The following is a 54,863-nucleotide window of genomic DNA, read 5'->3' as shown; positions in this document are numbered from 1 at the left end:
CCACCCCCTGTGGGGTATTCCCTTTGCCATCAAGGACAACATTGATCTGGCCGGGATACCCACCACCGCGGCCTGCCCAACTTTTGCCTACACACCGGAAAGCTCGGCACAGGTGGTGCAGCAGCTGATCGATGCCGGCGCCATTCCCGTCGGCAAGACTAACCTGGACCAGTTTGCCACCGGGCTGAACGGCACCCGGTCACCTTATGGACCATGCCGCAACGCCTTTGATTCGGATTACATCTCCGGAGGTTCCAGCTCCGGCTCTGCTGTAGCGGTGGCGCTGGGGCTGGCCAGCTTCAGCTTGGGCACGGACACTGCGGGCTCTGGCCGGGTCCCCGCCTGCTTCAACAATCTGGTTGGCCTCAAGCCCACACGGGGACTCTTGTCGTCCACGGGGCTGGTGCCCGCTTGCCGGTCGCTGGATTGCATCAGCATTTTCACTTTGGACACTGATGACGCCAATACGGTTTTGGCCTGCGCTGAAGGTTTTGATGCCCGCGACGGTTATAGTCGTCGCAACGGGTTCGATAACGCCGCCCGCCAGTACGGCCTACGAAGCGGTCCGTTGCGAATCGGCGTTTTGCCTCAGGAACAGCTGAAATTCTTTGGGTCTGACCACTATGCGCGGGCCTATGCGGATACCCTGGCGGCACTGACTGGCGCGGGCATCGAACTGGTAACCGTTGACTTCACCCCCTTCGATGAGGCGGCGCGGCTGCTCTATGAAGGCCCCTGGGTGGCCGAACGCTATATCGCCTGCGAGTCCCTGTTAAACAGTGATCCCGAAGCGATCCATCCAGTGGTGCGCGCCATCATTGAGCCGGGCAAGACACCACCTGCCACAGACCTGTTCCGAGCCCAATACCGCTTGCAGGAGCTGCGCCTGGCCTGTTTCGAGCAGATGGAAGGGCTGGACTGTCTGCTCACCCCGACGGCGGGACGTCTCTTCCGCGTGGACGAAATGCTGGCCGAGCCGGTGCGCTTCAATTCCCAGTTGGGTTATTACACCAACTTCATGAATTTGTTGGATATGGCGGCGGTTGCCATTCCTACGGCCTTTACAGCGCAAGGTTTGCCGTTTGGCGTGACCCTGGTGGGGGATCACTTCAGCGATCGCAGATTACTTTCCATCGGTAATCGGATACGCCAGATATTGCCGCTTCCTCAAGGTGCTCTGGGCACAGAAGCTGCGCCCACAACGGCGCCAGACTGCGGCGGAAGCGAACGCACAGATCTGTTAGTTTGCGGTGCCCACCTACAAGAATTGCCTCTGAACTGGCAGCTGACTGAGCGCGGGGCCGTTCTGAAGGCCCGCGCCCAAACCGCGGCTTGTTACCGGCTGTTCGCCCTCGCCGGAGGTCCGCCGTTGCGACCGGGACTTATGCGCGATGAAAGCGGCGGCAGAGGTATCGAAGTGGAAGTCTGGTCTATTCCCACCGCAGAACTGGGCAGCTTCGTCGCCGCCATCCCGGCCCCCCTGGGTATCGGCAAGGTGGAATTGGCCGATGGCCGTTGGGTGAGCGGGTTTATCTGCGAGGCGTCTGGCCTCAAGGATGCCGAAGAAATCACCCACTATGGCGGTTGGCGCAATTGGTTACAGAGTCAGTAAGCAGTCGCCGATAAAGGAACCCCGGAGTGCCATGAATTTGGGTATGGGGAGAATGACTTTCCCGGCAGGGCACCAGGGCGCTGGAGGCGCGTGGTATCATAGGCGCCTTTTTGTATGAGGGGCGCGGTGAGGCGCCTGGAGGAACGATTATGTCCTGGTTGGGCGCGGGAATCGGAGCCGGTATCGGCCTGATGTTTGGAGGCCCTATCGGTGCGGCACTGGGCGCCTGGATAGGCAGCTCTTTTGGCTCCGGACTGCAACGGGCGGCTGGTGCCGCGGTGGCAGGTCTGAACCGTGAAGGAGCACAGACGGTATTTATCGTCACCGTTTTTTCCATGTTGGCGAAGATGGCCAAGGCGGACGGTCTGGTTTCGAAGGCGGAAGTCAACCTGATTGAAGACTTCATGCAGAATAATCTGCGCCTCAGCGCCGAGGATCGGGCGCAGGCCATCAAGATTTTCCAAAACGCGAAAACCGACGCTTACAGCATCTACGACTACGCCCGTCAGTACCGTCAGCTGGTGCGTAACGAGGCCATGCGCGAAATGGTCTACCGCCTGTTGTTCGCAGTGGCCTGCGCGGATGGTGAGCTGCACGCGGCGGAAGAGGAGATACTGCGCCGTATTCCCGAAGATCTGGGGTTACATAGCTCCATTTTTTCCGCCATGCAGGGGGAGTTCGGCCATCGCGCATCGGTTTCCGCGCAGAGCCTGAAGCAGCATTACGATGTATTGGGCTGCACTCCCGATGTCAGCGACCGAGAGCTGAAACTCGCCTATCGGCGCAAGGCTGCGGAATTCCACCCGGATAAGCTCGCCGCCAAGGGGTTACCGGAAGAGTTTATGCGGCATGCAGAAGACCAGATGAAAAGTATCACTCTGGCTTACGAAACCATTGTGGAGGCGCGCAAACGCAAGGCGGGGGCTTCGGCCTGAGCACCCGTAACTACCTACGACACTTCACAGGAATGGATCAGCGATATTTTGAGAGGTAGTACATGAGCTTGGCAAACCAGATTAAAGAGAAGCTTACCGAGGCGCTGGCGCCTGAATATATCGATGTGCAATGCGAAAGTCATATGCACAATGTGCCGCCTGGCGCGGAGATGCACTTTCGCGTCGTTTTGGTCAGTGACGCTTTCACTTCGATGAGTAAAGTGCGACGCCACCAGCGGATTTACGCAATACTGGCCGAGGAAATGGCAGGGCCGGTTCACGCCCTGGCGCTACATACATACAGTCCGGAAGAGTGGCCGGGTGAGGCGCCGCAGAGCCCGGAGTGCCTCGGTGGCGGCAAACATTGAATTTGCTAAGTCATCCTGAATAAATCGTTTCATGACGGTCAAGATACATTGAGATCCGATGAGAAGCTCAGCTGATGGGGATGGATATTTCGAAACTGTTGGGCATAGGGGTGCACCTGTGCGTTTTCAAAATGCCCATCCCATTGACTGAGTGTCCCAGAGCCATTACAGCTCCCGTGTGAATTAATCAAAGGCATTTTTGTTATCGGGCTGTTCCTTTCACGTCGGCATATTTTTCCACGTATGGCGTTCGCTTCTTTTCCGATGGAATTAGGGCCCTCTGCATAGTTCGTGCGAACGCTGTCGCTGGTTTCACAGCCTTAGGGCAGGGAGTATGGCAAGTGACTATGCGTGCCAAAAGAACTTTTCTTGCGCCAAAATCTCCGTGACTTTTTTTTTGACGCCAATAATTGGTTGTTTTTTCTACAGCTGTATTACCCCGCGACTAAACTGACCATTGATTGGGCTGATTGCTGTTTAATCCGCTGAAAATCAATGGAGTTACCTCAATGAAGATGATGCGTATTCTGACCCCGGTTCTGGCACCTCTGGCACTGGCGGTTTCTACTAATGCGTTAGCCGGTCCTTCGGGTTATATACCCGCACCGCCTCCGCCTAAAACTCAGGAGTTTATTATCCGGATCGGTGCCTCTTATATTCATCCGAATTCGGAGCAAGTAAGTTTTGTCGATGATTCGCTACAGTACTTCGACGCTTTTCGGGCAACTATAGACCCGGATGATGAGTGGGGCTGGAATATCAGCGGTGTCTGGAAGCCTCACGATCATTTCGGATTCGAGTTGATGTATGTTGACGGCGATGATCATGTTGGTGGCAACAGCAAAGGATTCGTAACAGTAGCCGGATTCGACGATGTGGCACTGCGGAACCTCGCTAAATTTGAAGCCGATATGAGCATGGCTTATGTCAACTGGTATCCGCTGGATCCATCCTGCATGTTCCAGCCCTATGTCGGTGTTGGTATTAATTACACGGACTTTGGCGGTGAGAGCTTCAGAGGGGTTGCACGTGCGGACCTCAATGACCTTGGCCTCACTTCTCGCATGTCTCTGGGAAATTCCTGGGGATACACTTGGCAGATTGGTGCCGATATTAACTTTGGCCACGATAGTGCGTGGCTGGTGAATATGGCTGCAATCTACGTGGATTCGGAGACCGATTTGGGATTCACCGTCCGCAATAACGCCTCAACCAATACCGATTTCTTCCTGGAATCTTATTCCGGTGATTACCTTTACAATCCGTGGGTGTTCAACTTGTCCATCGGATACAAATTTGATTTTTGAATCTGATGATGAAAGGTTGTGTTAAAGGGCGCTTCGGCGCCCTTTTTTATAGCGGCTATGTAGGGTTATTCACTGAAATGCAGCGGTCGGGAGAATAGTGCTAATGAGAGGAAAGTGATTGTTCGCACCGGAGCCAACAATGACGCTCAAATGAAAAAGAAGGGGGTTGCATAGCAAAGCGGAGGGCCAGTGAAAAGGTTGGCACAGCATGAAATGGAGAAATTCGCGCCAAAAGGTGGGAGTAAAAATGCGCCAATACCACACTATATGGGCTGTCGGTGAATGGCTGGGGGAGGAATTTCTACAGAGGTGTTTTTTCGTGTCTAGACTGAAAAGTGATTGGGTTGATTGTTGTTGAATTAGCCGAATATCAATGGAGTACTTCAGATGAAATTGACGCGCATTCTGACACCTATGGCGATTGCTGTAGCCGCGGCGGTCAGTGCTGAACCGGTACTGGCCGGCCCGTCCGGCTATGCAGCACCAATACCTTCAGCTCCTCCGGCGGTGTATGAGGCGGGTACTGTGATGCTTCGCATTGGCGCCTCCTATGTCGATCTCGACGATGACTCAGGTAAGTGGCGCTACGACCGGGATCTGCAACCGTTTTTTGATGGGCTCAGATACGACCTGGATGGAGAGACAACCTGGAATTTCTCTGTGGGGTTTATGCCGATTGACCATATGTCCGTAGAACTGGGCTATATCGGAAAAGCGGAGCACGATCTGGATTTAACGGGGCTGGATGCCACTTTTGTGCAGGATTTTGGCGTCAGCAAAATTCGCGCCGGCAGTATCGACCGCCGCTCGGCAACACTGATGTTCAACTGGTTCCCTGTTTGCAAGGAGTCCTGGGTGCAGCCCTACGTGGGCATCGGAGCGCACTATACCGATTACGATAGTGTGCGCTTTCGAACTGCGGCCAATGACTATCTGGCAGAAGTGGCCGGAGCCATAGGGCCGGCAAAACTGTATCTGGAAGATGATTGGGGCTGGGCTGGTCAAATAGGGATCGATATTATGCTGGGCCGCGAGAGTAACTGGCTGGTCAATGCGGCTGTCCAGTACCTGGATTCAGATGTGCAAACCGATTTGCACTATCAGGCTCCCAATTTTTATTTTTCTCCCACTACCGTTATTAATGCGGCGAGAACAGACATTGAACTGGATTCCTGGGTATACAACTTGGGTATCGGATATCGATTCTGAATCGTTTGCATTACAGTGCAGATGAAAAAGGCGCTTCGGCGCCTTTTTTTGTATTCCTGATTGCTAAGGAACCTCTGATTAATTCGCGTGAACACTATGGTAGGTCCCGGGGCGCTCAGGCGATAGGGCGGATATTTCGAAAACGCTCGAGTACTTCCCTGTAGCTCCGACGGATACATCCCTGTATCCGACGGTTTAGAAATAGCCGTCTTATCACTTGAGCTTCACATCCGCCCCTGAAGAGCGTCTACCACCAGGACATGAATTAATCAGAGATTCCCTAATGCATCCGCTGTTTTCCGGACTCTATCACTCGCGTTGGCAAATCGGTTAATGTAGAGCCTCAGTCAATTACGATGACGGAGTATGGCAAATGGAATTGTCACCTCCCTCAGGCGCGCGGGGCCTTATTCGCGGACTAATGTTTGCGGTTTTCTTTGTTCTATTCAGTAGCGCTGGTGCGGGAAACGCTCTTGCAATCGAGTGTCCCGACTGGACCGCTTCCCGCGCGGAGCGGGAAATCAACCGGCTTGCCGATCAGATCAACCAGTGGGATCAGGCCTATTACCTGGAACACCAGTCACTGGTGGGCGATGCGGTGTACGACCGCGCGCAAGCGGTGCTGGCGGCCTGGAACCGCTGCTTTCCGGAGCAGTCGCGGGCACTGGAGCCGCCACCGCGTCAGGCTGGGAGCCTTCTCGTTCACCCGGTGGCTCATACGGGCCTGCGGAAACTGCGCGATGCCGATGCGGTGGAGCGTTGGTTACAACGAGATGGTGACATTTGGCTGCAACCCAAAATCGATGGCGTTGCCGTGACCTTGGTTTACCGGCGGGGATTGTTGCACCAAATGATCAGTCGCGGCGATGGCCGAAGCGGTCAGGATTGGACCCGGCATGCGCGCAGAATACCGGCTATTCAGTTGGAAGTTCCCGACCAGCGGGAAGAACTGGTATTACAGGGAGAAATCTACTGGCGCGTGGAGAATCATGTACAGGCAGAGGGCGGCGGCAAGGCACGGGGTCTCGCCAGTGGTGCCATGGCTTCCCGAGTCTTATCGCTCTCGCAGGCGCAATCCCTGGCGTTGTTTGTCTGGGATTGGCCCAATGGCCCCGCGACAATGCCCGAGCGGCTGCGTGCTCTGAGGGCGCTGGGGTATGACGTCAGTGATTACACACACCGGGTGCGCTCGCTGGATGAAGTGCGCCGCTGGCGCCGGCACTACTACGAGTCCCCTCAGCCTTTCGCCACGGATGGGGTTGTTTTGCGGCAAAGTGAACGTCCAGCGGGAGATAGCTGGCAGCCCCAGCCGCCGGAATGGGCGGTGGCTTGGAAGCACCCGGCGGCCACAGCGTTGGCGTCGGTAGTGGGGGTGCAATTTCCCGTAGGTCGTACCGGTAAGATTGTGCCGGTGGTGGAGGTTGCGCCAACGTTACTGGATGATCGCGAAATCCGCCGCGTCAGTGCCGGTTCCTTCGAGCGCTGGCAGTCTCTGGATATCCGCCCCGGTGATCAGTTACGCCTAACACTCGCTGGCCAGACGATCCCGCAAATTCGAGACGTGGTTTTGCCCGCGCTGGAAAGGACGGCACTGCCAGTGCCGGACCCCGATGCCTATGGCCCTTTGACTTGCTGGCAACCGGAGCCGGGCTGCGAGGATCAATTCCTGGCGCGGTTGCTGTGGCTTGGGAAAAGTCTGAAATTCCGCGGTATGGGTGAGGCGCGCTGGCGCTCGTTGCAAGAGACAGGTCTGTTGACAGACCTATTGGCCTGGACATCGCTTTCGGAGAAGCAATTGGTCGCTGTGCCCGGTGTTGGCCCGAAAAGGGCGCGGCAGCTGCTGGATAATTTTAACCGGGCACTGGCACAGGATTTCCGCAGCTGGATGCTGGCTTTGGGCATGCCGTCAATCCACTTGTTGCCGGAGGCGGCCTGGCGGCAAGGTTCGTTTTCTATTTTTTCCAAACGGGGAGAAAAAGACTGGCGACAGTTTCCGGGTATTGGGCCCCAGCGGGCGGGGGAGCTCGTCAGCTTTCTGCGCCACGAAGAGGTGCAGCTCCTGGGGGTGAAGCTGCAATCGCTCGGTGTAGCGGGGTTCCGCTAGGGAACCTCTGATTAATTCGCGTGAACACAATGGTAGGTTTCGGGGCGCTCAGGCAATAGGACGGGTATTTTGAAAACCACAAGTACTTCCCTGTAGCTCCGCCGGATACATCCCTGTATCCGCAGTATTGAAATTTCCTTTCCATCACTTGCGTTTCTTATTTGGTCTCGCAGTATCTTTACTGCGACTAAGCAAACGTATCAGACTGCCGGTAGAGTCTTTAGTCGTTACTGGGAAAGTTGAATTGGGCTCCCTCGCGCAGGCCGCTGGCCGGCCAGCGCTGGGTCACCGCTTTGCGCTTGGTGTAGAAACGCACGGAGTCAGGGCCATAGGCGTGCAGATCGCCGAATAGTGAGCGTTTCCATCCACCGAAACTGTGGTAGGCCACGGGTACCGGCAGCGGTACATTGATACCCACCATGCCCACTTTTATATTGTCGGAGAAGTAACGCGCGGCCTCTCCGTCGCGGGTGAAGATGCAGGTACCGTTACCGTATTCGTGGGCGTTGATAATCTCCATCGCCTCTTGCAGGGTGCGAACCCGCATCACGCAGAGCACCGGGCCGAAGATTTCGTCGCGGTGAATCGTCATGCCTTCTTTGACTTTGTCGAACAGGCAGGCGCCTAGAAAATTGCCATCCTCGAAACCGGTAACCTTCAGATCACGCCCATCCACAACCAATTCCGCGCCTTCCTCAATGCCCTTGGCGATGTAGCTGCGGATTTTTTCCAGATGGGCGCGGCTGATCAGCGGTCCCATATCGTTGTTGTTGTCCATGCCGTCGCCGACTTTCAGTTTGGCGATGTGGGCTTTCAGTTTCCCAATCAATGCATCGGCGACGGCGTCGCCGACGGCCACTGCGACGGAGATGGCCATGCAGCGCTCGCCGCAAGAGCCGTAAGCGGCGCCCATCAGTGCATTGGCCGCGCTGTCCAAGTCGGCGTCGGGCATGATCACCGCATGGTTCTTGGCACCGCCGAACGCCTGGACCCGCTTGCCGCTGGCGGTACCTGTGCGGTAGACGTACTCGGCAACCGGCGTGGAGCCCACGAAGCTGACCGCCTGTATCCGCTGGTCCGTCAGCAGCGTATCCACCGCTTCTTTGTCGCCGTTGACCAGGTTCAGCACGCCGGCGGGGATGCCCGCTTCAAGGCCCAGCTGGGCAATAAACAGCGCGGAACTGGGAGCCCGCTCGGAGGGCTTGAGTACGAAGGTGTTGCCGCAGGCGATGGCCATGGGCCACATCCACAGGGGCACCATGGCGGGAAAGTTGAACGGGGTGATACCGGCGCAGACGCCCAGGGGCTGGAATTCGCTCCAGGCATCGATGCCGGGTCCGACGTTCCTGCTGTGTTCGCCCTTTAGCAGTTCTGGGATGCCGCAGGCGTACTCGACATTTTCGATGCCGCGCTGCAATTCGCCCATGGCGTCGCCCAGTACCTTGCCGTGCTCGCGGGTGATCAGTTCGCAAATCTTGTCGGCATTGGTTTCCAGCAATTCCTTGAAGCGAAATAGGATGCGTGCGCGCTTGATGGGCGGAGTGTCCCGCCAGGCGGGATAAGCGGCCTCGGCGGCGGCGATGGCGTCTTCCACGGTAGCGCGGCTGGCCAGGGCGACTTTGGCGATCACTGCGCTGGTGGAGGGATTCATCACTTCCTGCTGACGAGAGTCATTGGCGGTGGTAGTGCCATTGATCAGGTGGCCGATGGTGTTCATGTTTGTGCTCCTTCGGATGGCTCCGGTGCTCCGTGGTCGTAGTGCTGCGGTGATTTTTGCCAATGCGCGGTGGGGGTCAGTCAACTTTTTGCAGCACGGCTCGCAGGGTCTTTGCAATCGTTTCAATCTGAGCGGTATCGATAATAAACGGCGGCGCCACTGCGATGGTATCGCCGGTCCAACGCAGCAGCAGTCCGCGCCGGTAGGATTCCAATACCACTTCCATCGCGCGCTTGGATGCCTCCCCGGCGCGGGGCTGCAGTTGGATGGCACCGGCCAGGCCGCAGTTGCGGATGTCGATCACATGGGGGCAATCCCGGAGGCTGTGCAGGGCTTCTTCCAGGTGCGGCGCCAGCGATTGTACGCGCGCGAACAGCTTTTCGTGCTCGTAGATATCCAGAGTGGCCATGGCCGCGGCGCAGGCCACCGGGTGGGCGGAATAGGTGTAGCCGTGGGCCAGTTCGGGGATATGCTCGGGACCCTGCATAAAGGTGTTGTAGATTTCTTCCCGCGCGAAAACGGCTCCCATTGGGACAGCGCCATTGGAAATGCCCTTGGCGGTGGTCATGATATCCGGCACCACGCCGAACGCTTCGGCTGCAAAAGCTGCGCCGGTTCGGCCAAAGCCGGTAATCACCTCGTCAAAAATCAGCAGAATTTCGTATTGGTTGCAGAGTTCGCGCAGCCGCTGCAGATAGCCTTTCGGCGGCAGTATCACTCCGGCTGAGCCGGCGAAGGGTTCAATCATCACCGCGGCGATATTTTCTGCGCCGTGCAATTCGATAATGTCCAGCAGCCTCGCCGCCATGGCCTCGCCGCCATGCGCGGGCAGGCCGCGGGAAAAGCGGTTCTCCGGCAGCAGAGTGTGGGGCAAATGGTCCACATCCAGGGCCGGGCCAAAGTGTTTGCGGTTGCCCGGCATGCCGCCGATGGAGATGCCGCCGAAATTCACACCGTGGTAGCCCTGGGCGCGGCCGATTAGGCGAATCTTTTCCGGTCGGCCTTTGGCGCGCCAGTAGGCACGTGCGATTTTCAACGCTGTGTCCGCCGCCTCTGAACCAGAGTTGCAAAAGAAAATGCGGTTCAGATCGTCGGGCGCCATATCGGCCAGGCGCTTGGCCAGTTTGAAAGACAGTGGATGGCCGAACTGAAAGGCGGGGGAGTAATCCAGCTCAACCAGCTGCCGGGCCACCGCGTCGGCAATCTCTTTTCGGCCGTGGCCGGCGTTACAACACCAGAGGCCGGAAAATCCGTCCAGCACTTGGCGGCCGTCGGCGGTGGTGTAGTGCATTCCTTCGGCGCGGACAAACAGGCGCGGGTTGGCCTTGAACTGGCGATTGCCGGTGAAGGGCATCCAGTGCGCGTCGAGTTCGTCGGGGCTCAGACCGGCAAAGCTGTCGATCTCGGCCATGATTCACCTCGTACGGTTTTGTTATCGTATCGCGGTGAGTCTAGGGATGATTAATAAAATTTACAATAGGTGAAGGATTATTCAGTTTTTTGTGTGGCGTCTCTTGCAGCAATGGTGAGCCAACGGGCGATATCCTGGGGTTTTTTATAACCATGTGTTAAATATATTAATCGACAGCAGAGGGGTTGAAGTCTCGTAACACCGCCAGAAAAGCGTCCCCGAATTTTTCCAGCTTGCTGTCTCCGATACCGGATACGGCGAGCATTTCTTCGCGGCTTTGCGGTCGGGCGGCCACCATGCCGCGCAGTGTGGCATCGTGGAAGACCACATAGGGCGGTACACCGTGTCGGTCCGCGAGCTGTTTGCGGCAGGCGCGCAGCGCTTCCCACAACGGCAGATCGGCGGGCGCTATCTCTGCGGGTGGAGTGGCCTTACTGGCATCACTTCGGGCCCCTTTGGCTTTCGGCGGCAGCTTGCGCAACTGAATGCGCTCCTCGCCGCGCAGTAGTGGGCGGCAGGCTTCGGTCAGGCGCAGGCTGTGGAATTCACCCTCAACTTCGAGGTAACCGCGTACCACAAGTTGCCGCGTCACTGCCCGCCATTCGCTGGCGGACAAGTCGGTTCCGATGCCGTAGGTGGACAGGGTGTCGTGGCCGAACTTGCGTACCTTCTCGTTTTCCGATCCGCGCAACACGTCGATGACATGGGCGGCGCCGAAGCGTTGGCCGGTGCGGTAGACGCAGGACAGCAACTTCGCCGCGGCTTCCGTACCGTCCCATGTTTGCGGCGGGTTTAGGCAGGTATCGCAGTTGCCGCAGGGTTCCGGCAGCTCCTCGCCGAAATAGTGCAGCAGGGCCTGGCGACGGCAGCTGGTGATTTCGCATAGGCCGAGCATGGCATTCAAGCGCGCGCTCTCTTGGCGTTTGTGCTCTTCGCTGCCGTCGGAATCTGCAGCCATTTGCGACAGCTTGACCACATCTTCGAGGCCGTACAGCAGGAGTGCCGTCGACGGCTCGCCATCTCGTCCGGCGCGGCCAGTTTCCTGGTAATAGGCTTCAATGCTTTTGGGTAAATCCAGGTGGGCGACGAAGCGCACGTCCGGTTTGTCGATGCCCATGCCAAAGGCGATGGTGGCGACGACGATGATTCCGTCCTCGCGCAGGAAGCGACGCTGGTGCTCGGCGCGCATTTCAGCGGGTAGTCCGGCGTGGTAGGGCAGGGCGGTATACCCCTGCTGGCAGAGCCAATTGGCGGTGCTCTCTACCTTGGTCCGGGACAGACAATAGACGATACCCGCCTGCCCCTGGTGCTCCGAGCGCAGAAATTGCAGCAGCTGGCGGCGTGGATTGTCCTTTTGCGCGATGCGGTACTGGATATTGGGCCTGTCGAAACTGCTGACAAAGTGCTCGGCGTTTTCCAGATCCAGGCGCCGGGCAATTTCCGCGCGGGTGCGCCGATCGGCGGTGGCAGTAAGCGCGATACGCGGTACATGGGGAAATTGTTCGTGCAGGCAATTGAGCTGCAGATAATCTGCGCGGAAATCGTGGCCCCATTGGGATACACAGTGGGCCTCGTCGATGGCAAACAGCGACAGCTCCGCGCGGCGCAACAGTTCCAGTGTGCGCGTTTGCGACAGCCGTTCGGGGGCCAGGTAGAGCAGGTCCATTTCTCCGCGCACCAGCGCCTCTTCGACTCGCTGGGCCTCGCTGAAAGGCAGGGAAGAGTTGAGGTAAGCCGCGCGCACACCGGCGGCCCGCAGTGCTTCCACTTGGTCCTGCATCAGGGCGATCAGTGGTGATATCACCACACCGCAGCCGGGGCGGGCCAGGGCCGGTATCTGATAGCACAGGGATTTGCCGCCTCCAGTGGGCATCAGTACCAGAGCGTCGCGACCTGCCATGAGTGTGTCGATGATCTGTCTCTGTTGCCCTCGGAACCGGGTGTAGCCGAAAACGTGTTCGAGAATTTCTTGTGGTGCGTCCATGGCGGCGGAGTATAGCGCGTGCAGGTGCCGGGGACGCTACCGGTGGGACAGGTGAGGGAGGCTGGAAGGGTATTCGCCCCTTGATTGTGTCATCTACTTGTTTCTGTGACGTAGTTCTCAGGTCTATAATCGCCGCACCGCATGCACAGACAAGGATAAGGCGATGCGAGCTTCAGTAATCTTGGTGCTGGTGATGATGGGGGTGGGCGTTGCGGGATGTTCCGCCACTTCCCCTCATACCTTGGTGCAATCGGCGCTGGCCGACACTCATCTGGGCTGGCACCCGGCGCCGGAGAATCAGTTAGCGTTTGCACTTGCCACGGTGTCTGGTATTGGTCGTGTGACCTTGCGGCCTCTGCCGGATCATTTGGATACGCTGACACTGGAACTGCCGGGTATGCGCAAGGTAAAGGAGGTACAGTGGGTCGGTGATGAAGGTGAGCAGATGCGGCTCTACGATGGTGTCAACGGTTTTGACGGCGTAAGCCTGGAGAGCCGTGGACACGGTTACCGTTTGCGGATTGTGGGCCAGGCGCTGGATTTGATACGCGACGGCGGACTGTTGACGGTGGTCGACCACCGCGCCGGACCCAATCCTTAGTCCACGTTATTTTTCGCAACGGCTCGCGGGATAGCGCCTGGGTTTAGTTGCCGGGTGCTGTTGATTTTGCTGGGGCTGACTTTGACCGCGGCGCAAAGCCCAGTCCGTGCGGCCGGATCAGGTAGAGCTTCGGCCAGTATTTCCCCGTCACCCACAGGCCATTGCGTACCCGGTCCCAGGCGATACCGTTGGCGACTGCGTCCGGGTGATGCAGGGATGGCGTCAATTGTTTCAAGTCGATCAGTCCGCGCACTTCTCCGCTTTTGGGGTCTATGGCGATAAGTCGACTGTCCTGCCAGATATTGGCCCAGATCAACCCGTTCGCGTATTCCAGCTCGTTTAACCATTTCCAGCTTTCCCCACCGCCGTGCACTTCCACACTGCGCAGCACGGCAAAGGTTTCCGGGTCGCGGAACGTCAATTTGCCGCTGCCGTTACTCATAATCAGGTGCTCGCCGTCGCTGGTGAGCCCCCAGCCTTCGCCAGCATAGCGGCGCAGGCCCAGAGGCGACAGGTCGGCGGCGCGGTAAATTTGCACTTCCCCCGCTTTCCAGGTAAGCAGGTATAGCCTGTCGCCGAATACCGTCAATCCCTCGGCAAAGCGGTTCTCCGCCAGCCATTTACGCCTTAGGGGACTGGCGCCGGGATCGCTATACTCCGCCAGCCAGGATCGGCCGTAGAGACCGCTGCTCTCCCACCAGCGCTGGCCGTCGAAATAGAGCCCCTGTGTGAAGTGATCGGCCGGGCGCTGGCGCTCTTCAAGGACCGAGAAGGGGACGCTTGGCGGCGTTTCGGCCAGTGTGAGGGGAGAGAGCAGAAGCAGGAACAGAATCGTGAATTTACGCATTAGAAGAAAGTTATGACCAGAGTAAAAACCTTTGTGACGTTGACCCTTCTCGGGGGGCTGGCGGTGGTGTTGCCCATCGCCATCTTTATTTTGCTGTTTCAATGGTTGTTCGGCCAGATCAGCGAGCTGGTGGCGCCCGCTGTCGCCTGGCTGGAGGCGCACACAGATTTCAAGGATACCCTCGCCAAACTGGCGGTGATAGTGCTGATGTTGGGCGGGTGCTTTGTGATCGGCCTTTTGGTCAAGACCAGTGTGGGGCGCTGGTTGCATCGGCACTTGGACCACTGGCTCGGCCGGTTGGCGCCCGGTTACAACACCATTAAGGAACTGGTGCTGCAGTTTATTGGCGGCGGAGCCGGGGAGGGCGTGCTGTCGGGACCAGTTGCCAGGGTGCGGATTCACGGCCCGGACCACCCGCTGTCGGTGACGGCGATCGTCACCTCCCGCCATCCCAACGGTGATTACACCGTTTACGTGCCCACAGCGCCGGTGCCCACTTCCGGGCTTGTATACCATGTGCCGGCGGGGTGCGTGGAGATTTTGCCCGAGGTCACGGTGGAAGCGGCCATGAAGTCCATTGTCGCCTGCGGAGCTGGAAGCGGCAGCCTGTTGGCGCCAAAGGAGCGGTTCTAGGGAAATGGCGGCTCATTCGCGTGTATGCAGCTGCAGATGTGTGCAAGCGCGGCTTCTAATACTCGGCTGACATGGATTCCCTAAGGAACCTCTGATTAATTCGCGTGAACGCTTTGGTTAGTTCCGTGGCGCTCAGGCAATAGGATGGCCATTTCGAAAACCCACGAGTACTTCCCTGTAGCTCCGACGGATACATCCTTGTATCCGACGGTTTCGAAATGGCCATCCTATCACCTGAGCTTCTCATCTAGCTCCAAAGAATTTTTACCGTCAGGAAGCGAATTAATCAGAGGTTCCCTAAAGGTTTCTGATTCCACCCCGCTAGGATGCCACTCCCTTGCGGTTTTTACCGAGATCCCTGACCGCGAAACGGGCCGGGTGCAGCGCTTTTGCCAAAGTGTTGCAAACCGGCATGGCTTCGCCGCACAACCAAGCGGCGATGACCTCCGCTGCCAGGGGCGCATAGGCGAAGCCGCGCGAGCCTAGACCGCCAAGCGCATACAGGTGCGGCTGGTAAGGCGCTTTTTGCGGAATTAGGCGTTTGCGGTTTTTTCGCAGTTCCGCGTAGGTTTCTTCTAACGAACCCCAAATTGGAATAGGGCCTGCAATCGGCAGGTAGTCGGGCGTTGCCGCACGCAAAGCCGCTCGCCCACTGATCGATTGGGTGGAAAATGCGTCGGCTATCGGGGGCAGCATTTCCGCCAGGGTATGCAGATTTTCCCGGTGTTCCTCCGCGCGCAACTCCGTCGCAGTTTCTTTCAATTTAAAGGTGGCGCCGAAGCAGTGGTGCCCGTTGTGAGCCGGGGCGATATAGCCTTCGCCGCAGAGGGTGATTTTCAGTTGCCGCGACAAATCGTCGGCGGGGGCGCTGGACACCTGGCCTCGGATGGGGCGCAGGGGCAGGGCGGCGGTTTGCAGGAAATGACGTATGCCGTTGGCGGTACAGATTACCACTGCGTCCGCAGTCAATACGCTTTCTTTCGCCGTCTCCTCTTGCAACCCGGTTTCCGCACTTGTGAGTTGCCAGCCGCAATCCGTCGCAGTGAGCTGGTCGATTTTGCGCGTGTAGTGCAGGTGGATATTGCGGTGCCGCAGCAGTGCCTCGCAGACCTTTTGCGGCTCCAGCCATCCCGCCTGGGGAAAGTAGAGCCCGCCAAACGCCAGTGGAAGCCCCGCGATCTCACTTGCCTGTGCCGGTGTTACCTCTGTTGCCAGTGATTTGCCCCGGTACGGTGCCAGCCACTGGCCGATCTGTGCCTGCAGCTGGCGTTCCTTGTCCGTCTGTGCCAGTTGCAGCAGCCCGGAGAAATGCACGGATTCAGGGCAGTGCCGCTGGTAGTAGCGGAGCGCATACATCAGTGCGTGCAGGTTGAAGTCCCCGTTAGGGCCGGGCTTGGGGGAAAGCTTCGCGTACAGGATGCCTTGCGCATTGCCGGATGCCCCGGCACCCGGTGTCGGGGCCTGGTCGAAGACGTGAACCTCGATCCCGCGTTCGGCCAGGGTGCGGGCAGTGGTGGCGCCGGAGATGCCCGCACCCACCACGGCTACTTTGCGGATCTTTATTTCGGGATTTCCACCCGGCAGGTGCCAGGGGGTGGCGGTGATTTGGCTCGGCTTTCGCGCTTCCAGCCGGCCGCGCAACATTTCCCGTTTCCGACCGAATCCGGGCACTTTTTGTATTGTGAAACCGGCTGCCTTGAGGCCTCGTTTTACCAGCCCCGCACAGGTGAAAGTTGCAAAGGTGGTGCCGGGTCTGCTGAGTGCGGCGAGATTTTCGAACAGCTCCGAGGTCCACATGGCGGGATTTTTCGCCGGGGCAAAACCGTCCAGGAACCAGGCATCCACTAACTGGTCGCGGCTGTCGTCTTCCAGGCGAAGGTTGTGGAAGGCTTCGCTGGCTTCGCCGACAACGAGGGTAAGGGTGGCCTGCTCTAAGTGCAGCCGGTGTACACCCTTGGCCAGCAGTGGCGGATATTCTCGTATCAACTGTTCCGCCAGCGGCTGCAGCTGGGGCCACAAGTCCAGGGCGCGGCGCAGATCGTTGGGGTGGAGGGGATATTTCTCCACCGAGATAAAATGCAGGCGCGCGCCGGCTGGCGCCCGTTGCCGCCACAGTTCCCAGGCGGTGAGGAAATTGAGGCCGGTACCGAAGCCGGTTTCGCCGATAGTAAAGGTGTCGCCCGGTTTCAGAGTCGCCCAGCGTTGGGGCAGGTCGTTTTGTTGCAGGAAGACGTAGCGGCTCTCTTCCAGGCCGGAGCTGGTGGAGAAATAGATGTCGTCAAAGGCCCTCGATAACGGTTGGGCGTCGTCGCGCCAAAGGATGTCTGCGTAGGGGGATTCTTCGCGCATTGCTATTGTGTCCCCTCAGGATTGCAAGCCGAACTCGCGCATTATCTGGGTGCACCATTGGTCGAGGCGTGCGTCACTCTTTTCGAATTCGCTTTCCTCATCCAGGGCCAGGCCGACAAAGTGTGTGCCGTCTTCTGTCAGCCCCTTAGAGGCTTCAAATGTATAGCCTTCCGCGGGCCAGTGTCCTACGGTGCGGGCGCCGCAGGCGCGCACTTGGGCGTGCAGGTAGCCGAGGGCGTCCTGAAACCACTGCGGGTAACCGGCCTGATCGCCGAGTCCATAAAGGGCCGCGGTTTTTCCAGACAGATCCAGCTGGGCCAACTCGTCCCACACGTTTTCCCAGTCTTCCTGCAATTCGCCGTAGTCCCAGGTGGGGATACCGAAGATGAGAAAGTCGTATTGCTCGGCCAGGGCGATATCGCTGTCGGCGACATTGTGCAGGTCTATCCACTCGGCGCCGATCCGGTCGCGGATTTTCTCCGCGGCCATTTCCGTGTAACAGGTGCTGGAACCGTAAAAAAGCCCAATGGGGGCAAGAGGTGTTTGCATATCCGGTAAAACTATTGCGTTGCGGCGCCGGCATAGTCCAGCTGGCGCCAGGCCTCGTAAATCACCACCGCAGCGGCGTTGGAGAGATTCATGCTGCGGCTCTCTGGCCGCATTGGGATGCGCAGCGTGTGCGCGGAGCCCACTTGTTGGAGAAAGTCTGCCGGCAGACCGCGGGTCTCCGGTCCGAAAACGATGGCGTCGCCGGGGCGGTAGTCGATATCCGTATGTTTGCGCCTGCCCTTGGTGGAGAGCGCGAGGATGCGTGTCGGCCGCTCCGCCTCGGCGAATGCCGCCCAGTCGCGGTGGCGCCGCACGCGGCTGTATTCGCCGTAGTCCAGACCCGCGCGGCGCAGGCGCTTGTCGTCCATCGCAAATCCGAGTGGTTCAATCAGGTGCAGCTCGGCACCGGTATTGGCGCAGAGGCGGATGATGTTGCCGGTGTTGGGGGCGATTTCCGGTTGGTAGAGGACGATCTTGAACATTGGCCGATGGCGTACCACTGAGTTGCTGCGCGAGCCCCCCACCGCGAGCCGGTTGATTGCGCGCGGGTATCTGTTTCGGGGCGGGCTCCCGCAGAAAGTGGGGGCGGATTATACCGCGGTGGGCACTTCTTCGCAGTCGATATCGACTCCTAATTCGTCGGCGATCTCGTCCAGCTCGTCGCGGAGCCCCTCGAGATCCATGTCGCCCGCCACGCTGATCATACATTCGGCGGTGAACAGTGGTTCTCCGCTCCACGGGGTGCTGCCGTAACCGGTTTCCAGCTGTTCCATATTGATCCGGCGCGCGGCGAGGGCGCGGGCGATTTCGTGTACGATACCCGGGCGATCGTTGCCGACCAGTTTTAGTCTCAGTGTTTGCTGCGGGCCTGCGGCTACGGCAAGGGCCTCTTCTATCTGTAATTTGAAGCCCTCGTCGGCGAGAGCCGCGAGCGCGTCCTTCAACCCCTGACTGGCTTCGCTGGGCACGCTGACGCGCAGTATGCCAGCGAACTTTCCGGCCAGGTGTGCCATGCGGCTGTCTTCCCAGTTGCCGCGATTGTCCGCGATCGCGGCGGATAATTTTTCCACCACGCCGGGTTTGTCGTCACTGATCAGGGAGATAACGAGGTGCTGTTGCATAGCCTGTTCCTTTGCTGTCTAGGGGGCGGTTACACTGCATTGTATTTGATAACGCCCGCGAGCTGGTCGTTTCACTTTGGGAGATTTTGTCGATGAAAGTACACGCAGATTTGTGTCTTATCCCCCTGGGGGTCGGGGTGTCCGTCGGCACCTACATCGCCGAGTGCCAGCGGGTGTTGGATGAGGCCGGGCTGGAGTACCGATTACACGCATATGGTACCAATATCGAGGGGGACTGGGACAGGGTAATGGCAGCGGTAAAGCGCTGCCATGAACGTGTGCACGCCATGGGCGCGCCGCGCATCAGTACCAGCCTGAAACTGGGAACTCGTACTGACCGCGCGCAGTCTTTGCAGGATAAAATCGACAGTGTTCAGAGGAAATTAAACGGTAATAACAAACAGGAGACAGTATGAATATCAAGCAAATTCTGGCCGCGGTGCTTTGTTCCGCGGCTTTTGCTGGTGCGGCTCAGGCGAACGACCTCGAGCCGGTGATCGCAGGTAAACACCGCACCGAAGCCTATGTAGCGCGCGACAAATACCGCCATCCGGCGGAGACCTTGGCGTTCTTCGGCATAGCGCCGCATATGACGGTGGTGGAGATTTCCCCCGGTGGTGGCTGGTACACCGAAATTCTCGCGCCGTATCTGAAGGACAAGGGGACCTTCTACGCAGCCCATTTTCCGCAAGATAGCGATGTCGGTTACTACCAGCGCTCTCTCGCTGCCTTTAAGGAAAAGTTGGCCGCGGACAAGGACAACTACGGCAAGGTGATTTTGACCGAGTTTGACCCGGCTTCCGCTAAAGAAATTGCGCCCTCGGGCAGTGCCGATGCGGTGCTGACATTCCGCAATGTGCATAACTGGATGCGCAATGACAATGATCAGAAAGCGTTTAATCAGTTTTTTGCCGCGCTGAAACCCGGCGGCATACTCGGCGTGGTTGAGCACCGGGCCAAGCCGGGCACTTCCCGAGAGCGCATGATCGAGAGCGGTTATGTCACCCAGGCTTACGTGATCGATCTGGCGGAAAAAGCGGGTTTTGTGCTGGAAGCGTCCAGCGAGGTAAACGCCAACCCCAAAGATACCGCCGATCACCCGAAAGGCGTCTGGACTCTGCCTCCCTCGTTGCGTCTCGGCGACAAGGACAAGGATAAATATCTTGCGATCGGCGAGAGTGATCGTATGACCTTGCGCTTCCGCAAGCCGAAAATGTAAGCGGGGCGACGGCCGCGACTGAGTTGGGCTTTGCCTGGGGGCGAGCGCGAACGCGTCAGGCGCTCCCAAGTCGCGGCCACCGCTTCTCCTGAATTTATTTCCCTTCAGTTTTATGATTATTCCCTTTCAACAACTCGATCCAGATACGCTGCAGAATCTCCTGGAGGAGTATGTGACCCGCGAAGGCACCGACTACGGTGAGCGGGAGTTAAGCCTGAGTGATAAGGTGGCGAATTTACGTCGGCAATTGCAATCCGGCGAGGTGGTAATCTGGTTTGAGCCCGGAGAGGAATCGGTCAATCTGGTGTTGGCGCGGGATGTGGAAGGCTATGTCTGATCTGCTGATTGACCGCCCGCCCCGACCGCGGGCCCGCTTTCTCTTTGCCCACGGCGCCGGTGCGCCCATGGACAGTGATTTTATGCAGGCTATCGCCTCCGGCCTGTGTGTCCGTGATATTGAAGTGATCCGCTTTGAGTTTCCCTATATGGCGGCGAGGCGCGCGGGTGGCGGAAAGCGTCCGCCGAACCCGATGCCGGTATTGCTGGACTGCTATCGCGCGCAGATAGCATCCGCGAGCAGCCCGTTGCCGCTCTTTATCGGCGGTAAATCCATGGGAGGAAGAGTGGCCAGCTTGTTGGCACAGGAATATTCAGACAGTGGTGATGTGGCCGGTTTGATTTGCTTGGGTTATCCCTTCCACCCGCGGGGCAAGCCGGAAAGATTGCGCACTGAACATCTGCAGCGGCTCGAGTGCCCGGCACTGATTGTGCAGGGCAGCCGGGATCCGCTGGGTAGTGCGGAAGAGGTGTTGGGCTACGGTTTGCCGGAGGCCATCCGCTTTCAGTGGTTGCAGGATGGCGACCACGATTTCAAGCCCCGCCGCGCCAGCGGTTTCACCCGGGAGCAGCACTGGCAGGCGGCGGTGGATGAGGTGGCGGATTTTATTCTGCGGATTGCAGAATCGTAATTTTTTCCCTTTCCAACAAAAGCGGCCTTAGTTGAGACATTTGCTCGCGCCGCTCTTCGCTGCTGTACCAGCGTTGCCAGTGGAGTTCCGACTGCCACTTCGACAGCGTGAAGCGGCGCAGGGGATTCCCTTTCTCGACATAGGTTTGGCCCTCCACGAAACCCGTGGTGCGGTAGGCGGAGGCGAGTATTTTGCGCGCGGCTTCTTCGTAAGTGCTTTGCATGTCCGGGGCGATTTCCCGTTCGATCAGTACGTGAATCATCTTCCTCTCTTATCTGGCCTATGCTCTCTCAAGTGTGGCTGTCCGCCGGGTGGTCAGGGGCGCAGCAGGTGACTACAGCGGGAAAATCCCGGAAAATGGCGCCATGAAATCAGATCATACCCTAGATGCCCGCGGTCTTCTTTGCCCTGAGCCCGTCATGATGTTGCACACCGCGGTGCGCAAGCTGGCTCCCGGAGAAATTCTGCAGATGGTTGCCACCGATCCATCCACTCAGCGGGATGTGCCCAAGTTTTGCCAGTTTCTCGGCTATGAACTGGTGGAGCACGCCGAGGAAAACGACGCGTTCTTCTACTGGATCAAAAAGGCCGGGTCTCGGGAAAGCGCTGACTGACTAAGCTCTGATTCGTTCGCCTGAGCACTGTTGCTGGTCCTGGGGCTTAGGCATGGGATGGTGTGGTCAATGGGCGTGTGTTGAGAAGCCCGCGCACGGGGTGAATCCTGTGGTGCCTGGGGGTGAGCCCGCGTTCCTCCTGCGCAGATCTGGGTGCCCGCACAGAAAATCGGGGGATTCCGCTTAAGCCGGGCCTCCCCCGAAAGTGGGGGAGGCGTTCAGGTTGAGGATTAGGGGGAAGTAACCAGCGCCGCAATGGCCGCCAGGGCTTCCGGGTCTTCGGATTTGATTTTGTTGGCGATATGGTGCTGAAAGAAGTAGCGGAAGCCACTGCTCTCCTGAGCTGGGTAGAGGCACAGATCGCCCGGCAGCACCGGGGTGGTTTCCACTATGTCGTGGTCGATCAGCATGCCGTGAATTTCGCCGCTGGCATACAGCCGCCAGCTCACAACTTCGGCGAGCGTCAGTTTCTCCCGCTGATCATCCATAAACACCGCGTGGGTGCCGATGGTATCCGGGATCTCCTGTAGCACTTCCTCGGCTTTGCTGCTTTCGTATTCGAAATATTCCGCTGCTGTTTCCAGCTCGACGATTTTGTGAATGGGGGGGGCGTAAAAGATTTCCTCAATGCCGGGGTCGTAGTAACCCTCGAAACGTCCATCCAAGGGGTCCTTGATTTCCGGGCAGGCGACAATGGAATTTAACCAGGGGACGAGTCCTACCACCTCGCCGTTTGCTTTGAGGCCCCAGCACAGAATTTTCAGGCTGTAGAGATCGGAGCCACTGGAGCTGTTGGAGTAGAGCATTTCCAAGCCGTCTAGCTCCGGCGACAGGCGGATAAACCGCCTGCTCGCTGAAGTTTCGATCGGCTCGCCGGTGAAGAGGTCAACCACGTTGGAGAGTCTGTGGTCGGTCATGGAGCACCTCCTTGCAGGGCCGGTTGTATACCGTCTCCGCCCAGAGTGGTGCCTGTTGCGACCGCTCTCGCGAGGGCCCCTTCGGGACGAAGACCGGGGCAGGAGGGCGTTTGACTGCTTATTCCCCCCTGTGGGTGCCGAAGCAGGGCTGGGGCCCTTGTCCGGCATCCCTGCGAATAAAGGTATATGCTGAATTCCCGAAACACAACTGGCCTTTTAGATTGGTTGGTTATCTTTGCAAGAGTTTTAGGTGACTTTCATCACGAAGGTGGCATTGCTATAGTCCCTGCCTTTTCCGCTAGCGGAGGACTACTTGGCTGTTACCTGTCCCGATTCGGTCCATCTGCCACCTTGCGACCGAATAGTCATAGTATTCAATCGCTGCTTTGCCGATCCGGCGGGTTTCAATACCCGGCTGTGTGGCGGCTTCCCGGAACCCTACTATCGGCCGGCGGAGGGAGAGCAGGACTATCACCGGGTGGAATTTACCCGCGACTACCCAGCCAGCGCGCTGCACGAGGCCGCCCACTGGTGTGTGGCGGGAGAAGCGCGGCGCCGGCTGCCGGATTACGGCTACTGGTATGCTCCGGATGGCCGCAGCGCTGAACAGCAGGCGGAATTTGAACGGGTGGAAGTGGTGCCCCAGGCACTGGAGTGGATTTTTGCCTGTGCCTGCAGCCTGCGCTTTCGGGTCAGTGCCGATAACCTGGAAAGTGGCTTGGGGCCGAGCGTTGGGTTCAAGCGCGCCATATGGCAGCAGGTACAGACGTTTTGCCAAAGGGGGGTCAATGCTCGCGCCGAGACATTCGCCCGCGCACTGGCCGCGGAGTTTGGACGCCCGGACCCACTGGACCCGGCTCTGTACCAGTTGACGGACTTATCGTGACTACCTATCTCGTTGATGCCTCTGTCTATATCTTTCGCTACTACTTTGCCCTGCCGCCGAATTGGACGGGGCGGCAGGGGTATCCCACAGAGGCGGTGTACGGCTTTACCAACTTCGCACTGGATCTGCTCGGCCGCGGCCCGAGATATATGGCCTGTGCCTTCGATGAGTCGCTTGGCAGTTGCTTCCGCAACGAACTCTACCCCGATTACAAATGCAGCCGTGCTCAGCCGGACGAGGCCTTGGCTTTTCAATTGGCGGCCTGCAGAGAGATGGCGGAGGCAATGGGCATTGCCTGTTTCGCCAGTGAGCGTTATGAGGCGGACGATCTGCTCGCGGCCCTGACCCGCATCAGTGCTGATCAGCGGCCGGTGATCGTCAGCCGCGATAAGGACCTGGGGCAGCTGTTGGCCCGCGGCGCGGCCAGCTTGTGGGACTTCGCCGCTGACATACATATGGGCGCCGCGGCGGTACAAGCGAAATTCGGTGTGCGCCCGGAGCAAATCGCCGACTATCTGGCGCTGGTGGGGGACAGCAGCGACGATATTCCCGGTGTTCCCGGAATCGGTCCGAAAACGGCGGCGCGGCTGCTTATGGAATTCGATGATATAGAGGCGTTATTGCGGCACACCGAACGGGTGGCCCGTCTGCCGCTGCGTGGGGCTGCGGGCATTGCCAAGCGGCTTTTAACCTACGCGGAGCAGATACGTCTGGCCAAGCGCCTGACCTGCTTGGAAGACGGGATTGAATTGTCCGTGGGCGTCGACGACTTGGTACCGCGGAAGGCCGATATCCATTTCGTCCAGGCACTCGCGGACGAATTCGGTATTGGAGGGCTCAAGGCAAAAATTGGCCGGACACTGGCTGCCGTTAATGGGGAAACACTTTGAAACACTCAGAACTGACCATTGTCGCCGACGAAAATATTCCCGCGCTGGAGACGTACTTCGGCGATCTGGGTCGGCTGCTGCGCCTGCCGGGGCGGACCTTGTCCCGTGAACAGCTGATGGATGCCGACATACTGCTGGTGCGTTCTGTCACGCGGGTAAACGAGGAACTGCTCAGCGGCACCCCGGTGCGTTTTGTCGGCAGCTGCACCATCGGCACGGACCACCTGGATACCGCTTGGCTGGAAGGGCAGGGCATCCGCTGGAGCGCGGCGCCGGGTTGCAACGCCAATTCAGTGATCGAGTATGTTTTTTGCGCGCTGGCGGCACTGGGAATTGATTGGAACGGGCGTGAATTTGGCATCGTCGGCTGTGGCAATGTCGGGGGGCTGTTGCGTGAGCGGCTACAGGCAATGAATATTCCCTGCGCGGTCTACGATCCCTGGCGCCCGGACGACCCCGATAGTGCGAGCCTGGAAAGAGTGCTGGAGCAGGATGTGGTGTGTCTACACGCGCCGCTGGTGAAAGGTGGGCCGCATCCCAGTTTTCATATGATTGGTGCCGGGCAGTTGGCACGGATTAAAGATGGTGCCACGCTGATCAGTGCCGGCCGCGGGGCGGTGGTGGACAACCGGGCGCTGCTGGAGCTTCTGCGGGCGGGCAAACGTTTTAACACAGTGCTGGATGTGTGGGAGAACGAGCCGGATATCGACACTGCTCTGCTCGATCTGGTGGATATCGGCACGCCCCATATCGCTGGCTACAGCGCAGACGGCAAGCTTGCGGGTACCCGGATGATCCGCGGGGCCTTGGCGCGGGCGCTCAAACTCCCCCAGCAACCTGCGGCCGATGAGCGGCACCTGCCGGTGCGGCAACTTGGGGTGGGGGCAGAGAGCAGCTTTGCGGAATTTTCCGCGATGGCTGACTACTTGTTGCAAATATACGACCCCCGCGCTGACGATCGCCGCCTGCGTGCAGCCGCAGGCGGTGATCAGCCGATGGGCGGGGCCTTTGATCGGCTGCGCCGGGAATACCCCGAGCGGCTGGAGTTCTCTCATTACCGCATCGATGGCGCCCCGTTGACGGAGCACCAGCGGAGGCAGTTGGCAATACTGGGGTTGAAATGCGAAGAGAAGTGCAACTGAAAAAACTCGGACTCATCATCAACCCCTGGGCTGGTGTCGGCGGCCCCGCAGGCTTGAAGGGCAGTGATGGTGTCGAAACCGTGCGTCAGGCACTGGCGGCGGGCGTAGAACCCCAGTCTCACAGGCGCGCGGCGGTGGCGCTGGAAGCGCTGAAGCCCTACGCGGATGGTTTGGAGATTCTCTGTTATGCGCGCGACATGGGCGAGTCACTGGCCAGAGAGTGCGGTTTTCGGGTGACAGTGGTCGGCGAGGCTGAGTCCAGCCCGTCAACTCCAGCGGACACAGAGCGGGCGGCTCGGGTGATCCGCGACGCCGGTGCAGACCTGATTGTATTTGCGGGCGGAGACGGCACGGCGCGCAATATGGTGAACGCGCTCGGAGATGATTTCCCGGTGCTGGGCATCCCCGCCGGCGTGAAAATGCATTCCGCCTGCTTTGCGATTTCCCCCAAGGCCGGCGGCGAGGTGTTGCGGCGCCTGATGGCTGGCCAGCTTGTGGATCTGCACCAGCGCGAGGTGAGAGATATCGACGAAAAGTCTTTCCGCGAGGGCCGTGTCAGTACGCGTTACTACGGCGAACTGCTGGTCCCCGAGGAGGGCCACTTTCTACAGGCGGTAAAGAATGCGGGGCGCGAGGTAGAGGAACTTGCGGTGGCGGATATCGCCGCACATGTGATCGAGGAACTGGACCCCGGTACCCTCTATCTGGTCGGACCCGGCTCCACCACCATGGCGCTGCTCGATGAATTGGGGTGCGGGGGCACTTTACTGGGCGTTGACCTGTTGCGCGATGGGCAGCTGATCGCTGCAGATGTGGGAGCGGCACAAATCGAGCGGGCCATTGAAGCGCACAGCGGGCCGGTAAAAATTGTGCTCACCGCCATCGGTGGCCAGGGGCATTTGATCGGCCGCGGTAACCAGCAGTTTTCCCCCGGAGTGCTGCGCGCTGTGGGCCGGGATAATCTGATGGTTGTCGCTACCAAAACCAAGATCACCCAACTCGGTGGCCGGCCGCTGCTGGTGGACAGTGGTGACCCGCAACTAGACGAGGCGTGGGCCGGTTTTATCCGAGTGATCACTGGCTACCGGGATACGATTTTGTATCCGCTGGGCAACGGGGAGGGTTCGGTGCATGTCCTCTGACTGGGGCGTCCTGCTGGAGCAGGTGGAGTGCAAGTTAGCGGAAACCGGGCGGGACAGCCGGCGCCTTTTCCACGGCCGTGGCCGCTGTTTTCCAGGCCTGGAGCAGGTCTGTGTAGATAGCTTTTTCCCCGCGCTGCTGGTGACTTTTTTTGAAGCCTGTGACGGAGAAGAAGTGCTGTGTCAGGCGCTGTGGCAATTGGTTGAAGCGCGCGGCTACCAAGGGGTGGCGGTGCAGCGCCGTTACCTGCGGGGTGCGCCTGTGCGCTGGCACTGCGGTCAGCCGGTGGCAGCGCCGGTGGCGCGGCGCGGCGATTTGCAGTTTCCGCTGACGTTCGAGCGGCAGAATGTGGGTTATTTCCTCGATATAGAGCCCGGGCGCCGCTGGCTGGAAGCGCAGATCCGTGCCCGCGCCGGCCGGGAAAATCTCAAGCTGTTGAACCTGTTTGCCTTTACTTGTGCCTTTTCCGTGATCGCCCGCGCGGCGGCGGAATTGGAAGTGGTGAATATTGACGTTAACCGCGGTGTGCTAAACCGGGGGCGGGACAATCACATAGCCAACCAGTTGCCGCTTGCTGGCATCCACTTTTTGCAACTGGATGCACTGCGGCAATTCAATCGTTTCGATCGCCGCGGTCCCTTCCAATTGGCGGTGGTGGATCCGCCCACCTGGCAGAAGGGGCGCTTTGATATCAATCTGCACTACGAGAAATTGCTGCGGCTGCTGCCGGGGTGTCTGGCCGGGGAGGCCGATTTGCTGGTGGTGATGAATTCGCCGCGTCACGGCGAGGCACATTTTCGCAGTCTGATTGAAGGTGCCGACAGCCGCTTCGAAATCGTGGAGCGCTTGCCGCAGAGCCCGGACTTTCCTGACCGGGATCCGGACGCAGCACTGAAAATGCTCCACGTCAGATTTCGTCAATAAAGATGGGGGCGGTGGTCACAGGGCGGAAAATGCCCGCATCAACCGCTCCATCAACGCCTGCATTTCCATCGACGAACCGTGGCGCACCGCTTCGTCCAGCAGTTGTGCGTTGCTCTCCCCGGACTCCACTTTGTTTATCAACAATAGAAAACCCTTGTGAGTCAACACGGCTTCCTCTATGGCCTCCTGGCGCACCAGTTGCGAAAAGTGGATGTAGCCACTTTGTTTCAGCCAGGTCATGGCGCCCAGGCAGGCCAGGTGGCGGGGGGAGTGCAGGCCGTATTCATCCGGAGTATCCGGGCCGGAGATATCCTCCACGTAAACCGTCGCCGGCGTCGGGAACTGGTTGAACAGCGCCAGCAGAATCCTGCCGGCGTTGCGGTAGAAGTCGTGAATATGCAGGTCGTCGAGCATGGGCTGTTATTGTGAGTAGCGCTCGAGGAAGTGCCCCAGGCGCTCAATTGCGTGGGACAGGTCATCGGTGCGCGGCAGGAAGACGATGCGCAGGTGGTCCGGCGCATCCCAGTGGAAGGCGCTGCCTTGTACCAGAAGAATTTTTTCCTGGCGCAGGAAGTCGAGCACCAGTTGCTCGTCGTTGTGGATCTTGTGTCTGTCCAGGCAAATTCTGGGGAACAGGTAGATAGCGCCTTCGGGTTTGACGCAGCTCACTCCGGGAATATCGTTGAGCATCTTGTGGGCCAGGTCCCGCTGCTGGCGCAGGCGACCGCCAGGTAATACCAGATCGCGAATGCTCTGGTAGCCCCCGAGCGCCGTTTGCACCGCGAACATGGCCGGTACATTACCACACAGGCGCATGGACGAGAGAATATCCATGCCCTCGATAAACCCTTTGGCGCGGTGCTTGGCGCCGCTGACGATCATCCAGCCGGAGCGGAAGCCCGCCAGGCGGTAGGCCTTCGAGAGACCGTTGAAGCTGAGGCAAAGCAGATCTTCGGCCAGCTTGGCCATGGGGGTGAATTCGGCATCATCGTAGAGAATCTTGCTGTAGATCTCGTCGGAGAAAATAACCAAGTCGTGGGTACGGGCAAGCTCTACAATTTCTTCAAGAACCGCACGCGGATAGACAGCGCCGGTGGGGTTGTTCGGGTTGATCACGACAATACCGCGGGTGCGCGGCGTGATCTTGGCCTTGATGTCGTCGATATCCGGCATCCAGCCCGCGCCCTCATCACAGCGGTAGAGTACCGGCTGAGCGCCGGTCAGATTGGTGGCGGCCATCCACAGGGGATAGTTCGGCATCGGCAGCAGCAGTTCGTCGCCGGTGTTCAGCAGTGCCTGGGTGGCCATGGTGATGAGCTCGGAGACGCCGTTTCCGAGGTAGATATCGTCTATCTCGATCCCCTCGATACCGAGGGTTTGGCACTCCTGCATAATGGCCTTGCGCGCGGCGAAGAGGCCCTTTGACTCAACATAGCCCTGAGCCTGAGGGAGATTGTGGATCACATCCTGAATGATTTCGTCCGGGGCGTCGAAACCGAAGGGCGTGGGGTTGCCGATATTCAGCTTGAGGATACGGTGCCCTTCCTCCTCCATACGGTAGGCCTGCTCCATAACGGGGCCGCGAATTTCGTAACAGACGCCGTGTAGTTTTTCCGACTTGAGAATATCCTTCATGGTGTGGTCCCGGACACTACTTTGCGGCAGCAGCCAATCGCTTGCTGTTACCGCGTAAACTGGGTGGAATGAGGAGCAGAGTATGTCAAAAGTACAGGATGATAACTACTGGCGCGACGTGCTAACCCCGGCAGAATTTCACGTTTGCCGCGAGGGTGGGACGGAGGAACCCTTTACCGGTGAGTATTGGAATGTCTACGAAGATGGCCTCTACCGCTGTCGCTGTTGCGGCGAGGTGCTTTTCGATTCTGATCGTAAATTCGATGCCCACTGTGGCTGGCCAAGTTTCGATGCTGTAGCCAGGCCGGGCGCGGTGAAAGAGCGGCCGGACAATAGTTTGGGCATGTTGCGTACCGAGGTCGTCTGTGCCAATTGCGGCAGTCATCTGGGGCATGTGTTCCCCGACGGCCCGACGGAAACCGGGCTGCGTTACTGTATCAATTCTCTGTCGATCAAGCTGGATATCGAGGCTAAGCGCAAGAAAGTGGCCCAGGGCGGGAAACATTGAGAGAAAAGAAACACTGGAGCCGTTGGCTGCTGGTAGTGCAGTGCTTGTTGTTAGCGGCAATGTTTATTGCCGGATTGCTGCTGCGGCTGGATGTAATTGACTTCAGGCCGGCTTTCCAGGTTTTTAAATTTTCGGGTTTGGCGGCCTTGGGAGTGGCGCTGATCAGTATGCCGGTCTTTATCTGGGGGCTGGTCAGTCGGCGCGCGGACAGCCGCCGCAATGCCATTTGGGCTGTGGTGCTGGGGGTGTTGCCAGTGGCGGTGCCGCTCCTGACAGTGGGCAAAGATAATTTCGATGTGCCCCGGATTCACGATATCAGCACTGATACTCAAGATCCGCCGCGCTATGAAGTGGTGCTTTCTCTACGCGAGGAGGGAGACAACAGTCCACTGTACGGCGGTGAAACGGTGGCTGCTAAGCAGCGCGGTGCGGAGATATATGCGGATATTCAGCCGCTGCTACTCGATATGCCGGTTGCGCGGGCTACGGAAATAGCGGCACAGGTTGCGAAATCCATGGGCTGGAGGCTGGTGGCGTTTGAGCCGCAGCGCGGCCACTTGGAAGCAGTGGACAGGACTCTGCTGCTGGGATTCACCGATGACGTCGTCGTGCGGGTGAGGCCTGAAAATGGCCGCGCTCGGGTGGATGTGCGCTCCAGCTCCCGTGTCGGCATCAGTGACCTGGGGGCCAACGCCAAGCGTATTCGCCGTTTCCTCGGGGAGCTCGGGCAGCGCGCGGCCGCAAGAGACTAAGGCGGGACCGCGAGCGGTTTCTGGGGTCTCGGTAAGTGACTGACTGCAAAAGAAAAAAATACAAAAAAAGTTTTGTCGTGGGTGTTGACAGTCCCCCGGGTGCTACATAGAATGCGCCCCACTTCTGACGCAGAGCGGTTCTTGAGGCGCCGAGCGGAACAGAAGTAAGTCCGGGGTCCCCTTCGTCTAGAGGCCTAGGACACCGCCCTTTCACGGCGGTAACAGGGGTTCGACTCCCCTAGGGGACGCCAAAGCGGGAATAGCTCAGTTGGTAGAGCGCAACCTTGCCAAGGTTGAGGTCGCCGGTTCGAACCCGGTTTCCCGCTCCAGATTTTTTTGCTCTTTGTGGCGTGGTTGTGTCACGATACAGAGAGTAGCTACGGGGTTAGAGTAGCGTTGTCACCGAGAGGTGACTGCATTGGCTTTCCAGAGAGGGGCCAGGTGCAAGTTTTACGTCCCCATCGTCTAGAGGCCTAGGACACCGCCCTTTCACGGCGGTAACAGGGGTTCGACTCCCCTTGGGGATGCCAACATGTCCCGGCAGCACAACAGTGCTGTCGGGCAGACAGAAAAAGCGGGAATAGCTCAGTTGGTAGAGCGCAACCTTGCCAAGGTTGAGGTCGCCGGTTCGAGCCCGGTTTCCCGCTCCAATTAAAAAGCCGCTCATTTGAGCGGCTTTTTTTATTTTCCGTGTACGGCTGTGTGCCGTTTAAACAAGGGCGTCACTCGGGGCCCGTGTCCTGCCAGTTGCAATCATCCGCCCGAGCGCGTTGAATACGCCCTCAAACCCATCGGAGGCAGTAATGACCGCCGCGCTTTCCATCCGCAATCTAGAAAAAACCTACGACAACGGCTTTCGAGCCCTTAAGGGTATCAGCTTCGAAGTGCAGCCGGGTGACTTCTTCGCCTTACTAGGGCCCAATGGCGCCGGCAAGTCCACCACTATTGGCATTATTTGCTCCCTGGTGCGCAAGACCGGGGGGCAGGTGTCCATATTTGGTATCGATATCGACCGCGATTTTCCGGCGGCCAAACGCCTTTTGGGGGTAGTGCCGCAGGAGTTTAATTTCAGCCAGTTTGAAAAGGTCTACGACATAGTGTGCACCCAGGGGGGCTTCTACGGCATGCCGCGCAAATTGGCGGCAGCGCGCACAGAGAAGTACCTGAAACAACTGGATTTATGGGATAAGCGCGGTGTTCAGGCGCGCATGCTGAGCGGTGGTATGAAACGCCGCCTTATGATCGCCCGCGCGTTGATCCATGAGCCGGAATTGCTGATTCTGGATGAACCCACCGCAGGTGTGGATATTGAACTGCGCCGGTCAATGTGGGCTTTTCTCGAAGAGATCAACCGCCAGGGTACGACCATTATTCTCACTACCCATTATCTAGAAGAGGCGGAAAGTCTGTGCCGCAATATCGCGATTATCGACAAGGGCGATATTGTGGAGAACACCTCCATCAAGTCCCTGCTGAAAACGTTGAACCGGGAGACGTTTATTCTCGATTCTGCTGAATCCTTGAGCAAGTGCCCCGAGCTTGGGAAATTCGAGGGTAGGCTGATTGACGAGAATAGTCTGGAGGTAACGATTGAAAAGGGGCAGTCGCTCAATGCGCTGTTCGCTACTCTCGAAGAGCAGGGGGTGGCCATCACCAGTATGCGCAATCGCGCAAATCGCCTGGAGGAACTCTTTGTCTCCCTGCTCGCGGAGGGTAAACAGGTGGAGGATAACAAGTGATGAACACAACAATCTGGATCTCCTTCGCCACCATTTTGCGCCGCGAAGTACGCCGCTTTACCCGGATCTGGCCACAAACCTTGGTGCCGCCAGTGATTACCATGTCGCTTTATTTCGTCATTTTTGGCTCTCTGATCGGTAGCCGTATCGGTGAAATGGGCGGGTATTCCTATATGGAGTTTGTGGTGCCTGGTCTGATCATGATGTCGGTGATCACCAACTCCTATGCCAATGTGGCTTCTTCCTTTTACAGCGCCAAATTCCAGCGCAGTGTCGAAGAGCTGCTGGTGTCTCCAACGCCCAATTGGGTGATCATGGCCGGTTATGTGTTGGGGGGTGTGGCCCGCGGCCTGATAGTCGGGCTGATTGTCACACTGATAGCGCTTTTCTTCACTGACCTTACCGTGCAGCATGTCGGGATCACTGTGGCGATTGTCTTCCTGACGGCGGTACTCTTTTCCCTGGCTGGATTTATCAACGCGATCTTCGCCAATAGCTTCGACGATATTTCGATTATTCCGACCTTCGTGTTGACGCCGCTGACCTATCTGGGCGGGGTTTTTTATTCAATTGATCTGCTGTCCCCCTTTTTTCAGGGGCTTTCGAAATTGAATCCCGTTCTATACATGGTCAACGCCTTCCGCTATGGCGTGCTGGGTGTGTCTGATATCAACGTGATCTGGGCCTTTATCGGAGTATTGGTCTTTATCGGATTTTTGTTCGGCTGGGGCATGCACTTGATGAGCAACGGCAAGCGCCTGCGGCATTAAACATTTGATTCTCGCGTTCAGATTCCGCTATCTGTCCGCGAGGCGGAAAAGCGATTGGGCAGCGACAATTCAATGAACCGAGAAGATTGGCAAAACCTTCCCCTGGGCAAGGAAACCCGCTATGAGTCGACCTACAACCCGGGGTTGTTGTACCCGATTCCGCGTGCGGTTTCCCGCGTGCAATTGGGCCTGGGCGACGAGCTGCCGTTTGTCGGTGAGGATGAGTGGTGGGGTTATGAACTGTCCTGGTTGAACCCGAAGGGTGTACCTCAAGTAGCGGTGGCCAGGTTCTCCTTCCCAGCCTCGAGCTCGCGGATGGTGGAATCCAAGTCATTCAAACTGTATCTCAATTCCTTTAACCAGACCGAGTTTGCGTCTTGGGATGCAGTGCGTGAAACGCTGGCAAAAGACCTGAGTGAGGTTTCGGGCGCTGCGGTCGAGGTTAACCTCTACAATGTAGAGGATGCGGTACTCGCGCCGGAGCCTCCGCGGGGCATCTGCCTGGACCGGCTGGATATAGAGACCCGCCGCTACCAGCCGGATGCCTCGATACTCAAACTGGCGGGCGGGGCGGAACCTGTTTCTGAGACACTATACAGCCACCTGCTGCGCAGCAACTGCCCGGTCACAGGTCAGCCGGATTGGGCGACGGTGAGTGTCGAGTACCAGGGGCCTGCGCTCCATCGGGAGGCGTTGCTGGCCTATATTATTTCCTTCCGTGAGCACCAGGACTTTCACGAGCATTGCGTTGAGCGCATTTTCTGCGATCTGCATCGATTGGCGGCCTTCGAGGCGCTGACTGTCAGTGCGCGGTATACCCGCCGCGGAGGGCTGGATATCAATCCCCTGCGCAGTACCATTGCCGGAAAACCATTACCGCCGAGGTTCGCGCGTCAGTAGATTCCTTGTCCCGTCGTCAGAATGGTCTTTAATGAAGGAGATAGTTCCTGATTCTGATGGAGCGGGAGGTGTTTATGATTGGTGCGGATGCGAGCGGCAAGACCATGACCGCACTCGGTATTCTGACGATAGTTCTGGGTGTGATCGCCTTGATGGCTCCGGTGATGACCGGCATTTCCGTGGCTATGTTTGTCGGTGTGCTGGTTCTGGTCGGAGGTATTTTTCGTTTGATCTGGGCGTTTCGGGCCGACAGCCTGGGCAAGGGAATTCTGGGGGTTCTCCTCGGAGTGTTGACGATAATCGCCGCGGTGGTATTGCTCAGCCATCCACTTTTGCTTGCCCGAACCCTAGTTATTCTTCTGGCGATTTATTTTATCGTCGATGGCGTTGTGGAGTTGATGGCCGGTTGGCGCGCCAGCGCGGAAAGCGGAAAAATGTGGTTGGTGCTGGGGGGGATTGTATCCATCCTCCTGGGCGTGATCCTTTGGATGCAGTCTCCACTCGCCGGCAGCTGGGTACTGGGAATTCTCTTCGGTATCAAGTTGATTTTTGTCGGGATTATTATGGTCTCGGGGCGTCGGCAGCAGGTAAGTGGATAGTGTATCCGGTTGACACTTTGGTACCGCGGTGGCACCTGATTCTGCCGGGACCGACAACCGAGATGTGGGGCGGGCGGCCTGGTAGCTGCTGTATGGAGAGCGTGCGCATGGCTGATTCATGAGCGTGGGCGTTGCCATTGGGTTCGCGGAGCTCGAGGGATATTTGCGCTGCGGCTCCGCATCCGGGCAAAAATTTACGCGAATGAATCAGCCGCTAAATAATGACCTTGCTTTTTAAGGTTGAGGCAGCTTTTTCCAGTGTTTGCAGTACGCGCTCTTTGTCGTAGTTTCGGATCTTATCCAGGTCCAGGTGCATGGAAAAGCCGGGGGCGTGGTCTTCGAGATAACTCTGTTGCCCGCCCAGGTTTTTGCGCAAATCGGTGACCTGGTACACCTTCACCGGAGAGCTGAAGCCTTTGACGGTAATATGGCCCTTGTCGCGGCACATCACTGAGTGCTTGATCATGGCCCAGGTCTCGTGGCTGATGAGAATTTCTCCCGGCTGTGCCGCGCCTTCGAGGCGCGCGGCAAGGTTCACATGGGTGCCCATCACTGTGTAGGACTGATAGTTGGCGGTACCGAAAATCCCCACAGTGCAGTAGCCGGTATTGATGCCCATACGCACCTGCAATGGCCGCGATATCCCTTTGTTGTACCACTCCTGTTTCATTTCGCGCACCCGCTTGCGCATGGCCAGAGCCATGGCTACACAGCGCAGTGCGTCGGACTTGGGCCCCTTGCTGTCATCGTCTCCGAATACCACCATCACCGCGTCGCCGATGAATTTGTCGATGGTGCCGCCGTACTGGCCTGCGATTCGGGCCATTTCCGACAGATAGTTGTTGAGTAGTTGGGTAAATGTTTCGGCTTCCAGCTCTTCGGTTAATTGGCTGAAGTCTTTGATATCGGAAAAGAATACCGTCAGCAGCTTGCGCTCGGTCACCAACTCGCCTTCGCGCCCGGTGGTCACAGCGCGCCACAGGCGCTGGGGTAGATACTTGGACAGCTTGTAGGTGCGCATTTTGCTGGTGCGCTGGTCTTGAATGAGGGTGTGGTTGGCTTCCTTGAGCTGGTTTATCTGTTTTCGGGTGTAGAGGGTATAGGCAAAAACGTAGGTGAACACTCCGATCAGGCTGGCGGCACTGACGGTCAGGTTCACACTGGTAGTAAAGGTGGGTTTGTGAATCAGGTAGCCGGCGGCCATGCCTGCCAGCAGACTGGTGTTTTGTTCAAGCCAGTGTCGCAGGCTGCCTTCGGTCAACGCTTTGAATTGAATCAACGCGGCGAGCATCAGCGAAGGCAGCAGATTAAAGTCCACCAAGTCGATAGCAACGCCGACCAGTGCGGCATCGGCGAAAGAGAGCAGCTGTTGAGTGCGGGAGGGGGACACACTGTCAGCACTGGCTTTAACGCTTATCTGGTAAGCGATAGCGGTATAGACCAGCAGTAGCACTGCCATACCGATGGGGATTAGCTTGTCGGGATTCCAGGTGGACGACCAGTTGACGGCGCTCGCCAGGGTGGCTGCCGCGACAAAACAAATCAAGGGGCGGAAGTAATGCAAATAGCGGGAGTCAATGGTCCGCCCTGAGTTTTCCCCGGATTGGTCCTGCATTGTTGTTGTAGCGTGTCCTTTTGAACAGAAATTGTACATATTTGAGGCGGCGCTCCTGCGGTGCGGATCGGTCTCGCGGGAAGCCGCCGTGACTGACTGCGGGGAAGTGTACTCCGCTAGGGCGAATAATGCGAAATATCTATGAAGTGACGCAAAGTTTGGAAGCGTTGGCTGTCTGGGGCAGGGGAGTGCAGTAGAATTCACTGCTCTCGCACTGACTGGAGAGTATCATGGACGCCCTGACGGCATTGCATAACCGAGTTTCCACGGGTCTTCTTACCGATCCTGCTCCCAATGAACAGCAGCGTAGGAATATATTCCGCGCCGCTCTGCGTGCGGCGGATCACGGTTGTCTTCGCCCCTGGCGCTTTCTCCTTATCGAAGGAGAGGCCCGGGAGCGGCTGGGAGAAATATTCCTGCGTGCCGCCGAGGGGGCCGGGGACGGCATGGATGAAGCCCAGAGGGCGCGCACCCTGGCCATGCCTCTGCGGGCGCCCCTGATTGTTGTCGCTGTCACCCGGTTGCAGGAGCATCCCAAGGTGCCTCACCTGGAACAGCGGATGTCCACGGCTGCGGCGGTGCAAGCAATGTTGACTGCGGCCTACGCGGAAGGTGTCGGTGCCTATTGGCGCACTGGGGCCCTGGCCTACAACCCCATTGTGGCAAAAGAGTTGGGCCTGGCGGAAAACGAGCGCATTGATGGTTTTCTCTACTGCGGGACACCGGTGAAACCTCCACGCCCGGCACCGCAGTTGGCGGTGGAAGAATATTTCTTTAACTGGGATGCATCATAAGACTTGCACACCAGCTCGTGTTTGTGTAGAGTGCGCGCTCGCTGAACGGGAGCTATGTTCCTGATTAGCAAAGCAATTTTTCTCTATGGCCAGTACGCGGTCGGCTTTTGGGAAGAAATGCGAATAGCGCAGGCGTGCGCCGCCGGACTCAAATCAGGCCGGCCAAGAACGCGACAATTCCTTCCGGTGAGGTGTCCGAGTGGTCGAAGGAGCACGCCTGGAAAGTGTGTATGTCGAAAGGCATCGAGGGTTCGAATCCCTCCCTCACCGCCACTTTGAAAAACCCGGCTTTCTGCCGGGTTTTTTTATGCCAGTCTATGCTTGACAGCGCCTAACTCAAGAAATCTTCCTGCCGCACGCGCCTGTCTGGGGGCTGATTGTCTCGCCCGGGGGGCTCTCTGTATTCAAGGTGAAGCAATCAGGGGTACCCTAATACTTTTCTCGGGATAAAAGGTTAAGTGTCATGGCAAAAGTGATGCGGCCACTGCTGTTCTTGCTGTTGTTTTTCTGTTCACTCTCTCAGGCCGCCGAGCAGCCGCTGGCGATCGTTATTCACGGTGGCGCCGGTACCATCGACAAGGGCGCCATGACCCCGGAGCGGGAACAAGCCTACCGCGATAAATTGCGCCAGGCATTGGACGCGGGCTTCGCAGTGCTTGAAGATGGCGGGACCAGTCTGGATGCGGTCACTGAGGCAATCACTCTGTTGGAGAATTCCCCCCTCTTTAATGCGGGAAGGGGTGCTGTTTACACCTATGACGGCCATCACGAGCTGGACGCCTCGATCATGGACGGCCGAACCCGTCAGGCTGGTGCTGTGGCCGGGGTCAGGCGTGTTGAAAACCCAATTCGTTTGGCGCGTCTGGTGATGGAACAGTCCCCCTTTGTGATGTTGTCCGGAGCGGGGGCTGAAGCTTTCGCCGAGTCTCAGGGGCTGCGATTGGTGGACAATCATCTCTTCGACAGCGAACACCGGTACCGGCAGTTGCAGAGGGCTAAGGAAAGGTTGGAGCGACAGCGGGGTGAAGATTACCGGGCCGCTGTGGAGGGGCTGCCGTCGCCTCTGCGCATGGGTACTGTCGGGGCTGTGGCTTTGGACAAGTTCGGCAATCTTGCCGCTGGCACTTCTACCGGCGGCATGACGGCCAAACGTTATGGCCGCATCGGGGATTCGCCGGTGATTGGTGCCGGTACCTTTGCCGATAATTCCTCCTGCGCTGTTTCCGCCACTGGTCACGGAGAGTACTTTATACGCTATAACGTGGCTGCCGATATCTGTGCGCGGGTGGGTTACCTGGGCAAGTCGGTTGTGCAGGCGGCGGATGAGGTTGTCCACCGGGTTCTACAGCGGGCCGGTGGTACCGGCGGGGTGATCGTGTTGGACGCCGCCGGGAATTTCGCCATGGTCTTCAATACCGAAGGAATGTACAGGGCTAGCCGCACCTCGGCTCAGCCCGCGCGGGTGGCTATATTCGAATAGGATGGGCGCGCCCAATCCATATGGCTTATCGATGACTGAGATGGAGTTCAATCATGGCAAAAAGCAGCAGGAAGAGACTAAACCGGAGGGAGATAGAGCGCTCGGTGCGACTTTTCTGGGGCGGAGTGCTACTGGCGGGCTTGTTCGCAGTTTTACTCATGCATGCCGCCCTGGCTTGAAATATTGCCCTGGAGAAGGGTGGCGCTCCCGGGTGGACTCGAACCACCAGTCCGGACTTAGGAGGTCCGTGGTTTATCCTGTTAACCGACGGGAGCGTAAGCCTATCTTTTTGGGCGGGGGAATGCCCACCGAGGCGTGCGGGCGGCTATTCTAACGGCTTGTCGCGCGTGTGTCATGCCGGTTATCTGCATCGCCCAGTTGGCCACCTTCCCCGGGTGGTAGGCAGTGGTGTTACTGCCGGTAACGTCAGTCGCCCGCTGGTTACATGGGGATACTTGTTTCGCTGTCAACAAATTGTCGAAAAACTGTCGAAAATTAGTCACTGTTCGGCGGTAATTTGCCGCCAGAGGCCGAATTTTGTGGGATGTTTTTGCGCGCCCGATTCGGCTTCGGAAACGGCGAAAAAAAACCTGGTTACAGCGGTAAAATTTTTCTTGACCAGGCTTGGCAGTGCTGGCTAATCTGCAACGGCACAACAAAAAAACACCGCAGGTTTTTCTGCTTTCGCAGATCGAGATTGTGGAGTTTCGTATGAGCGGCAACGTTAGCGGAAATGACTACGATTTTGATTACGAGGACCTTCCCCAAATAGCAAACGAGGTGCTTAGACAAGCCACGTCAAAGCCGCCTCGCGATGCCCGGCGAATGGTCGAGGATAAGTTGGAGGAAATGCGCCTTAGACGGGAGCTTATGGACTACGACTTCGACTTATAATATTGGAAAGGCGCCCTTAGGGGCGCCTTTCTGCGTTTTGGGCCGTGATGGGCTTATGTGTGGGCAATCCCCGGGTTGCTGTTGGAATCTATCCGGTTTCTTGAGCGGGGCAGGGGGAGTCCCTCGAAAATCCACAGGCGCGGCTGCAAATATTGGTGTGTGCAGCTAGCGGGTTACTCCGCGACTTAAGCTTTCCATCCGGGCGCAGGTTCTCGCTACCCTCCTGGTATGTATTGATCAGGGGGTGGCTACCTAATTTGTGGCGCTATCGAGTGTAGAAGCAGTGGGCGGCAGAGGCGCCACAGGAAACCGTCACTGCAAGCGTTGTTACTTGTCCGACAAGAAATCCCACTCTTGCGATTTCTTGTCGGGCGGCAATTGCGTGGATCTGGATGATCCGGTGAATTGTCGAGATACGGAAAGGGAAATTCGCAATGGCGGTTTCGGAACAGTTTACGGCCAGGATCTCCACTGAGCTGTCGGAGAGTGGGGACGCATTGACCATCCGAGTGACTGGAAATTTTGACTTCAATATACACCGCGATTTTCTGCGGGCTTACCAAGATTTGTCACCCGCGCCAAGGCGCTACTGTATAGACCTTTCGGAAACGCAGCATATGGACAGTGCGGCTCTAGGGATGCTGTTGCTGTTGCGCGACCACTGTATGCGTGAGTGTACCTATGCGGGAGAGTGCTGTATTGAGTTGAGAAACGCCAATACGGATGTATGTCGGCTTTTGGCAGTATCCAATTTTGATAAGCTGTTCACAATTTGCCCCGGACTTTAAATGTGTTCCTCCGTCAGGTGTGATCAGAAGGCGATGAATCCCAATGTCTGAGTAACCTGAAATCAGTAACGTATATTAGGTGAAATAATTAGAGGTGTTCAGGAGACGTATGGGCCGCCGTGGTAGAGCTGGCGGCCCGCTGCTGCGGAGAGTGGGTGTGGTCAGGGCTGCCCGGCCTGTTTTTCCCTGCCGAAAATCCGACTCAGCCATCCTTGTATCCGCTTCAACTTATACGAAAGGCGTCCATCTCTGGCTTTGCGTGCTTTGTCTGCCTCACTTGCCAGCCAGGCAACCTGGATCACCAGGCGCTCGCCTTCAAAGGGCAAGTGGCCGTGAAACGAATTTTCCGTCCGCTTGAAAGCTACCAGAGTGCCGTAGGTGGGTTTGATCTCCGGCACTACCATATCGTCATAGTCGTCGATTCGGTTCAGAAAGCGCAGGCAGCCGTTGCCGTCCACAGTCCACTCGGGATTTAAGTACAGCAAAGCGGTGGCTATTTTGGATTTGCCATCGGTGTGAATATTGCCATGACGCTTCTTTAGGAAGCGGCTGATAGAGACATAGGTAGGGTATTGAGACAGCTTGTCGATACCCAGGTTATCGCCGATGGTGTCTGCAAAGTCAGGAGCCACCAACTGCTCAATCAGTTTGTTAATGGCATCACCGCAATGGGCTTTTTCATAGGGCAGGTAGCCGGCACCCCGGAGCCGGGGAAAGTCCTCCAGTAGCTTCGGCAGCAGATCTCGGGATAAAACGTCTTTGCCGACAAAAAAGGGGAAAGGGGCTGATCTGACCAGAGTGTTCCCGTTAGTCAGAGTGGTGGGCTGCAGCCAGCTGCTGCGCTCGGTGGCGATGGTTGTCATTGTTATGCGTCCTCATTGCATGGCACTCCCCGGTTTCCTCAAGGAGTAGATCGCGAAAACATCACGAAATCCCCGGCCTTGGAGGTAGTTACCCTTTGACTGCGCATCACCGACACCGCAGTCCCTCGCGGCCGAAGGCGCCAACATAGCAAAGCCGGTACCCACTGCCAACCGCCCAAAGTGTGCACGTGAGCACCAAGTCCAATGCATTTGCTGCCGGTGCCGGTATAATGCCGCTCAGTTTTTCAGCAACACCGGCAACAGCGGACTATGCCCTCCAACTCACCCCATCTACTGCAAGTGCGCGATCTGTCCTGTGAAAGGGATGGTCGGGACCTGTTTGCGGGTCTCAGTTTTGACCTGGCTTCTGGTTGCGCGGTGCAAATTGAGGGCGCCAATGGCGCAGGTAAAACCTCCTTGCTGCGCACATTGATCGGTTCCGCCGCGGATTTTTCCGGTGAGATCCTCTGGAATGGTGAGTCGTACCCCAAAGCGTTGCCGAAGTTGCGCGAATCCCTGCTGTATATCGGTCACCGGGCCGGTGTTCGTGGTGGTTTGACGCCGCTGGAGAATCTGGCTTGGTACGGCGCCAGCCGAGATGCGGCCTATAGGGCACTGGAGCTGCTGGATCTCTACGGGTTTGAGGATACTCTGTGCCAGCAACTATCCGCCGGCCAGAACCGCCGTGTGGCACTGGCACGCCTGTTTTTGCCGGAGGCACCGCCGCTTTGGATACTCGATGAACCATTGGCGGCGCTCGATGTGGCGGGTGTTTCGTGTCTGCAGGGGCAGATGGCCTGTCACTTGAGCCGCGGTGGCAGCATTGTGTTTACCTCGCATCAGCCGGTGGGTCTGACACCGCTACAGAGTATTCAGTTGGCAGATTATGCAGCTGGGGATACGGTTGCCGGAGGTGTGTTTGTGGGAGGCGAGGATGTCCATGCTTGATGCGCCCACCGGCAGACGGGTTGCCCCGGGATTCGGGGTGCTGTTTAAAACGGAGTTGCTGCTGGCGCTGCGCCACCGGGCGGATATTGCCAACCCGCTGTTGTTTTTTGTCACAGTTCTCGCGCTGTTGCCGCTGGGGGTGGGGCCGGAGCCTGCGCTGCTGGCCAAGATGGCGTCGGGCATGATCTGGGTGATGGCGCTGCTGGCAACTTTGCTCTCTCAGGAGAGTCTGTTTCGAGGTGATTTTGAAAACGGTAGCCTGGAGCAGATGGCGCTGTCCCCGCAGCCCCTCTATTTCGCCGTGCTGGCAAAATCGATGGTGCACTGGATGGTGACCGGCCTCCCGCTGGCTCTGTTGTCGCCCCTGCTGGGATTGATGTTGAACCTGCCCGCAGCCGGCTACCTATGCCTGTTTTTTTCCCTGCTGCTGGGTAGTGCCAGTCTGAGTCTGGTCGGGGCCGTGGGTGCCGCTCTGACGGTGGCGCTGAGCCGCCCGGGCCTATTGTTGGCACTGATCGTTATGCCGCTCTATGTGCCCGTGTTAATCTTCGGCACCGGTGCGGTGCAGGCGGCAATCGATGGCTACGGCTACAGTGCGCAACTTGCGGTTCTGGCTGCTTATCTGGCCGCCGCGGCGGCGTTGGCGCCTTTAGCAGCCGCGGGCGCTATCCGTATCAGTACAGAGACTTGATGGAGGTCTTCTTGGCTTGGCAATGGTTTCACCGCTTGGGTTCGCCGCGCTGGTTTTATCAGAAAACCGGCGCCTGGCTGCCTTGGTTGGCGCTGGCAAGTGCAGTGTTGCTTGCTACCGGTGCAGTCTGGGGCCTGGGCTTTGCGCCCGAAGATGCCAAGCAGGGCAACAGTTACCGGATCATTTACATCCACGTGCCCGCCGCCTTCCTGGCCTTGGCCGGGTACTACATCATGGCAGTTGGCGGTGCCATTGGCCTGATTTGGAAGATGAAGCTGTCTTTCGCGGTGATGCGGGCGGCGGCACCTATTGGCGCGGTACTAACGTTTATCGCCCTGTTTACTGGAGCCCTGTGGGGTAAGCCGACCTGGGGTACTTATTGGGTGTGGGATGCGCGCATCACCTCGATGTTGATACTGCTGTTCCTCTATATCGGCGTCATTGCGCTGGGCCGTGCTTTTGCCCGGGAGCAGGTGGCGGATAAAGCGTGTGCGCTCTTGGCACTAGTGGGCACTGTGAATATCCCCATTATTTACAAGTCGGTGGACTGGTGGTTCACCCTGCATCAGCCGGCAACGATCCGGCTGACGAAAGCGAGCAGCATAGACCCGAGCATGTTTTACCCTCTGTTGACGATGATCGCCGGTTTTTACTGTTTTTATGCCTGGACATTGATCGCCCATACGCGCGTACTGCTGCTGCAGCGGGAGTGGCGCACCCAGTGGGTTCGGGAAGCACTGGTGGAGGAGAAGTAGGTGGAAAACAGCATGGAATTCCAGTTTGCCACGCTGGCGGATTTTCTGGCGATGGGGGGGCACGGTTCCTATGTATGGGCGTCCTATGCCGTCACAATTGCCGCGCTGTTGGCGCTGGCCATCTACCCGGCGCTGCGCCGCCGACAGCTGCGGCGTGAGCTCTTGCGCCAGCAGCGAATTGAGCGGCGCCGGCAGGTGAAGCGAACAGAGATAGCGGAACCTGCCTGATCGCTGTCTGTCCGTGGAATATCATGGGACGGAAAATTCGCCAGTTGGTGTTTTTCTGTTCCTGCCCTGAAAAGAATCCCTTTGTCAAATTTTCCGGAGCACAAACGAAACAATGCATCCAGCACGCAAACAGCGCCTGATCCTGGTGATCTTCCTGGTGGTTTTCTCCAGTGCCGCGGTCGGTTTCATCACCTATGCGATGCGCAACAATATGGATTATTTTTACGCGCCGAGCGCCTTTGCCGCGGGGGAGGTCCCCTTTGATAAACGTATCCGCGCGGGTGGCTGCGTGCTTCCCGGCAGCGTCAAGCGGGCGCCGGATAGTTTGGATGTGCGCTTTGCAATTACCGATGGAAAAGCAGAGCTGCAGGTGCTTTTCGATAAAATATTGCCGGACCTTTTTGCCGAGGGAGAGGCGGCGGTTGTGACTGGGCGTCTGTTACAGGACGGCACTCTGCGCGCGGACCAGGTGCTGGCCAAGCACGATGAGAATTACACGCCGCCCGAGGTGGCTGAATCCATGCATGACAAAGCCAGCTGTGCCGGTGGGGCGAAAATATGACTCCAGAATTGGGCCATTTTGCCTTGATCGCCGGGCTGTTGCTTTCCCTTGTGCTTGCCTCGGTGCCGATGGTCGGCAGCTATTCCGGGCGGGCGCTGTGGATGGCTGCGGGCAGACCGCTGTCGCTCGGCGTGCTGACTTTTGTCTTCATCGCATACATATGCCTGACCCTGGCTTTTGTGCAGAGCGATTTCACCGTCAATTATGTCGCCGAGAACTCCAACAGTATTCTCCCATTACATTACAAGTTCACAGCGGTATGGGGAGGGCATGAGGGATCGATTCTGTTGTGGCTGATGATCCTGGCGGGGTGGACTGCAGCGGTGGCGCTTTTCAGCCGGAGGCTGCCACTGGCACTGGTCGCAAAGGTGCTGTCGGTGATGGGGCTGGTGATGGTGGGGTTCTTTCTGTTTATCCTGATCACCTCCAATCCTTTTGAGCGCACCCTGCCTTTCCCGCCACTGGAGGGGAACGACTTGAATCCGCTGCTCCAGGACCCGGGGATGATTTTCCATCCGCCGCTGTTGTATATGGGGTATGTGGGTTTCTCGGTGGCTTTTGCATTTGCCATAGCCGCGTTGCTCAGTGGTCAATTGGATGCGGCCTGGGCCCGGTGGGTGCGGCCCTGGACTGCGGTGGCCTGGTGTTTCCTCACTCTGGGTATTGCCCTCGGTAGCTGGTGGGCATACTACGAGCTGGGCTGGGGCGGCTGGTGGTTTTGGGATCCAGTGGAGAATGCTTCATTTATGCCCTGGTTGGTGGGTACGGCGCTGATGCATTCTCTCGCGGTCACGGAAAAGCGTGGCCTGTTTAAAAATTGGACCATTTTGCTTGCAATTTTCACCTTCAGCCTGAGCCTGTTGGGAACCTTTCTGGTGCGCTCCGGTGTGCTCACTTCCGTGCATGCTTTTGCCACCGACCCCCTGCGTGGAGGCTTTATTCTCGCCTTTCTGGCGGTAGTAGTGGGTTTATCTCTGCTGTTGTTTGCTTTGCGTGCGCCCGCGGTCAGCGCGGTCAGCGTTTTTTCATTCCGCGCCCGTGAAACTTTCCTGCTCGGCAACAACGTCCTGTTGGTGTTGATCATGGGGGTAGTGCTGACCGGTACCCTTTACCCCCTGCTGGCCGATGCCTTGAACTGGGGCAAGATCAGTGTGGGGCCCCCGTTTTTTAATATGTTCTTCGTGCCGCTGATGGCGCTGGTATGTCTGCTGTTGGGGATGGGGGTTTATGCCAATTGGAAGGACAGCCGCTGGGACAAGCTTCTCGGTGCCTGGCGTTTGCCGCTGCTGGTCGCGGTCACCGCGGCATTGACTCTGCCGTTTGCGGCGGGCGGTTTCCACTGGGGCGCGGCTTTGGGCATTTTTGTCGGCGTATGGGTTGTCGCTGCCAGTTTGGCCGATATTCTCGCCAAGACCCGTCATGCGGCAACACTGGCTGCCGGTCTCAGGCGACAGCGCATCAGTTTTTACGGTATGCATTTGGCGCATATTGGCTTGGCGGTATCCGTGTTGGGCGTGGCTTTGACCACTATCTACAGTGTTGAAAAGGATTTGCGCATGGGGCCTGGCGACACCCACAGTGTGGCCGGCTACGATTTCCGGTTCGACGGTGTGCGCAAGGTACAGGGGCCAAATTTCAGTGCATTTGAGGGCATAGTGTCCGTCAGCAGGCGCGGGCGGGCGGTGGCGGAACTGTACCCGCAGAAGCGCAACTACTTCTCCGGCGGCAGTACCATGACCGAGGCGGCTATCGATTCGGGGCTGTTCCGGGATATTTATGTCGCCCTCGGCGAGCCGCTGGAGGAAAACAACCCCAATGGCGACTGGGCTGTGCGGCTGCAGTACAAAGCATTTGTAGTCTGGATTTGGCTCGGAGCGGTGCTGATGAGTGTGGGAGGAGGTCTGGCGGTTGCCGACAAGCGTTACCGCAAGGCAAAAGCGGTTCGGGAGCTAGCCGCCGGCCCCGCCGTGACTGCATAAGGGGAAGCAAGCGATATGGCAAGGTTAAAGCTGTTTTTGCCGTTGATGATTTTTGCCGCGCTGGCACTGCTGTTTTGGCGTGGTTTGTATTTGAATCCGCAAAAACTGCCTTCTGAGCTATTGGATAAGCCAGTGCCGGAGTTTTCGTTGCCCAAAGTGCGCAACGAAGCGGAAATAATGGAGAGGAAGGATCTGCCTTCGCAACCCTATCTGCTGAATGTCTGGGCCACCTGGTGTCCCCCTTGTCGCGTCGAACATCCGTATTTGAACAAGTTGGCGCAGGACGGAGTGCCGATTATTGGCGTCAACCTGAGGGACGATCCGGCGGATGTCGAGAAGTGGCTGGATACTATGCACGATCCTTACCGCTTCAGTGTCGCCGATAGGGAAGGGCGGCTCTACCTGGACTTGGGAGCGACCGGTGCGCCGGAAACTTTTTTGGTGGATGCCGAAGGTGTTATTCGCTGCAGACATGTAAGTGTTGTGGATGAGCGGGTATGGTTGACCAAACTAAAACCACTGTACGAGAGATTGCAAGAACAACCCTGGGACGATTTCGCCAGTGAGCTACCGGATTCCCTGCTCGACAGTTGTCGCTGAGACGGAAGAAAAAAAGAGCCGCTTTATTTGCTGGCTGGGGCCGGTTGAGGATAAGGCAGATTTTCAACAGCAGTTGAATGTAGTGCGCACCCAATATCCGGATGCGACACATCATTGCACCGCGCTTGTCATCGGGAATCCCGCCAACCCGGAGGTGATGCTGTCCGATGATGATGGAGAACCCGGCGGCAGTGCTGGGCGGCCGATGCTTGAATTGCTGTTAAAACAGGAAATCGGCAATGTCGGAGCCATAGTTACTCGTTATTTTGGTGGTACCAAATTGGGTGTCGGAGGGTTGATGCGCGCCTATCGTGGCGCAGTCGGGGCGGCGTTACAGTCGGTTGAGCTGACAACGTTTATTCCCTTGCGACAGGTGAGTGTGACTTGCGACTTTGCGCAAGAATCCCGTCTACGTTTTCTCGCCGACCAGTATGGCGGTAAATGCATTGATGCCGTTTACAGTGAAAAGGTGACGGTGCAAATAGAGCTGCCGGAAGATCGCCTGGCAGCGTTTCGGAAGCAGCTGGTGGCGGAAGGGTTGCATATCTCAATGGCAGAGGAGTGACGCATTTCCTTTGAGGTCGGATTAATTTCGCGACCTCTGGTCACTGGCTGTCAGCTTTAGGCCTGGTGGAAAATCATTTGGTAAAACGAAAAAGGCTCACACTATTGTGTGAGCCTTTTGAAAAATGGCGGACCGGACGGGACTCGAACCCGCGACCTCCGGCGTGACAGGCCGGCATTCTAACCAGCTGAACTACCGGTCCGCATTTTTTCCAACCCCCGCCTAGCGAGAGAGGAAAATGGTGGGTGGTACAGGGGTCGAACCTGTGACCTACGGCTTGTAAGGCCGTCGCTCTCCCAACTGAGCTAACCACCCCGCGTCAGGAGCTGCGTATCTTAATGAAAAATTTTGCCGCGTCAACGCTTTCGGAAAATTTTTTTTGTCTTTCAATGAGTTAAGGAATCTCTGATGAAGTTGCTTCGAAGCGTTCAAGATACTTTGAGGTCTGTTGATAGGCCCGGGTGACGGGGAGGGTATGTGGAAGCCCACTGCAGCAACGGCCCTTTATGAATTAATCACAGGTTGCTGAGGTGGCTCGGAAAAATTTGCCTGGGTGCTGCGGCTGGCGCCTCCTGTCACATGCATATTTTATCCTCGAGCGGGCGCGGATAGTGGCCGCTGCTGGAAAACTGTCAGTGATCGCGGCGGCGTTGCTATAATCGCGCGAAATTCCGGCGGAACGACGATTGTGAGAGAACCCCTGATCCAGAGAGGCTGGCTGGCCCGAGTTTTAGAAATCCTGTGTGCCTTGAGTTTGTCCACGGCGGCGTTGGCAGCGGTGGAGGCGGAGCAGTTGTCCACGCCGGAGTTGCAGGCGCGTTACGAGGTATTGATCGAAGAATTGCGCTGCCCTAAGTGCCAAAATCAGAATCTGGCGGATTCCGATGCACTGGTGGCAAAAGACTTGCGCCGGGAGATTCGACGCCTGTTGGAGGAAGGGTTTACTGACGGAGAAGTAACGGACTATATGGTGGCGCGCTATGGGGATTTTGTGCTCTACCGGCCGCCCCTGCAGCGCAATACACTGGCTCTGTGGTTGGCGCCGGGAATTTTTGGCGCCATCGGGCTGCTGGCGCTGATCGTTATCGTTTTGCGCTCGCGCACCGGCGTGGAGGGTGGTCAGCAGGATGCCGGAGGTGCTTTGACAGAGGGTGAACGGCAGCGGCTACGGCAGTTGCTGGGAGATGATTTCGATGAATCGGCCGGCAGCGGGGCAGACAAAAAATGATTGGACTCTGGTTTGGTGTGGCGTTGCTGGCGCTGTTGCTGGCCTGCGTGATTCTGTGGTCGGTCTTGCGCGGTGCGGGCAAGGGGGAGGAGGTGGACAAGCGCACTGCTCTGGCGGCCCTCTACCGCGAGCAGCGGGCAGAGCTGCGGGCTTCTCTGGACAGCGGTGCCATCGATAAAGAACAGTATGCGCAGTTGGAAGCGGAGATGGCGCGCAACCTGTTGGCCGCCGGGCAGTCCGCATCCGGCCTTGCCGAATCCGACCGAGGGCGCGGTCTACTGTTTGCCTTGGTGCTGATTGTGCCGTTGGTGGCAGTGGGACTGTACCGTTGGTCCGGCAATGCCGGCGACCTGTCGCTCTACCGGGATATGCTCGCAGCTCAGAAAGGCTCGCCCAGTGCAGAGAATCAGGCGAGCATCATTGCCCGGCTGAAGGCGCGAGCCGAGCGTCATCCGGACGATCTGACCGGGCGCTATGTGTTGGCGCAGTGGTTGCTGGCGGAAGGGGACTTGCAAGGAGCGGTGGAGTCTTACCGCTATGTGGTGGAGCGCGAGCCACAGGCGGTGGTCGTCAAGGCCGAGCTGGCGCAGGCCCTGTTTTTTGCTAACGGATCCCGCATCGACGGCGAGGTGCGCGGCTTGGTGCGCCAGGTGCTGGATGTGCAGCCGGACAACGGCACGGCACTGGGGTTGGCGGGGATCGAGGCGTTTGAACGCGGAGATTTTCGCATGGCGAGGCAGCATTGGCAGCGTGCCCTGAATCAGCTGCCAGCGGAATCTGCCGCTGCCCAGGCGTTGGCCGCCGGTGTGGCCCGGGCTGAACGGGCGCTGGCGGATAGTGGCGAGCCCATGGTGCCGGTTGGATCTGAAAGCGATTCGGTGGCGGGCCCTGCGATTCACGTGCGGGTAAACCTGGCGGAGGGCGTTTCCGCGGAGCCGTCGACGCCGGTATTTGTCTATGCTCGCGGCGCTGACAGCCCTATGCCGCTCGCAATTGTACGCCTTTCAGCCGGTCAGTTGCCCGCGGAAGTGGTACTGGATGAGTCCCGCGCGATGATGCCGGGGCGCTCCATTGCCAATGTCGACACGGTGCAGCTGGTGGCACGCCTGGCAGTAAATGGCGATGCACGCCCAGCACCGGGAGACTGGCAGGGCAGCATTGAAACACTGCCGAAGTCGGCCTGGGGTGATCCGGTCGCTATTACTATCGACTCGGAACTCTAAGCGCTCAATAGCGAGGTAGGAGGCCCTGGGTGGTTTCCAACGCACTTTGCGTGAAACGTGCAGCGATGCGCTTTTGGTCCGATAAATTTCCGCTGAAACCCCCGCCGCCGCCATGTACAATTAGCGGTTTGGCGAGCCGCTGCCTGACGGCATAAAACAAATACCGAGTTAACAATTACATGCGTCTGAAGTGCATCAAGCTTGCGGGTTTCAAGTCTTTTGTTGACCCGACCACTGTTTATTTCCCGTCGAATCTGAGTGCCGTGGTCGGCCCCAATGGTTGCGGCAAGTCCAACACCATCGATGCGGTGCGTTGGGTTATGGGGGAGTCGTCGGCCAAAAACCTGCGCGGCGACTCCATGACCGATGTGATATTCAATGGCTCCAGTGGCCGTAAGCCGGTGGGACAGGCCTCAATCGAGTTGGTGTTCGACAACTCCGACGGCAAGCTCACAGGACCCTACGCCGGTTTTGCCGAGATTTCGGTCAAACGCAAGGTAACCCGCGATGGTCAGAACAGCTACTACCTGAACGGCGACAAGTGTCGCCGCCGCGATGTGACCGACCTCTTTCTGGGGACGGGCCTGGGGCCGCGCAGCTACGCCATTATCGAACAGGGCATGATCTCCAAGCTGATTGAGGCCAAGCCCGAGGAACTGCGCGTATACATCGAAGAGGCCGCCGGTATCTCCAAATACAAGGAGCGTCGCCGCGACACTGAAAATCGTATGCGCCGAACCAAGGAGAACCTGGAGCGCCTTACGGATATCCGCGACGAGTTGGACCGGCAGCTGGCGCGCCTGGAGCGCCAGGCTGCAGCTGCGGAAAAGTACAGCCGGTTCAAGGAGGAAGAGCGCGCCCATAAAGCGCACTTGCAGGCACTCAAATACCGCGATCTGGACGATCAGTCCAAGGCCAAGCAGCAGCAGATATCTGAATTGGAACTGACGGTTGAAGAACTCGTCACCCGCCAAGTCAGTTGCGATACAGAGATAGAGCAGAAGCGCGTCGGCTACCACGAACTGTCCGATGGCTTCAATGAAGTGCAGGGCCGGTTTTACGCCGTCGGCGCCGATATCGCGCGTCTGGAGCAAAGTATTGCCCACGCGCGCGAGCGCAGCAGCCGACTGCAGTCGGACTTGGCGCAGACCGAGCAGGAATTCCGCGAGGCGGAAACGGCCCTGGAGGCGGACAGAGAGAAAAGCGCCCAATTCGAGGCCGAGCTGGAAATGGTCACGCCGGATCTGGAACTGGCTCAGGCGGCTGAGGAGGAGTCGGCGCAGAAGCTGCTCGCCGCGGAAGATGCGATGCGCGAATGGCAAAACGAGTGGGACCAGTTCAACCAGGGCGCTTCCGGCTCTCGCCAGAAAGCCGAGGTACAGCAGTCTCGCATACAGCATCTGGAAACTTCCCGCCAGCGTTTGCAGGAACGTATCAACAAACTGCAGGCGGAGCAGGCCGGGCTGCAGAGCAGTGGTGACGACGGTGAGACGGAACAGCTCAGAGAGCAGCTGGCGGAGTTGGAGCTGCAGACTGGCGAACGCCGCGAAGCGGTGGCAGAAAAGAACGAAGCTCTGACAGAACTCCGCACGCGCGAGCGCGAGATCGCCGCGGAACTGGACCAGCTGCGCCTGCAGCTGCAGACCAGTCGAGGTCGTCAAGCCTCTCTGGAAGCTTTGCAGCAGGCGGCACTGGGACAGGGCCGGGCCGTGGAAAACTGGTTGCAGCAGCAGGCCCTGGCGGACAGGCCGCGTCTGGCGGACCAGATCAGCGCCCAACCCGGCTGGGAAAAGGCGGTAGAGACGGTGCTGGGGCCCCAGGTGCAGGCGGTGTGCGTCGATCAACTGGAAAGTGTGTCCGAAGGGATTGCCGCTCTCGAAAGCGGACAGGCGGTATTTGTCGATGAGTATCGGGTGAGCGAAGCCCCGCGTGGAAACCTGCCGGCCCTGGCGGATGTGGTTGAAGGTCCCGCTTCACTGGCCGGCCTGCTCGCTGGAATTTATACCGCGGAAGATCTGACCGCGGCGTTGGCGGTTCGAGCACAGCTCAAGGCCCACGAATCCATCGTTACCCGCGATGGGCTCTGGCTCGGCCCCAACTGGTTGAGAGTCAGCCGGGCCTCCGATGCTGAATCCGGGGTACTGGCGCGCAAGCAGGAGCTGGAGGAGCTGGAGCGCGCGATTACCGCCACCGAGGAGCAGATCGAAACTCTGTCCGAACAGCGTGAAACCTTGCGCTTGAAAGTGGCTGAACTGGAGCGGGAGATAGAACAAGCGCGCGGCGAATTGGAGCAGCTGGGCCGCCGGGAAGCGGAGCTGCGCAGTCAACTGTCCGCCCACCGCGCCCGCGCCGAACAGATGAATGAGCGCCGCACCCGCGTGGAGCAGGAAATCGTCGAAGTGCGCGAACAGCTGGAGCTGGAGGGGGAGTCCCTGTCCGAGGCGCGGCTGTTGCTGCAGGAGGCCGTGGAGGCCATGAGCGTTGACACCGACCGCCGCGAAGCACTGCTGGCGCGTCGCGACGAGCTGCGCGAGGCCCTGGAAGCGGCGCGAACCCGCGCCCGCGAAGACAAGGATCGCGCCCATGAGCTCGCTATGCGCGAGCAGTCGGTACGCACCCAGATGATGTCCTTGGAACGCACCCTGCAAGTGATGCGCGAACAGCTTGAGCGGCTGCGCAGCCGCCGCGAACTGTTGCAGGAGCAAATGGCGGAAAGCCAGGACCCATCTCAGGATTTCCAGGCGGAGCTGGAAGAGAAGCTCGCCGAGCGGATGGAGGTGGAAGCGGAACTCGCCGACGCGCGCAAGAAACTGGAGGAAGTGGAGAGTGGGCTGCGTGAGCTGGAGCAGGAGCGCCACAAGGTGGAGTCCGCTCTGCAGGGCGTGCGCGCCCAGTTGGAGCAAGAGCGTCTGGCGGCGCAGACCCTCGAAGTACAGCGCAACGGACTTGTAGAACAGTTGCACGAAACCGGTCACGAAGTGGAGCAGATCCTGGCGGAACTCCCAGGCGACCTGACCATCTCACAGGTGCAGGAGGAACTGGAGTTAGTCGCCGCCCGCATCTCGCGCCTGGGGGCGATCAACCTGGCGGCCATCGATGAATACAAGCAGGAGTCCGAGCGCAAAAGCTATCTGGACCGCCAGTACAGTGATCTGACAGAGGCGCTGGAAACTCTGGAAAATGCCATCAAAAAAATTGACCGAGAGACCCGCACCCGCTTCAAGGAAACCTTCGATCAGGTCAACGCCGGTCTGCAGGAGCTCTTTCCCAAGGTGTTTGGCGGCGGTCACGCCTATCTGGAACTCACGGGCGAAGATCTGCTGGATACCGGTATCGCGATTATGGCGCGCCCGCCGGGCAAGCGGAACAGTACTATTCACCTTTTGTCTGGCGGAGAGAAGGCGCTCACAGCCATCGCGTTGGTGTTTTCTATATTCAGACTCAACCCGGCGCCTTTCTGCATGCTTGACGAAGTGGATGCGCCGCTCGACGATGCCAACGTGGGCCGCTATGCGCGCATGGTTAAAGAAATGTCAGAGTATGTGCAATTCATCTACATTACCCATAACAAAATTGCCATGGAGATGGCCGACCAGCTGTTGGGGGTAACCATGCACGAACCGGGTGTGTCGCGCCTGGTATCCGTGAATGTGGAAGAAGCGGCCGAACTGGCGTCCGCATGAGGGGCGTAACGGAGAGACGCTGAAATGGGAAACTGGCTGATTACAATCCTCGGGTTGATCGTGTTGCTGGCGGTGCTCGACGGCGTGCGCCGCGCAATTTTAAAGCACCGTGCGGCGATGAAAGTCTCGGACAATCTGTCGCGAGCTATGCGCCAGGAGAGTGATGATCACGATATCCTGTCTGCGCCTCGCCGGGCGGCGCCCCGCCGGGCGGACAATCCAGCGGTAGGGGAAAGTGGGCAACCAGATCCGGAGGAGGCGGAGAAGCGCCGCCAGATCGCCGCGGAACTGCCCGGCCAGGTGCGCGTAGTACAACGGCGTGCTCTGGAAGATGCGCTGCGGGTAAACCGCAAAGTCCAGGAGAGCTTTATGTCCTCCCGCAAGCCGTTGGCCGGCAGTAACCCCAATCGGGAAGCGCCGGAGCAGGCATCGCTCAATCTGGAAGAACAGGTGCCCACGCTGATGGATTCGGTTGCCGACGACGAGCGCCGGGAGCCGGAACTCGACGAATCGGAAAGCCTCGAAGCCCTCTACACGGCGCCGGAAGAAGAGACGCCTGTGTCCAAGCCCGCAGTAGGCAAGGCAGCGCCCCCGGCGCGCAAAGAGAAGCCCGCGAAGAAACATACCGTGGATGCGGAGGTTGGCGAGGAACACAAGCGCGAGCAAAGGGAAAAATCCCCAGTGGAGGAGGTGCTGATTATCAACGTCGTAGCGCCCGACGGGGATAGTTTCGACGGCAAGGATATATTGCGCGCGGTAATGGCTGCCGGCATGCGTTTCGGAGAAATGGATATCTTCCACTATCACCAGGGCGGCGCCGACGACGGCCCTGTAGTGTTCAGCCTTGCGAATATGGTGGTGCCTGGCGTGTTTGACCTAGCGCGTATGGAGGCGTTTTCCACCCCCGGCCTGAGCCTGTTTCTCGCACTGCCGATCGAGGAAGAGGCCATTAAGGCTTTCGAGCAGCTGTTGACCACCTCGCGCCAGATCGCGGAATTGCTCGGCGGTGAGCTGAAGGATGAAAACCGCAGTGTTTTCACCGCTCAGACCGCGGAACACTACCGCCAGCGCGTGGTGGAATACCAGCGGCGCAGAGCACTGGCGAAGGCACAAGCCTAATTCCATTTCCCCATCTCACCGTCAGGGAGGAAACCGCGGCTCCGCCTGTAGCGAGCGCGGTTTTCCCTGTTGGTGGCGGCAATCCTCAGTTTTTGATAGCACCAAAATGACGGATAAAAAAATTCCCAGCGAAATACAGCAGCGCGCCCAGGAGCTGCACGAAATTCTCCAGCGCGCCAATCACATGTACTACGTACTCGACAACCCGGAACTGCCGGATTCCGAATACGACCGTCGCCTGCGCGAGCTACAGGCCCTGGAGCAAGAGTATCCGCAACTGATCACCCCGGATTCCCCCACGCAGCGCGTTGGCGCAGAGCCGTTGAAAGCGTTTGCGGAGGTGCACCACGAGGTGCCCATGCTCTCCCTGGACAATGCGTTCAGTGATGAGGAGTTGCGGGAGTTCGACCGCCGTGTGCGCGAACGCCTGAATAGCAGTGAGCCGGTGGAATATGCCTGTGAGCCCAAGTTGGACGGCATTGCCGTTAGCCTTCTGTA

The 54,863-nt window shown here is 58.3% G+C and carries 55 protein-coding genes and 8 tRNA genes (2 of these 63 running past the window's edge); 46 read left to right on the top strand and 17 right to left on the bottom strand.

Features of this window, described 5'->3' with window-relative positions; translation table 11 throughout:
• The 6 genes from atzF to ligB form a co-directional block, all read left to right on the top strand.
• Window positions 1-1,612: the 3' portion of an allophanate hydrolase gene (gene atzF, locus A3224_RS09715; RefSeq protein WP_067153848.1), read on the top strand. It extends 191 nt beyond the left edge of the window; only the last 1,612 of its 1,803 coding nucleotides appear in the window; the start codon falls outside the window, past its left edge; its stop codon occupies window positions 1,610-1,612.
• 149 nt (window positions 1,613-1,761) lie between these two features.
• Window positions 1,762-2,547 carry a co-chaperone DjlA gene (gene djlA / locus A3224_RS09710; RefSeq protein WP_067153846.1) on the top strand — a complete coding sequence of 262 codons (786 nt, stop codon included), beginning with the start codon at window positions 1,762-1,764 and terminating at the stop codon, window positions 2,545-2,547.
• A 62-nt stretch (window positions 2,548-2,609) separates the two neighbouring features.
• Window positions 2,610-2,915 (top strand): BolA family protein, encoded by a 306-nt coding sequence (locus A3224_RS09705; RefSeq protein ID WP_067153844.1) that lies wholly within the window; start codon window positions 2,610-2,612, stop codon window positions 2,913-2,915.
• A 509-nt stretch (window positions 2,916-3,424) separates the two neighbouring features.
• Window positions 3,425-4,222: an OmpW/AlkL family protein gene (locus A3224_RS09700; RefSeq protein WP_139223136.1), complete on the top strand. Its 798-nt coding sequence runs from the start codon at window positions 3,425-3,427 to the stop codon at window positions 4,220-4,222.
• 387 nt (window positions 4,223-4,609) lie between these two features.
• Window positions 4,610-5,431 carry an OmpW/AlkL family protein gene (locus A3224_RS09695; protein WP_067153841.1) on the top strand — a complete coding sequence of 274 codons (822 nt, stop codon included), beginning with the start codon at window positions 4,610-4,612 and terminating at the stop codon, window positions 5,429-5,431.
• Window positions 5,432-5,804: 373 nt separating this feature from the next.
• Window positions 5,805-7,535: an NAD-dependent DNA ligase LigB gene (gene ligB, locus A3224_RS09690; protein ID WP_082817467.1), complete on the top strand. Its 1,731-nt coding sequence runs from the start codon at window positions 5,805-5,807 to the stop codon at window positions 7,533-7,535.
• A 220-nt stretch (window positions 7,536-7,755) separates the two neighbouring features.
• On the opposite strand, the gene A3224_RS09685 is transcribed toward ligB, so the two are convergent.
• From A3224_RS09685 to recQ, 3 genes are all read right to left on the bottom strand, one after another.
• Window positions 7,756-9,252: a CoA-acylating methylmalonate-semialdehyde dehydrogenase gene (locus tag A3224_RS09685; RefSeq protein ID WP_067153834.1), complete on the bottom strand. Its 1,497-nt coding sequence runs from the start codon at window positions 9,250-9,252 to the stop codon at window positions 7,756-7,758.
• 76 nt (window positions 9,253-9,328) lie between these two features.
• The gene (locus A3224_RS09680) at window positions 9,329-10,663 is read right to left on the bottom strand and encodes an aspartate aminotransferase family protein (RefSeq protein ID WP_067153831.1); all 1,335 of its coding nucleotides are present in this window, start codon (window positions 10,661-10,663) and stop codon (window positions 9,329-9,331) included.
• A gap of 166 nt (window positions 10,664-10,829) precedes the next feature.
• Window positions 10,830-12,647 carry a DNA helicase RecQ gene (gene recQ / locus A3224_RS09675; protein ID WP_067153829.1) on the bottom strand — a complete coding sequence of 606 codons (1,818 nt, stop codon included), beginning with the start codon at window positions 12,645-12,647 and terminating at the stop codon, window positions 10,830-10,832.
• Between the two features lie 163 nt (window positions 12,648-12,810).
• On the opposite strand from recQ, the gene A3224_RS09670 reads away from it, so the two are divergent.
• Window positions 12,811-13,248, top strand: a complete 438-nt coding sequence (locus A3224_RS09670) for a hypothetical protein (RefSeq protein WP_067153826.1) — start codon at window positions 12,811-12,813, stop codon at window positions 13,246-13,248.
• 43 nt (window positions 13,249-13,291) lie between these two features.
• On the opposite strand, the gene A3224_RS09665 is transcribed toward A3224_RS09670, so the two are convergent.
• A complete protein-coding gene (locus tag A3224_RS09665) occupies window positions 13,292-14,095 on the bottom strand; it encodes a glutaminyl-peptide cyclotransferase (protein WP_082817466.1) in 804 nt (267 codons plus the stop codon).
• Window positions 14,096-14,107: 12 nt separating this feature from the next.
• Between A3224_RS09665 and A3224_RS09660 the strand changes: the two genes are divergently transcribed.
• Window positions 14,108-14,728 carry a DUF502 domain-containing protein gene (locus tag A3224_RS09660; RefSeq protein WP_067153823.1) on the top strand — a complete coding sequence of 207 codons (621 nt, stop codon included), beginning with the start codon at window positions 14,108-14,110 and terminating at the stop codon, window positions 14,726-14,728.
• A gap of 321 nt (window positions 14,729-15,049) precedes the next feature.
• Here the strand turns inward: A3224_RS09660 and mnmC are convergent, their stop codons facing one another.
• From mnmC to A3224_RS09640, 4 genes are all read right to left on the bottom strand, one after another.
• On the bottom strand, window positions 15,050-17,077 hold the full coding sequence (gene mnmC, locus A3224_RS09655; protein ID WP_067153820.1) for a bifunctional tRNA (5-methylaminomethyl-2-thiouridine)(34)-methyltransferase MnmD/FAD-dependent 5-carboxymethylaminomethyl-2-thiouridine(34) oxidoreductase MnmC: 2,028 nt from the start codon (window positions 17,075-17,077) through the stop codon (window positions 15,050-15,052).
• Between the two features lie 15 nt (window positions 17,078-17,092).
• The gene (gene fldB, locus A3224_RS09650) at window positions 17,093-17,626 is read right to left on the bottom strand and encodes a flavodoxin FldB (protein ID WP_067153817.1); all 534 of its coding nucleotides are present in this window, start codon (window positions 17,624-17,626) and stop codon (window positions 17,093-17,095) included.
• Window positions 17,627-17,637: 11 nt separating this feature from the next.
• A complete protein-coding gene (trmL, locus tag A3224_RS09645) occupies window positions 17,638-18,108 on the bottom strand; it encodes a tRNA (uridine(34)/cytosine(34)/5-carboxymethylaminomethyluridine(34)-2'-O)-methyltransferase TrmL (RefSeq protein WP_067153814.1) in 471 nt (156 codons plus the stop codon).
• 108 nt (window positions 18,109-18,216) lie between these two features.
• Window positions 18,217-18,747, bottom strand: a complete 531-nt coding sequence (locus tag A3224_RS09640; protein ID WP_067153811.1) for a glycine cleavage system protein R — start codon at window positions 18,745-18,747, stop codon at window positions 18,217-18,219.
• Between the two features lie 92 nt (window positions 18,748-18,839).
• Here A3224_RS09640 and A3224_RS09635 point away from each other — a divergent pair, with 92 nt between their 5' ends.
• From A3224_RS09635 to A3224_RS09620, 4 genes are all read left to right on the top strand, one after another.
• Window positions 18,840-19,163 (top strand): MTH1187 family thiamine-binding protein, encoded by a 324-nt coding sequence (locus tag A3224_RS09635; protein ID WP_067153809.1) that lies wholly within the window; start codon window positions 18,840-18,842, stop codon window positions 19,161-19,163.
• Window positions 19,160-19,966: a class I SAM-dependent methyltransferase gene (locus A3224_RS09630; protein ID WP_067153807.1), complete on the top strand. Its 807-nt coding sequence runs from the start codon at window positions 19,160-19,162 to the stop codon at window positions 19,964-19,966. Before A3224_RS09635 ends, A3224_RS09630 begins: the two co-directional genes overlap by 4 nt.
• Before the next feature lie 112 nt (window positions 19,967-20,078).
• Window positions 20,079-20,303, top strand: a complete 225-nt coding sequence (locus A3224_RS09625; RefSeq protein ID WP_067153805.1) for a YheU family protein — start codon at window positions 20,079-20,081, stop codon at window positions 20,301-20,303.
• Window positions 20,296-20,934, top strand: a complete 639-nt coding sequence (locus A3224_RS09620; protein ID WP_067153803.1) for an alpha/beta family hydrolase — start codon at window positions 20,296-20,298, stop codon at window positions 20,932-20,934. Before A3224_RS09625 ends, A3224_RS09620 begins: the two co-directional genes overlap by 8 nt.
• On the opposite strand, the gene A3224_RS09615 is transcribed toward A3224_RS09620, so the two are convergent.
• Entirely contained in the window at window positions 20,909-21,196 is a 288-nt protein-coding gene (locus A3224_RS09615; RefSeq protein ID WP_067153801.1) for an antibiotic biosynthesis monooxygenase family protein, read from the bottom strand. The genes A3224_RS09620 and A3224_RS09615 overlap by 26 nt on opposite strands.
• Before the next feature lie 103 nt (window positions 21,197-21,299).
• Here A3224_RS09615 and tusA point away from each other — a divergent pair, with 103 nt between their 5' ends.
• On the top strand, window positions 21,300-21,548 hold the full coding sequence (tusA, locus tag A3224_RS09610) for a sulfurtransferase TusA (RefSeq protein WP_074901298.1): 249 nt from the start codon (window positions 21,300-21,302) through the stop codon (window positions 21,546-21,548).
• Window positions 21,549-21,778: 230 nt separating this feature from the next.
• Here tusA and A3224_RS09605 read toward each other — a convergent pair whose 3' ends face one another.
• Entirely contained in the window at window positions 21,779-22,465 is a 687-nt protein-coding gene (locus A3224_RS09605) for a hypothetical protein (RefSeq protein WP_067153799.1), read from the bottom strand.
• Between the two features lie 313 nt (window positions 22,466-22,778).
• Between A3224_RS09605 and A3224_RS09600 the strand changes: the two genes are divergently transcribed.
• Genes A3224_RS09600 through A3224_RS09580 form a run of 5 tightly spaced genes read left to right on the top strand, consistent with a single transcriptional unit; the run spans window position 22,779 to window position 27,447 of the window.
• A complete protein-coding gene (locus tag A3224_RS09600; protein ID WP_067153796.1) occupies window positions 22,779-23,351 on the top strand; it encodes an elongation factor P hydroxylase in 573 nt (190 codons plus the stop codon).
• Window positions 23,348-24,241 carry a 5'-3' exonuclease gene (locus tag A3224_RS09595; protein ID WP_067153792.1) on the top strand — a complete coding sequence of 298 codons (894 nt, stop codon included), beginning with the start codon at window positions 23,348-23,350 and terminating at the stop codon, window positions 24,239-24,241. Before A3224_RS09600 ends, A3224_RS09595 begins: the two co-directional genes overlap by 4 nt.
• Complete coding sequence (locus tag A3224_RS09590; RefSeq protein ID WP_067153782.1) at window positions 24,238-25,383, top strand: 4-phosphoerythronate dehydrogenase; 1,146 nt, start codon at window positions 24,238-24,240, stop codon at window positions 25,381-25,383. The genes A3224_RS09595 and A3224_RS09590 overlap by 4 nt, the downstream gene beginning before the upstream one ends.
• On the top strand, window positions 25,362-26,525 hold the full coding sequence (locus A3224_RS09585) for an ATP-NAD kinase family protein (RefSeq protein WP_067153779.1): 1,164 nt from the start codon (window positions 25,362-25,364) through the stop codon (window positions 26,523-26,525). The genes A3224_RS09590 and A3224_RS09585 overlap by 22 nt, the downstream gene beginning before the upstream one ends.
• Window positions 26,515-27,447, top strand: coding sequence for a class I SAM-dependent methyltransferase (locus A3224_RS09580; protein WP_067153776.1), 933 nt, complete (start codon window positions 26,515-26,517; stop codon window positions 27,445-27,447). The genes A3224_RS09585 and A3224_RS09580 overlap by 11 nt, the downstream gene beginning before the upstream one ends.
• A gap of 15 nt (window positions 27,448-27,462) precedes the next feature.
• On the opposite strand, the gene A3224_RS09575 is transcribed toward A3224_RS09580, so the two are convergent.
• A complete protein-coding gene (locus A3224_RS09575) occupies window positions 27,463-27,861 on the bottom strand; it encodes a hypothetical protein (protein WP_067153773.1) in 399 nt (132 codons plus the stop codon).
• 6 nt (window positions 27,862-27,867) lie between these two features.
• A complete protein-coding gene (locus tag A3224_RS09570; RefSeq protein ID WP_067153770.1) occupies window positions 27,868-29,082 on the bottom strand; it encodes a pyridoxal phosphate-dependent aminotransferase in 1,215 nt (404 codons plus the stop codon).
• An 82-nt stretch (window positions 29,083-29,164) separates the two neighbouring features.
• Between A3224_RS09570 and msrB the strand changes: the two genes are divergently transcribed.
• The 10 genes from msrB (at window position 29,165) to A3224_RS09520 (ending at window position 34,350) form a co-directional block, all read left to right on the top strand.
• On the top strand, window positions 29,165-29,590 hold the full coding sequence (gene msrB, locus A3224_RS09565; protein WP_067153767.1) for a peptide-methionine (R)-S-oxide reductase MsrB: 426 nt from the start codon (window positions 29,165-29,167) through the stop codon (window positions 29,588-29,590).
• Window positions 29,587-30,342, top strand: a complete 756-nt coding sequence (locus tag A3224_RS09560) for a DUF1499 domain-containing protein (protein ID WP_067153764.1) — start codon at window positions 29,587-29,589, stop codon at window positions 30,340-30,342. The genes msrB and A3224_RS09560 overlap by 4 nt, the downstream gene beginning before the upstream one ends.
• A gap of 175 nt (window positions 30,343-30,517) precedes the next feature.
• Window positions 30,518-30,593 (top strand) — tRNA-Glu (locus A3224_RS09555).
• 2 nt (window positions 30,594-30,595) lie between these two features.
• A tRNA-Gly gene (locus tag A3224_RS09550) sits at window positions 30,596-30,671 on the top strand.
• A 125-nt stretch (window positions 30,672-30,796) separates the two neighbouring features.
• Window positions 30,797-30,872: transfer RNA gene (locus A3224_RS09545), tRNA-Glu, on the top strand.
• Window positions 30,873-30,916: 44 nt separating this feature from the next.
• Window positions 30,917-30,992 (top strand) — tRNA-Gly (locus A3224_RS09540).
• A gap of 153 nt (window positions 30,993-31,145) precedes the next feature.
• On the top strand, window positions 31,146-32,081 hold the full coding sequence (locus tag A3224_RS09535; RefSeq protein WP_067153761.1) for an ABC transporter ATP-binding protein: 936 nt from the start codon (window positions 31,146-31,148) through the stop codon (window positions 32,079-32,081).
• Window positions 32,081-32,851 (top strand): ABC transporter permease, encoded by a 771-nt coding sequence (locus A3224_RS09530; protein WP_067153758.1) that lies wholly within the window; start codon window positions 32,081-32,083, stop codon window positions 32,849-32,851. The genes A3224_RS09535 and A3224_RS09530 overlap by 1 nt, the downstream gene beginning before the upstream one ends.
• A 72-nt stretch (window positions 32,852-32,923) precedes the next feature.
• Window positions 32,924-33,751 carry an NADPH-dependent 7-cyano-7-deazaguanine reductase QueF gene (gene queF, locus A3224_RS09525; protein WP_067153756.1) on the top strand — a complete coding sequence of 276 codons (828 nt, stop codon included), beginning with the start codon at window positions 32,924-32,926 and terminating at the stop codon, window positions 33,749-33,751.
• A 74-nt stretch (window positions 33,752-33,825) separates the two neighbouring features.
• Entirely contained in the window at window positions 33,826-34,350 is a 525-nt protein-coding gene (locus tag A3224_RS09520) for an HdeD family acid-resistance protein (RefSeq protein WP_197462967.1), read from the top strand.
• Window positions 34,351-34,564: 214 nt separating this feature from the next.
• Here A3224_RS09520 and A3224_RS09515 read toward each other — a convergent pair whose 3' ends face one another.
• The gene (locus A3224_RS09515) at window positions 34,565-35,965 is read right to left on the bottom strand and encodes an adenylate/guanylate cyclase domain-containing protein (RefSeq protein WP_067153751.1); all 1,401 of its coding nucleotides are present in this window, start codon (window positions 35,963-35,965) and stop codon (window positions 34,565-34,567) included.
• A 230-nt stretch (window positions 35,966-36,195) separates the two neighbouring features.
• Here A3224_RS09515 and A3224_RS09510 point away from each other — a divergent pair, with 230 nt between their 5' ends.
• The 3 genes from A3224_RS09510 to A3224_RS09500 all read left to right on the top strand — a co-directional run bounded on the left by A3224_RS09510 (window position 36,196) and on the right by A3224_RS09500 (window position 38,239).
• Window positions 36,196-36,759 (top strand): nitroreductase family protein, encoded by a 564-nt coding sequence (locus tag A3224_RS09510; RefSeq protein WP_067153748.1) that lies wholly within the window; start codon window positions 36,196-36,198, stop codon window positions 36,757-36,759.
• Window positions 36,760-36,944: 185 nt separating this feature from the next.
• Window positions 36,945-37,032, top strand: a tRNA-Ser gene (locus A3224_RS09505).
• A gap of 190 nt (window positions 37,033-37,222) precedes the next feature.
• Entirely contained in the window at window positions 37,223-38,239 is a 1,017-nt protein-coding gene (locus A3224_RS09500) for an isoaspartyl peptidase/L-asparaginase family protein (protein ID WP_139223132.1), read from the top strand.
• A gap of 199 nt (window positions 38,240-38,438) precedes the next feature.
• On the opposite strand, the gene A3224_RS09495 is transcribed toward A3224_RS09500, so the two are convergent.
• Window positions 38,439-38,514 (bottom strand) — tRNA-Arg (locus A3224_RS09495).
• 355 nt (window positions 38,515-38,869) lie between these two features.
• Here A3224_RS09495 and A3224_RS09490 point away from each other — a divergent pair.
• Both A3224_RS09490 and A3224_RS09485 read left to right on the top strand, forming a co-directional pair.
• A complete protein-coding gene (locus A3224_RS09490; RefSeq protein ID WP_074901254.1) occupies window positions 38,870-39,133 on the top strand; it encodes a PA3496 family putative envelope integrity protein in 264 nt (87 codons plus the stop codon).
• 434 nt (window positions 39,134-39,567) lie between these two features.
• Window positions 39,568-39,921 (top strand): STAS domain-containing protein, encoded by a 354-nt coding sequence (locus A3224_RS09485; RefSeq protein WP_067153742.1) that lies wholly within the window; start codon window positions 39,568-39,570, stop codon window positions 39,919-39,921.
• Window positions 39,922-40,082: 161 nt separating this feature from the next.
• On the opposite strand, the gene A3224_RS09480 is transcribed toward A3224_RS09485, so the two are convergent.
• Window positions 40,083-40,784, bottom strand: coding sequence for a 2OG-Fe(II) oxygenase (locus A3224_RS09480; protein WP_067153739.1), 702 nt, complete (start codon window positions 40,782-40,784; stop codon window positions 40,083-40,085).
• A 270-nt stretch (window positions 40,785-41,054) separates the two neighbouring features.
• Here A3224_RS09480 and ccmA point away from each other — a divergent pair, with 270 nt between their 5' ends.
• The 8 genes from ccmA (at window position 41,055) to A3224_RS09440 (ending at window position 47,112) form a co-directional block, all read left to right on the top strand.
• Complete coding sequence (ccmA, locus tag A3224_RS09475) at window positions 41,055-41,732, top strand: cytochrome c biogenesis heme-transporting ATPase CcmA (protein ID WP_067153736.1); 678 nt, start codon at window positions 41,055-41,057, stop codon at window positions 41,730-41,732.
• Window positions 41,719-42,423 (top strand): heme exporter protein CcmB, encoded by a 705-nt coding sequence (gene ccmB / locus A3224_RS09470; protein ID WP_082817465.1) that lies wholly within the window; start codon window positions 41,719-41,721, stop codon window positions 42,421-42,423. Before ccmA ends, ccmB begins: the two co-directional genes overlap by 14 nt.
• 11 nt (window positions 42,424-42,434) lie before the next feature.
• Window positions 42,435-43,178, top strand: coding sequence for a heme ABC transporter permease (locus tag A3224_RS09465; RefSeq protein ID WP_067157775.1), 744 nt, complete (start codon window positions 42,435-42,437; stop codon window positions 43,176-43,178).
• A complete protein-coding gene (gene ccmD, locus A3224_RS09460) occupies window positions 43,179-43,406 on the top strand; it encodes a heme exporter protein CcmD (RefSeq protein ID WP_231902343.1) in 228 nt (75 codons plus the stop codon).
• 112 nt (window positions 43,407-43,518) lie between these two features.
• Complete coding sequence (ccmE, locus tag A3224_RS09455) at window positions 43,519-43,968, top strand: cytochrome c maturation protein CcmE (protein WP_067153733.1); 450 nt, start codon at window positions 43,519-43,521, stop codon at window positions 43,966-43,968.
• The gene (locus tag A3224_RS09450) at window positions 43,965-45,947 is read left to right on the top strand and encodes a heme lyase CcmF/NrfE family subunit (RefSeq protein WP_067153730.1); all 1,983 of its coding nucleotides are present in this window, start codon (window positions 43,965-43,967) and stop codon (window positions 45,945-45,947) included. The genes ccmE and A3224_RS09450 overlap by 4 nt, the downstream gene beginning before the upstream one ends.
• A 15-nt stretch (window positions 45,948-45,962) precedes the next feature.
• Window positions 45,963-46,547, top strand: a complete 585-nt coding sequence (locus tag A3224_RS09445; RefSeq protein WP_067153727.1) for a DsbE family thiol:disulfide interchange protein — start codon at window positions 45,963-45,965, stop codon at window positions 46,545-46,547.
• Window positions 46,510-47,112: a YigZ family protein gene (locus tag A3224_RS09440; protein WP_231902342.1), complete on the top strand. Its 603-nt coding sequence runs from the start codon at window positions 46,510-46,512 to the stop codon at window positions 47,110-47,112. The genes A3224_RS09445 and A3224_RS09440 overlap by 38 nt, the downstream gene beginning before the upstream one ends.
• A gap of 125 nt (window positions 47,113-47,237) precedes the next feature.
• Here the strand turns inward: A3224_RS09440 and A3224_RS09435 are convergent.
• Both A3224_RS09435 and A3224_RS09430 read right to left on the bottom strand, forming a co-directional pair.
• A tRNA-Asp gene (locus A3224_RS09435) sits at window positions 47,238-47,314 on the bottom strand.
• A 37-nt stretch (window positions 47,315-47,351) separates the two neighbouring features.
• Window positions 47,352-47,427 (bottom strand) — tRNA-Val (locus A3224_RS09430).
• A gap of 373 nt (window positions 47,428-47,800) precedes the next feature.
• Here A3224_RS09430 and A3224_RS09425 point away from each other — a divergent pair.
• The 5 genes from A3224_RS09425 to ligA all read left to right on the top strand — a co-directional run.
• Window positions 47,801-48,340, top strand: coding sequence for a cytochrome c-type biogenesis protein (locus A3224_RS09425; RefSeq protein ID WP_231902341.1), 540 nt, complete (start codon window positions 47,801-47,803; stop codon window positions 48,338-48,340).
• Window positions 48,337-49,563, top strand: coding sequence for a c-type cytochrome biogenesis protein CcmI (ccmI, locus tag A3224_RS09420; protein ID WP_067153724.1), 1,227 nt, complete (start codon window positions 48,337-48,339; stop codon window positions 49,561-49,563). Before A3224_RS09425 ends, ccmI begins: the two co-directional genes overlap by 4 nt.
• A gap of 179 nt (window positions 49,564-49,742) precedes the next feature.
• Window positions 49,743-53,246, top strand: coding sequence for a chromosome segregation protein SMC (gene smc, locus A3224_RS09415; RefSeq protein WP_067153721.1), 3,504 nt, complete (start codon window positions 49,743-49,745; stop codon window positions 53,244-53,246).
• 24 nt (window positions 53,247-53,270) lie between these two features.
• On the top strand, window positions 53,271-54,365 hold the full coding sequence (gene zipA / locus A3224_RS09410; RefSeq protein ID WP_067153717.1) for a cell division protein ZipA: 1,095 nt from the start codon (window positions 53,271-53,273) through the stop codon (window positions 54,363-54,365).
• 106 nt (window positions 54,366-54,471) lie between these two features.
• Window positions 54,472-54,863, top strand: the start of a protein-coding gene (ligA, locus tag A3224_RS09405; RefSeq protein ID WP_067153715.1) for an NAD-dependent DNA ligase LigA. Its footprint extends 1,648 nt past the window's final position; only the first 392 of its 2,040 coding nucleotides appear in the window; it begins with the start codon at window positions 54,472-54,474; its stop codon lies beyond the right edge, outside the window.

The organism is Microbulbifer thermotolerans (genome assembly GCF_001617625.1).
In the GTDB taxonomy this organism is placed as follows: domain Bacteria; phylum Pseudomonadota; class Gammaproteobacteria; order Pseudomonadales; family Cellvibrionaceae; genus Microbulbifer; species Microbulbifer thermotolerans.
Note: the sequence above shows the minus strand (reverse complement) of the source record. Positions and strands in the feature narration are given on the sequence as shown.

Excerpts from the sequence above, each read along its gene's own strand:
- A3224_RS09535 (WP_067153761.1), top strand. The coding sequence starts at position 31,146 with ATGACCGCCGCGCTTTCCATCCGCAATCTAGAAAAAACCTACGACAAC.
- ccmB (WP_082817465.1), top strand. The coding sequence starts at position 41,719 with ATGTCCATGCTTGATGCGCCCACCGGCAGACGGGTTGCCCCGGGATTC.
- A3224_RS09510 (WP_067153748.1), top strand. The coding sequence starts at position 36,196 with ATGGACGCCCTGACGGCATTGCATAACCGAGTTTCCACGGGTCTTCTT.
- A3224_RS09445 (WP_067153727.1), top strand. The coding sequence starts at position 45,963 with ATGGCAAGGTTAAAGCTGTTTTTGCCGTTGATGATTTTTGCCGCGCTG.
- A3224_RS09515 (WP_067153751.1), bottom strand. The coding sequence starts at position 35,965 with ATGCAGGACCAATCCGGGGAAAACTCAGGGCGGACCATTGACTCCCGC.
- fldB (WP_067153817.1), bottom strand. The coding sequence starts at position 17,626 with ATGCAAACACCTCTTGCCCCCATTGGGCTTTTTTACGGTTCCAGCACC.
- tusA (WP_074901298.1), top strand. The coding sequence starts at position 21,300 with ATGAAATCAGATCATACCCTAGATGCCCGCGGTCTTCTTTGCCCTGAG.
- trmL (WP_067153814.1), bottom strand. The coding sequence starts at position 18,108 with ATGTTCAAGATCGTCCTCTACCAACCGGAAATCGCCCCCAACACCGGC.
- ccmA (WP_067153736.1), top strand. The coding sequence starts at position 41,055 with ATGCCCTCCAACTCACCCCATCTACTGCAAGTGCGCGATCTGTCCTGT.
- A3224_RS09625 (WP_067153805.1), top strand. The coding sequence starts at position 20,079 with ATGATTATTCCCTTTCAACAACTCGATCCAGATACGCTGCAGAATCTC.
- A3224_RS09670 (WP_067153826.1), top strand. The coding sequence starts at position 12,811 with ATGCGAGCTTCAGTAATCTTGGTGCTGGTGATGATGGGGGTGGGCGTT.
- A3224_RS09520 (WP_197462967.1), top strand. The coding sequence starts at position 33,826 with ATGATTGGTGCGGATGCGAGCGGCAAGACCATGACCGCACTCGGTATT.
- A3224_RS09605 (WP_067153799.1), bottom strand. The coding sequence starts at position 22,465 with ATGACCGACCACAGACTCTCCAACGTGGTTGACCTCTTCACCGGCGAG.
- A3224_RS09480 (WP_067153739.1), bottom strand. The coding sequence starts at position 40,784 with ATGACAACCATCGCCACCGAGCGCAGCAGCTGGCTGCAGCCCACCACT.
- A3224_RS09705 (WP_067153844.1), top strand. The coding sequence starts at position 2,610 with ATGAGCTTGGCAAACCAGATTAAAGAGAAGCTTACCGAGGCGCTGGCG.
- A3224_RS09615 (WP_067153801.1), bottom strand. The coding sequence starts at position 21,196 with ATGATTCACGTACTGATCGAACGGGAAATCGCCCCGGACATGCAAAGC.
- A3224_RS09500 (WP_139223132.1), top strand. The coding sequence starts at position 37,223 with ATGGCAAAAGTGATGCGGCCACTGCTGTTCTTGCTGTTGTTTTTCTGT.
- A3224_RS09580 (WP_067153776.1), top strand. The coding sequence starts at position 26,515 with ATGTCCTCTGACTGGGGCGTCCTGCTGGAGCAGGTGGAGTGCAAGTTA.
- A3224_RS09570 (WP_067153770.1), bottom strand. The coding sequence starts at position 29,082 with ATGAAGGATATTCTCAAGTCGGAAAAACTACACGGCGTCTGTTACGAA.
- A3224_RS09700 (WP_139223136.1), top strand. The coding sequence starts at position 3,425 with ATGAAGATGATGCGTATTCTGACCCCGGTTCTGGCACCTCTGGCACTG.
- A3224_RS09685 (WP_067153834.1), bottom strand. The coding sequence starts at position 9,252 with ATGAACACCATCGGCCACCTGATCAATGGCACTACCACCGCCAATGAC.
- queF (WP_067153756.1), top strand. The coding sequence starts at position 32,924 with ATGAACCGAGAAGATTGGCAAAACCTTCCCCTGGGCAAGGAAACCCGC.
- A3224_RS09665 (WP_082817466.1), bottom strand. The coding sequence starts at position 14,095 with ATGCGTAAATTCACGATTCTGTTCCTGCTTCTGCTCTCTCCCCTCACA.
- ccmI (WP_067153724.1), top strand. The coding sequence starts at position 48,337 with ATGATTGGACTCTGGTTTGGTGTGGCGTTGCTGGCGCTGTTGCTGGCC.
- A3224_RS09695 (WP_067153841.1), top strand. The coding sequence starts at position 4,610 with ATGAAATTGACGCGCATTCTGACACCTATGGCGATTGCTGTAGCCGCG.
- recQ (WP_067153829.1), bottom strand. The coding sequence starts at position 12,647 with ATGGACGCACCACAAGAAATTCTCGAACACGTTTTCGGCTACACCCGG.
- A3224_RS09485 (WP_067153742.1), top strand. The coding sequence starts at position 39,568 with ATGGCGGTTTCGGAACAGTTTACGGCCAGGATCTCCACTGAGCTGTCG.
- A3224_RS09585 (WP_067153779.1), top strand. The coding sequence starts at position 25,362 with ATGCGAAGAGAAGTGCAACTGAAAAAACTCGGACTCATCATCAACCCC.
- ccmE (WP_067153733.1), top strand. The coding sequence starts at position 43,519 with ATGCATCCAGCACGCAAACAGCGCCTGATCCTGGTGATCTTCCTGGTG.
- A3224_RS09680 (WP_067153831.1), bottom strand. The coding sequence starts at position 10,663 with ATGGCCGAGATCGACAGCTTTGCCGGTCTGAGCCCCGACGAACTCGAC.
- A3224_RS09450 (WP_067153730.1), top strand. The coding sequence starts at position 43,965 with ATGACTCCAGAATTGGGCCATTTTGCCTTGATCGCCGGGCTGTTGCTT.
- zipA (WP_067153717.1), top strand. The coding sequence starts at position 53,271 with ATGGGAAACTGGCTGATTACAATCCTCGGGTTGATCGTGTTGCTGGCG.
- A3224_RS09575 (WP_067153773.1), bottom strand. The coding sequence starts at position 27,861 with ATGCTCGACGACCTGCATATTCACGACTTCTACCGCAACGCCGGCAGG.
- smc (WP_067153721.1), top strand. The coding sequence starts at position 49,743 with ATGCGTCTGAAGTGCATCAAGCTTGCGGGTTTCAAGTCTTTTGTTGAC.
- A3224_RS09630 (WP_067153807.1), top strand. The coding sequence starts at position 19,160 with ATGAATATCAAGCAAATTCTGGCCGCGGTGCTTTGTTCCGCGGCTTTT.
- A3224_RS09530 (WP_067153758.1), top strand. The coding sequence starts at position 32,081 with ATGAACACAACAATCTGGATCTCCTTCGCCACCATTTTGCGCCGCGAA.
- djlA (WP_067153846.1), top strand. The coding sequence starts at position 1,762 with ATGTCCTGGTTGGGCGCGGGAATCGGAGCCGGTATCGGCCTGATGTTT.
- mnmC (WP_067153820.1), bottom strand. The coding sequence starts at position 17,077 with ATGCGCGAAGAATCCCCCTACGCAGACATCCTTTGGCGCGACGACGCC.
- A3224_RS09640 (WP_067153811.1), bottom strand. The coding sequence starts at position 18,747 with ATGCAACAGCACCTCGTTATCTCCCTGATCAGTGACGACAAACCCGGC.
- ligB (WP_082817467.1), top strand. The coding sequence starts at position 5,805 with ATGGAATTGTCACCTCCCTCAGGCGCGCGGGGCCTTATTCGCGGACTA.
- A3224_RS09620 (WP_067153803.1), top strand. The coding sequence starts at position 20,296 with ATGTCTGATCTGCTGATTGACCGCCCGCCCCGACCGCGGGCCCGCTTT.
- A3224_RS09635 (WP_067153809.1), top strand. The coding sequence starts at position 18,840 with ATGAAAGTACACGCAGATTTGTGTCTTATCCCCCTGGGGGTCGGGGTG.
- A3224_RS09660 (WP_067153823.1), top strand. The coding sequence starts at position 14,108 with ATGACCAGAGTAAAAACCTTTGTGACGTTGACCCTTCTCGGGGGGCTG.
- msrB (WP_067153767.1), top strand. The coding sequence starts at position 29,165 with ATGTCAAAAGTACAGGATGATAACTACTGGCGCGACGTGCTAACCCCG.